We start from the raw sequence: 57,671 nt of genomic DNA, 5'->3' as shown, positions 1-57,671 counted from the left end.
AGCGCAGCCGACACTGAAACCATCGTCAATGCCGCGCTGCAAGGTGTGGGCATTGCCTACTGCCTGTCCAACCGTGTGCAACAGGAACTGGCCGACGGCCGTCTGGTGGAAGTGATGCCCGACTGGGCCTGCCTGGGCGAACCGTTGTGCATGTACTACGCCAGCCGCCGGCAATCGCAGCCAGGGTTGCGCCAGTTGATGGACATGATTCGGCTGAACACCATCGGCTCGCAGTTAATGCAAAGGCCTTGAGCCTGTAAGGGATGTCAGCCGTTGATGTAGCCGAACGGACACCCCTGGCATCCGAGCATGAAGGCTGACATCAGGGGTAAAGATTATCGCCGCCAGGCGACGGAATCGCTGCACGCACTACTGCCACAAGGGGAGGCCACGCCACTGTGCCGTGGCGTATTCCCTGCCCAGGTGACAGACTTTATGACCCGTATTTCCAACCCTCACGCTGCGCACGTGCAGCCAACGCAGGTTCCTGACAGCAGCGTTGCGCCGCCCAGGCTCACCTCTGAGCCCGGCGCGCCCATTCAGCCAGACATCGAAGGCACCCGGGCCCACGGTGATCGCGAGCTGGCGGCTCAATACGGCGCTGCACTGCGCGGCGCAACCGGCGTGACCGCCCGCGATGCTGACCAGAAAATCTGGCCCATTCCCGCGCATTCAACCTTCGGCCAGTGGTGGGCGCAGCTGGCAAACGCCTTGCGATCACCGGACGTGGCCCAGTGGATCCATGACAAGGGCATAGACAGCCACTCGATCAGCCTCAACCCGGCGTCGGGGCGGATTCAATTCACGCTCAAGCGCTACCTGGATCCCGCCCAGACGCTGCACACGCTGGGGCTGGACGACAGAGACTGGGGCGCCATCAGCGGCCCGGTGCTCCAGGCGGCACGCGTCATCGCAGCCGGCCAGGCAGATGCGACCGTCACCCTGCCGGGCGCTACAAACGAGCACATCGCTCCGTTGGCGCTGGTGGGCAACTTTTATAAAGAGCCGCCCCACCTTTCGGGCTCAGCGCTGACACAGCGCGCCGACGTACTCAGCCGCGAGCGCCGCTTCGCCAGGCTCGACCCGGTGGTTTTTTCCGACGTGGTGGAATCGCGCAGCGAAGGTGCCCTGCAAAGCCAGAAATCCGTCGTCGACGATACGCACGCGCAGCACCAGGCCGCAGCGTCGTTACGGTACTTGTCAGCGCAGTTGAAAGACGGCACGCGATCAAATGCCGACATCGCCGATGAGTTACAGGAAAACACCATTCAACTGGGCACCCACAGCACTTACCGCAGCGATCACACGCAGGCGTGGGCCGAGGTCAACCTCAAGCGGTTCCTGGAAGATAACGGCTGGGATGTGCCGACCAGCCGCGAAGCCATGGACAACCTTGCCCAAGCAATCACCACGCCACCGCCCAATACCCCCACCCACGGGAACCTTGGCGGTGCGCTGAGCTGGCCGCAACCCCTGGATCAGCGCAACCAGCGACTGTTGAGCAGCGGCCTGTACGCAGGCGGCTTTGGCGACATTGATGTGCGCCCGTTTAACAATGTCCTGGAGTACTTGCTCGACAACAGGCCCCTCACGCCCTCAGCGCTGAGCCAGCCGCGACGCTTACTCGACGAGTTGCTCAACACACCCAGAGGCACGGCACTGGGCGAGGCCATCCAGGCCAGCTTCGAGGCACGGTCAATCAAGGGCAGTGCCACCGATTGGCTACTGGCGGCATTGAACGTGGAGCGTGTCAGCCTGACCGATCCGTTTGGCGCTGCGCGACCAGACACGCCCCTGAGCATTGAAGGTTACACGCTGTTCTGCGCCGAAAACGCTGGCAAGTCCGCGTCTACGATCATCAGCGAGATGGAAGACCACCTGGTGGCCACCGGGCGAGCGTCCTCCCCGGCCACCGCTTGCATGCTGACTCACCTTTTGCTTGCCAGCCGGGCGCCGGCGCTTCTGGTCAAGGACATCCCCGATCAGGTGGCCGTGGGCACCCACAGCTGGGTCAGCTTTGCCACGGCAGTCGCGCGCATCGAGGCAAAATCGCCAGGGGCAACGGCAGCGATGAGCTATGCGCGCGTCATGCTGGAGGGCAGCATTGCACCCGTGACCGATGACGAGCGCCGCATTGAATACGCCGCCCAGCATGAAGCGATCAAGGACTGGGCCGTTGGCAATGGCCTGCACTACCCGACCACCGATGCAGCCATGGCCCTGGTGCGTCAGCGATTCAGTGCCCAGGTCAATGAGTTGAGAGAGGCTGCCCAAACGCAGATCGGCGAGATGCCGACCACAAAAGCGCTGGCGCTGGCACAACTGAAACTCGCTTTGCCGGCGATGGACCCGAACCTGTTCGAAGAAAAATGCATCACCTCGCAGCCCGCCAGCAGGCACTTCCCGGGGCCTTACTCGCTGCTGGATCTGTTTATCGACGGCAGAGCCCTGCTCGGCGCGCCCGACTCGTCCGATGATTGGGGCCGGGCCGGTCGCGCGGCTGCCAATGCGGTGACGTTGGGCAACGTCACTTTGCCCACGGATGGCGCGCCGGGGGCTTGGGTAGCGTCCTCGCATGCGATCAACATCAACGCCGCTCTGGCGACGCTTAAAGACCTGCCGCGTCCGCAGGATGCGTTTGATGAAGCGTTTGGGGCTTACGCCAGCCGGGTAAAAAAGACCACCACTGCGCAACTCAAGCACTTGATCGCCAAGCTGCCGCTGGAAGACCGGCAAAACCTGGAATTCGGCAAAATAAGCGTGCGCAAGGAAATTGAATACAGCCGAGACGATCGCCGCGTTGCAGAAGGCGTTCTACTGGTCGAGACCCAGCGCAATGGCAAGGCCATGACCTATGCAGTCGACCGCCTCAAGGGCACGGTGACCCGGCGGCCGGGCCAGACCTACAAAGCGTACCCACCCGCCGGCGGTTGGTATCCGTCACCCGGCAAACGCTACGATGCCGTAAAGCCTGCGGGTGAATACTCATCGGCCCTGCTGGATGAGCGCAAAGGTGCGCACACCGTGCCTGATAGCTTCGCCAGTGACCGAACCCGGTACATGGCCGATGCGCTGATTGAAGACATCAACCTGCCCGCAGTGCACCGCAGCGCCAGAGGCGTGACGAGGTTCGACACTGAAGTACCGACCTATAAGGTGGTTGAGGACGTAGCGCTGAATCTGATCCCGTTCAGGTCAGCCATCAAGCATTTCATCGACGGCAACGCGAAGGACGGTATCGTCGATCTGGCCTTCGATATCTTTGGTTTCGCGGTGGGCCTGGGGGCTGCGGCCAAGGGCGCGAAAGGCGCATTTGCCGGCGCGTCGGCCATCTCCAGGCTCGGCCAGACGTTCAAGATTGTCGGGCGTGCGGCGGTCGGCTCGCTCAACCCCCTGAGTGGGGTGGATGACCTGGCGCGCGGAGTCGCCAACGGCGTCCGCAGCTTAGCCGGCGCCAGCTATAAGGGCCTCAAGCACCTGCGCGGGTCTTACCGCAGTGTCAACTTGCTTGAGTTGGCGAAAAAGCCCGATATCGCGCAAGGCACCTTCAGGGCCTCCCACCGCGCGCAGAGCACCCCAGCGCTGGCCACATTCGATGAGGCGACGCAACAGTGGTATGCCGTTAATCCGCGCACCCAACAGGCGTACGGCAAACCGCTGGAAAATTTTGTCGTCGACAGCCCCAACTCAAACGACGCCAGCAGCCTGCACGCCCTCGGCGGCGATGACCTGGTAAAGATCGCCGATCGGCAACAGGGTCTGGCGGCGAACGGCACGTTCAAGGTCGGGCAACACACTGTTGAAGGTCATGCCGTACTGTTCCAGGGTCACTGGCACCAATACGACGCGGTAAAAAAATACCCCTTTGGCCCCCCGCTCAAAGACTTCACGCCCAAGCGCCTGGCGGCCAGTGGCGAGACCCGGACACTGGACGCCAACCTGCGCGGTTATGAAGCCAGACACATCGCCCCGCACGCGCTGTCGACCAAGGGCTTGCAGGGCAACGTGTATGTAGGCCGCAGTAAAAAAGAATATGTAAAGGTCGACGGAACACTTTATGAGTCACGGTTGAAGGATGGCCAGCGCGTCATCCGGCACCCCAATGGCACGGGGCCAGACATCGCCATCAGGGACCTCGGTGTGTCCGGCTGGGAACCCACCTCCAGGTCCGCCCGGCTGCTGGGTGGCGCTCATGACACACCCACGCCCTGGAAGTTTGGCGACAGCACTTACGTGGTCCCGATGGATGACATCGACGTCGTCGAACATGCAGCCACGCCGTTCAGGCTCAATCACAAAGGCGCCGAACACAGCGTCATCTTCGACAGTTCGGCCGGCGCGTGGAAACTGACCCCGCTCGCCACCGGTATCGATGACACGCCCGCGAAGTATTTCTGGCGAAGTGCCAAGGGCAAGTGGCAACGGGGAACGCTTGATGAGTTCAGCAAAGCTAAAAAGGCCGACGCGCATCAGTACACCTTTATTGATGTCTCACCGCCGTCGGTGCTGAAGCTGCCAAACGAAGTGAAACCGCTGCCCAAGGCGCTGCACTACTTTTGGGCCGGCCAGGAAATACCGTCGCACCTGGCCGACAACATCGCCAGGAACGCCACTCAGGCGCCCGGTTATACCTCCATTCTTCACGTCGATGCCGACAGCCCGGCGGTGTTTCAACGCATAAAAAACACGCTGGAGAGCAAGGTGCCCGGCGTGAAGATCGTGAACCTGCATGAGGACGAAGTCTTCAAGCAGCTCAGGCGCGGCGAAATGTACGACTACTTTCGGCAGGGGCAAGGCAAAAACCTGGCGGCCGCCTCGGACGTTGCGCGTTATCCCATCATGAACAAGCACGGCGGTGTGTACCTGGACACCGATGACGTCATTCAAAAAAACATCGGCACCGACGCATTGCTCGCCGGCGCTGACGATGTTCTGCTCGGCGCGCCGGTCGTGCATAGCCTGACCGACTACACGCCGTTCTATAACACCAGTAACTTCGCGACACGCCCTGGCAACCCGGTCATCGAGGCGATGATCACGCAGATGAACCAACGTTTTAAAGCCAACAAGGCGTACTTCGCGGCCAACCGCCCCACTGCCACGAAATCCGCCAATGGCCGGGTGCACTACACACCCGAATTCAGCGCTTATGAACGCAAGATATTCGAGACCGCAGGCCCGAATCTGTTCAATGACATCCTCAAGTCGAAACGGCCCGACCTGTACGACCTGGGTTTGGATGGATTAGCCAAAGAGTCCAAGCTGGTCGACGGCAGCCTCGTCTCGTCCGGCCCTATCGTCGACATTGAAAACGACGTGCTTGGCGTCTACGCCAGCAAAGGGCTTGCGCCACCGGATCATCTGCGTGAGCAGATACAAAAAATCAAACACCACTACTACCCGCTTCGCTACCGGTTCAACATCAGGATCGGCGCCGACCATTCGTGGATCAACACCTGATCCAACAACTTTGAACCAGTACCGGGTCGTGGTCCTCCAACGGCTACAAACCACGGCCACGGTGCACGTTCGATGACTTTTATTCTTTGGTTGGCCGTACTCGGCGCGGTATTGCTGACCCTCGCCCTCACCTCCTCCTACCTGCGCTGGATGCCGGTGACGACCTCGGCAGTCTGCCTGTTGCTGGGCATCGCCATCGGCCCGCTGGGCATGGACCTGCTGCAGATGGACATCAAGGCTTCCGCACGCTGGATGGAGCACTTGACGGAAGTGGCGGTGCTGTTTTCGCTGTTCGTCAGCGGCTTGAAGCTGCGCCTGCCATTGCGGCATCGCACCTGGCGCATTGCGTTTGGCATGGCAGGCCCGGTGATGTTGCTGACTATCCTGGGCAGTGGCCTCGCGCTGCATTACCTGTTCGGGCTTTCCTGGGGCGTTTCGCTGCTGGTCGGTGCCATTCTTGCGCCGACCGACCCGGTGCTGGCCGGCCTGGTTCAGGTCAACAATGCGCAGGACTATGACGCGCTGCGTTTTGGCCTGTCAGGCGAGGCCGGCTTGAACGATGGCACGGCGTTTCCGTTTGTGATCTTTGCGCTGTTATTCATGCAGCATGGCGGCTTTGACGGTGACTGGCTGGGCGGCTGGGCCCTGAAAAACCTGCTGTGGGCCGTACCGGCCGGGTTGCTGATCGGCTACTGGATGGGCCGGGGCATCGGCCGCGTGACCTTGTGGATGCGCATCACCAATGAAGACAGCACCTTGTCACCCAACGATTACCTGACGCTGGCGTTGATCGCCCTGGCCTACGTGGCGGCCGAGGCGGTGGGCGGCTACGGCTTTTTGTCGGTGTTCGCCGCCGGGCTCGGCTTGCGCCAGGCAGAGTTCAGGTCCACGGGCAATTCGCAGACGCCCTCCGAGCACTTGGCATTGCCGGTGGTGGGCCATCTGGAGGTGGAACCTGCGCGCGCGCTCCAAGGTGATGTCAGTGAACTGCAAGACACGCAGATCGCCGCCGGTGTGATGATGGGCGACATGCTGTCATTCGGCAGCCTGGTGGAGCGCTCGATGGAGGTTTTCCTGGTGACGCTGCTGGGGATCATTCTGGTCAGTCATTGGGACTGGCGCGCGCTGCCGGTGGCGGCGCTGTTGTTTTGCGTGATTCGGCCGGCGAGTGTGCTGGCGGTGCCTTGGGGCAGCCTGATCGACTATCGGCAGCGTGGCTTGATGGGCTGGTTCGGCATTCGCGGGATCGGCAGCATCTACTACCTGTTTTACGCGCTCAACCATGGGTTGATCGGCACCAGCAGTGCGGTGGCGGTGAACCTTACGGTGTCGGTGATCGCCTTGAGCATCGTCGTTCATGGCCTGAGTACCCAGCCGATGCTGGTCTGGTATGAACGACGTGCCAAGGTGAAAGCTCAAAAGATTGCAGCTCAGTCCTGATTTTCGGTATGACCTACATCGGCCGCGTCATCCAGATCGTTTAGCGGCACTTCTGCATCATCCATCAATGATCCCGGGTCTTCGTTGCCCGGGTCGTTGAGTTCTTCGTCGTCTTGTTCTGACATGACCGTCTCCTCTAACCGCCTTGGGTATCGATATCGGCATCCGTCTCAGGCTTGACTTCGGGCTCAGGCTTGAAGTCGGGGCTGTAGTCGTTTTCCTTGGCTTTTGGATCGCTGGCAGGCTTGGGGTCTTTAGGCGCGTCGGCGCCAGTGCCGGGCGCCGGCTCTCCACCATCGATGGCCGGGTCGTTGCGGTTGCTGACTTGCGGATCGTTGCTTGTGTTCATGGGGGTCACCTCTTCGCAGTTTCGGAAAACACATCCTGCGTAAAGGTAAGGTCCCGCGCAGGACGATGAAGTTCCGACGATTTCAGCAGCAGTGCTCAAGACACGGGGTTATCGATCTGGATGTAGAACGCGTAGACGCCCAGCAACAGCCAAAACACCATGAACAGCCACGGCGCGCGCATGGAAAACAGCAGCGACTTGCGATAGCCCTTGTGCGACGACTCGGTCTCGCAAAACAGCGGCGAATCGTCATAGGCCATGCCCATGACCGGCTCGCTGCGCAGCAATTCGCTTTGTTTGTAGTGCCAGTGGTCGATGATTTCGTACGCGGCGCGGATCCCCGGCCAGGCATTCAGGGAACTGAGCACTCCCAGGGAGGCCAGGAACACCGGCACGATGAGGGTGAAAAACTTGCCCCATTCCGGGTTCAGGTTGCCCATGCCGGAGACAAACGCGATGACCAGGAACGACTGCGCCGTCAGGTAGGCGTCGGTGCGGTTGGCCAGGATGGAGGTTTCGTACTGGATTTCGCGGCGATAGAAGTCAAGTCGGTCCTTGGGCGAACCAAAAATCTTGGCGTTGTGTTCACTGTGATCGTCCAGCGCTGCTTCGGGGGTGTTCGGGGAGATGATTCTGGGCACGACGGTGCTCCACAAGATTGCGAGTCTCATTAGAAGAATCAGGCAGCGGTGAAGTTCAAGTTTGTTCATGCACCATTGTGGAACAGGCCCTGCACCCTTGTAGTGAGCGGGCTTGCCCCGCGTTGGCGTGCGCAGCGCGCCTGCTTTCCCTGGGGGCCACGGCGCAGCCCAACGCGGGGCGAGGTGGCTGGCCACAGCACGCCCCGCTGCCACCATCAGCCCGCTCGCCGCAGGATTAAATCAACACAATCCCCGGTTCCGGCACACGCATTGCTTTATCCATTCATCTGCCCGGATTCAGGAGCATTCGTTACCCCCCGACCCAGAGCCGACCCCATAAGAAAGTAAGGACCAGGCCTGTTGGCACGATCAGCCACGGGCTCATAAAAAAATGCGTTTTTTAAAGCGGCAGTGCCACCCAAGCACCCCTGGGCACTGACAAGGTACTGGAATGGCTCGATCTTTCTTTGATGAAATGAATGACGCACATGGCGTGTGCCGTGCGCATTATCAGGATTTCTCCCGCTGGCTGGCCAACACGCCGCCGGAACTGCTGGCGCAAAGGCGCCGCGAAGCCGATTTGCTGTTCCACCGCGCCGGGATCACCTTCACCCTCTACGGCGACGAGCAGGACACCGAGCGCCTGATCCCCTTCGACATCATTCCCCGCAGCATCCCCGCCACTGAATGGAGCGTGATCGAACGCGGCTGTATCCAGCGCGTCAATGCGCTGAACATGTTCCTGGCCGACATCTATCACGACCAACGCATCATCAAGGCCGGGATCATTCCCGCCGAACAGGTGCTGGGCAACGAGGGTTATCAGAAAGCGATGGTCGGGCTGGACCTGCACCGCGACATTTATTCGCACATTTCCGGGGTTGACCTGGTGCGCGACGGCGACGGCACCTACTACGTGCTCGAAGACAACCTGCGCACCCCCAGCGGCGTGAGCTACATGCTCGAAGACCGCAAGATGATGATGCGCCTGTTCCCGGAAGTGTTCGCCAAGCAGCGCATCGCACCGGTGGACCACTACCCCAACCTGCTGCTCAAGACCCTGAAAAGTTCCAGCCGCCTCGACAACCCCAACGTGGTGGTGCTGACCCCGGGCCGCTTCAACAGCGCCTTCTTCGAACACGCCTTCCTCGCCCGAGAAATGGGCGTGGAATTGGTCGAAGGCGCCGACCTGTTCGTGCACGACCTCAAGGTGTTCATGCGCACCACCGACGGGCCCAAGCCGGTGGATGTGATTTACCGGCGAATCGACGACGCCTTCCTCGACCCCAAGGCCTTCAATCCCGATTCGATGCTCGGCGTGCCGGGGCTGGTGGCCGCCTATTGCGCCGGCAATGTGGTGCTGGCCAATGCGATTGGCACCGGCGTGGCCGATGACAAGTCGATTTACCCGTACGTGCCGCAGATGATCCGTTTCTACCTGGACGAAGAGCCGATTCTGCAAAACGTGCCGACCTTTCAGTGCCGCAAGCCGGATGAACTGTCCCACGTGCTCGCCCACTTGCCGGAATTGGTGGTCAAGGAAACCCAGGGCTCGGGCGGCTACGGCATGCTGGTCGGCCCGGCCTCCACCGCCGCCGAAATCGAGGACTTCCGCCAACGCATCAAGGCACGTCCCCACGCCTACATCGCCCAACCGACCCTGAGCCTGTCCACCTGCCCCACCTTCGTCGAAAACGGCATTGCGCCGCGGCATATCGACCTGCGCCCGTTCGTGCTCTCGGGCAAGGAAACCCGCCTGGTGCCCGGCGGCCTGACCCGCGTGGCATTGAAGGAAGGCTCGCTGATCGTCAACTCGTCGCAAGGCGGCGGAACCAAGGACACCTGGGTGGTGGAGGGCTGAGTATGTTGAGTAGAACCGCCGCAGATCTGTACTGGATGTCGCGTTACCTGGAACGCGCCGAAAACCTGGCGCGCATGCTTGAAGTCAGTTACTCGCTGTCGCTGATGCCCCAGGCCGGGCACAGCGATGGGCTGGACGAACTGGCGATGGCGTTGCTCAGCAGCGGCACCCTGGAGAATTACCTGGAGCGTCACAAAGAGCTGGACGCGACGCTCATGCTGCACTTCTTCGCCCTCGATGAAGAAAACCCCGCCAGCATCTACAACTGCCTGCGTGCCGCGCGGGGCAATGCCCACGCGGTACGCGGACGCATTACCGCCGACATGTGGGAAAACCTTAACGCCACCTGGCTGGAAATGCGCAGCATCGCCGCCGGTGGCCTGGCGCGGCACGGCATCAGCCACTTCTGTGACTGGGTCAAGCAGCGCTCTCACCTGTTCCGCGGCGCGACGTCCGGCACCATCATGCGCAATGACGCATACCGGTTTATACGCCTGGGCACCTTCGTCGAGCGCGCGGACAACACCTTGCGCTTGCTGGACGCGCGCTATGAAATGTTTGGCGAGGAGTCGGAAGAAGTCAGCGACTTGTCGGCACGCGGCTATTACCAGTGGAGCGCCCTGCTGCGGGCGTTGTCGTCGTTTGAGGCCTACACCGAGCTGTACCCGAATGCCTTGAATGCGCGCTCGGTATCGGAGTTGCTGCTGCTGCGCAGTGACGTGCCGCGTTCGTTGCATGCGTGTATCGAGGAGCTGAGCCATATCCTCGCGGGCTTGCCCGGCAGCTATGGGCGCACGGCGCAGCGCCTGGCGGCGGAATTCGAGGCGCGCCTGCGCTATACCGGGATCGACGAGATTCTGGAGGACGGCTTGCACAGCCGCCTGACGGACTTTATCGACACGGTGCGTGAGCTGGCACGGGCGATTCATAGCTCGTACCTGGAAGTGGTGTGAGTTGCAGTCACTTAACTGTCAGTTCGGGTGATTGACCCTGCTCAGGTGCCGCTCTTATGTTGGGCAGGTGAAAGGCCTTCCCATCCCAAGAACAGGTACAGCGCATGTCCGAACTGACACTGACCCCCGCCGCCACTCAGACGTTGCAACGCTGGCACGCGATGCTGGCCGGGCGCGATCTGCAATCGCTGCCCGAACTGCTGGCGCCTGATGCCGTCTTCCGCTCACCCATGGCCCACACGCCCTACCCTGGCGCGCCCGTGGTGTCGATGATTCTGAACACCGTGATCACGGTGTTTGAAGACTTCAAGTACCACCGTGAACTGGCCACGGCCGACGGGCTCAGTGTGGTGCTGGAGTTCAGCGCGCGGGTGGGCGACAAGCAGCTCAAGGGGATTGACCTGATTCGTTTTAATGAGTCGGGGCAAATCGTCGAGTTTGAAGTGATGGTGCGGCCGCTGAGCGGGTTGCAGGCGTTGGGTGAGGAAATGGGGCGGCGGTTAGCGCCTTATCTGGCAAAAACCAAAGGTTAAAAACGTGGGAGCAGGCTGGCCCGCGACAGTGGTGGTTCAGTTGCATCGATGGTGACTGAACCACCTCCATCGCGGGCCGGCCCGCTCCCACATTGGTTTTGCGTCGGTTATTGGTTTTTTACCAGTACGGGTTCTGCGCGGTATTGGTCCGGGAACAGCTTTTTCAGCTGCGCCACTTTCGGCAGGTCATTGATCACGATGTAGGGGTAGGACGGGTTCTCGGTGAGGAAGTCCTGGTGATAGGACTCGGCCGGGTAAAACGCCTTGCCCATCTCCACTTTGGTCACGATCGGCTTGGCGAAGGCCTTGGCAGCATCGAGCTGCGCGATGTAGGCCTGGGCGACTTTTTGCTGCTCGGCATTTTGCGCGAAAATCTCCGAGCGGTACTGGGTGCCACTGTCCGGGCCCTGGCGGTTGAGTTCGGTGGGGTTGTGGGCCACCGAGAAGTAGATCTGCAGCAGCTTGCCGTAGCTGACCTTGCTCGGATCGTAGGTCACCGACACCGACTCGGCGTGGCCGGTGTCGCCCTCGCTGACCGACTCGTACTGCGCCGTGTTGGCCGCACCGCCGTCGTAGCCGGACACGGCGTTCTTCACGCCCTGTACATGCTGGAACACCTCTTGCACGCCCCAGAAACAGCCACCGGCAAACACCGCGGTTTGCAGGTTGCCGGACTCGGCTGGCAGGTCCAGCGCGGGCGGCGCGATCATCACCGCGTCATCGGAGGCGCCGAAAGAAAAGGCCGAGCTTTGACCGACGAAGGTGGCGAAGGCCAATGCGGGTAAAATGTTGAGAAGCCTCATAAAACTCACTCCAGAGCGCGGTCGAGTGTGGAAGCTGGCTTGCCTGCTCCCACATTGATTGGGTTTTCACTTCAAGATTGATGGGTCAGCCGAAGGTGAAGGCATAAGCCGCCACGTGCGGGTCGAGAAATTCGATGCTGAAGGTGCGGTCCTTGACCCCGGCAGGCTGGCGCACGAGCTGATACAGGCGTTGCTCGGTCACCGTGCCGCTGCCATCGGGCGCCACATCCGTGCCGTGGGCATTGCCCGGCGCTTGGCCGTCAATCGTCACCTTGAAGCGCACCGGCTTGCCATCGGCACCCGGGCCCAGCACCAGGTGCAGGTCACGGGCATGGAAGCGGTAGACGATGCGCCCGCCAGCCTGGTCGAGGGTGGCTTGCTGGCCGCCGACATTCCATGGGCCTTCCAGGGTCCAGTTGTTCAGCGCCAGGGTGCCGGCTGCCGGGTAATTCACCACGGTGTCGGTGCCCAGGGTGCCGGTGGTGACGAAGTTTTCCGCACGCTGGAAGCCCAGGTAGGTTTCCGGCGATTGCACCTCGTTCATGTCCGGCGCTTGCTGCACGCCCTTGGCGTCGGCTTCGATCAAGCCACCGGCGACGTTGGTCGCGCCAGCCTCACGCAGCAGTTGTTGAATGACGCGTTCGGACTCGGCGTAATCGCCCTCACCAAAGTGGTGATAGCGAATCTGGCCCTTGGCATCGGCAAAGTAGTGCGCCGGCCAGTACTGGTTGTTGAAGGCGCGCCAGATTTTATAGTTGTTGTCGATCGCCACCGGGTAGGTGATGCCCAGATCCTTCATGGCCTTGGTGACGTTGCTCACGTCGCGTTCAAAGGCGAATTCCGGGGCGTGTACGCCAATCACCACCAGGCCCTGGTCGTGGTATTTCTCGGCCCAGGCTTTGACATACGGCAAGCTGCGCAGGCAGTTGATGCAGGAGTAGGTCCAGAAATCCACCAGCACCACTTTGCCTTTGAGCGCTTCGGCGCTCAGTGGCGGGCTGTTGAGCCACTGCACCGCGCCGTCCAGCGCCGGCAAAGCCCCTTCGATGGGCAGCGAATCGCTGTGGTTGGCCGCCGCCATCATGGCTCCGCCCGCCATCATCGCGCCGCTCTTCTGTTCGGGCTTGGCGCTGAGTGTGTTCACCAGGCTTTGTTCCAGGCCGCCGGTGGAGGCTGTCGACAAGCGCGACAGCACCCCGGTGTCCAGGCCCAGCGCGATGGCGGCCACGCCGACCAACATCAGTGCACCCAGACCGCGGCGCAGCCATTCGCCGGCGCCGAGCGACTTTTTCATCAAGCCAAAGACTTTACCGCCGACCAGCAGCGCCAGCGCCAGTGACGTCGCAGCACCGGCGGCGTAGGCCAGTAACAGCAAGGTCGTGCCGATGCTGGCGCCCTGCAGTGCCGCGCCGGTCAGTACCAACCCGAGGATGGGCCCGGCGCAGGGAGCCCAGAGCAAACCGGTGGCCACGCCGATCAGGAACGAGGCGCCCGGACGCGGTTTGGCGTCGGCTCCAGCGGCTTCGGACAGGCGACTGCCGGCGGCCACCAAGGGCCGCGTCAGGCGCTCCGACAATTGCGGCAGCAACAGCGTGAGTCCGAACAGGGCAACGCACAGCAACGCGAGCCAGCGCCCGTATTGATTGACTTGCACCACCCAACCGCCGCCCACTGCCGCCAGCGAGGCCACCAGGGCGAACGTCACCGCCATCCCCGCCAACAGCGGCAAGCCACTGCGCATAAACGGCTGCCCGGTGCGAGCGAAGACAAAAGGCAGAACAGGCAGGATGCACGGGCTGACAATTGTCAGCACGCCGCCCAGATACGCGAGAACCAGAAGCCACATGGGATCGTCCCTTATAAGTATTGATAAACATCGGCTTAAGCCGCCGTGAACGTCATGGCCGCGCCGTTCATGCAATAGCGTAGGCCGGTGGGTGCAGGGCCATCGTCGAAGACGTGCCCTTGGTGGCCACCACAGCGGCGGCAGTGAATTTCCTTGCGCACCACGCCAAAGGAGGTGTCGACGTGGCTGGCGACCGCGTTGTCCAGTGGCTGCCAGAAGCTTGGCCAACCGGTGTGGCTGTCGAACTTGGTGGCCGAGGAGAACAAAGGCAGCGCACAGCCGGCGCAGGCGAAAGTGCCTGTGCGGTGCTCATCGTTGAGCGGGCTGGTGTAAGGCCGTTCGGTGCCCTCCTCGCGCAGAATGTCGAATTGCTCGGCACTGAGCAGGCTGCGCCACTGGGCCTCGGTGTGGTTGACCTCGAAGGTTTCCGCGGCTTCGGCGTCGGTGACCAGGTTGAGCTGTTTGAGCAGGCCGCCGGCCAGGACGGCGACACCCAGGCCGCCGGTGGCTAGCAGCATTTGTCGGCGTGAATACATGGGATTTTCCTCATGGATGACGGGCGCTGATCGTCTGGCTGGAGGGTTTGGTGTGGCGAGCGGGCTCGCCCCGCGTTGGAGTGCGTAGCGCCCGCATTTTTTGGGGCCGCTGCGCAGCCCGACGCGGGGCAAGCCCGCTCGCCACGGGGATCTGGCTCGTCATAAAAGCTTGTCGTGTCATAACCAGCGCCCTTGCATTGAGGTGATCCTGAGCCATGGGCGGTCGCGAAATCCTCACGCAGAGTTAAACAATTCGTGATAACTACACTGTTGCAAAACCCGCACAATGCGCGAACTACAAGCGAAGGTTTTCAGCATGGATCAGCCCAAACGTGTCCTGGTGGTCGAGGACGATGCCCATATTGCCGACTTGATTTGCCTGCACCTGCGCGACGAGCAGTTTGAGGTGGTGCACAGCGCCGACGGCAATGAAGGCCTGCACCTGCTCGAACAGGGCGGCTGGGATGCGCTGATCCTCGACTTGATGCTGCCCGGCGTCGATGGCCTGGAGATCTGCCGGCGCGCCCGCGCCATGACACGCTACACCCCGATCATCATCACCAGCGCGCGCTCCAGCGAGTTGCACCGCATCCTTGGGCTGGAGCTGGGCGCCGACGATTACCTGGCCAAGCCGTTCTCGATGCCCGAGCTGGTCGCGCGGGTCAAGGCGCTGCTGCGCCGCGTGGATGCGATGGCGCGCAACCTGAAGATGGACGCCGGCAGCCTCGACCTTGGCCAGCTGTTCATCAACCCGCTGACCCGCGACGCGACCCTGCAAGGCCAGCGCCTGGACCTCACGCCGCGCGAGTTCGACCTGCTGTATTTCTTCGCCCGCCAGCCGGGCAAGGTGTTTTCGCGCATGGACCTGCTCAACGCGGTGTGGGGCTACAGCCACGAAGGCTATGAACACACCGTAAACACGCATATCAACCGGCTGCGCGCCAAAGTCGAAGCCGACCCGGCCAACCCGGTGCTCATCCTCACGGTGTGGGGCCGGGGCTACAAGTTTGCCGAGAATGCATCATGAAACTGACCCTGACCCAGCGCCTGTCGGTAGTGTTCGCCGTGCTGCTGGTGATCTGCAGCGGCACCTCGGCATGGCTGCAGGTGCGCTCCAACCGCATGCATGAACTGGAAGTGGTGCAAGGCCTGTCGCGCGACCTGGCGGCGCATATTGCTCGCGACACTCAACTGATGGACGCCGACGGCCTCAAGCCAGAGGCGGTGCGCAACCTGTTCAGCCAGTTGATGCTGGTCAACCCGAGTGTCGAGGTGTACTTGCTCGATATTGACGGACGTGTGGTCGGGAATGCCGCGCCCAGCGGGCACTTGCTGCGCGACAAGGTCGACCTCGCACCGGTGCGCCGATTCCTCAGCGGCGCGATGCTGCCGATCCTCGGCGATGACCCGCGCAGCGTCGATGGGCACAAGGTATTCAGCGCGGCGCCGCTCAAGGCCAACGGCCAGCAAACCGGCTTCCTGTACGTGGTGCTGCTGGGCGAAGCCCATGATGTGTACGACGCTAAAGACGCGACCGGCATGGCGCTGAAGATTGCCTTGTGGTCTATCGGGCTGGTCGCCCTGCTCTGCCTGTTGGCCGGCTTGATCGCCTTTGCCTGGATCACCCGACCGCTGCGCCAGCTCACCGACAAGGTGGGCCGGTTCGACATCAACGGCGCCCCCAAACCCACGCAAATCAATCCCCCCGAACTCGACAGCGGCGATGAAATCGCGGTGCTCGACCATGCCTTCGTACAAATGGAAAACCGCCTGGGCGAACAATGGCGCGCCATCACCCATCAGGACCAAGAACGTCGGGAAATGGTCGCGAATATTTCCCATGACCTGCGCACGCCGTTGGCGTCGCTGCACGGCTATCTGGAAACCCTGTCCCTCAAGGACGCCAGCCTCAGCCCCGACGAGCGCCGCCGCTACCTGGGCATCGCCCTCGACCAAAGCCGCAAGGTGGGCGGGTTGGCCCAGTCACTGCTGGAGCTGGTGCGCCTGGAACATGGTTTTGTGCAGCCCGTGATCGAAGGCTTTTCCCTGCCCGACCTGGTGCAAGACATCTTCCAGAAATTCGAACTCACCGCCGAAGCCCGCGCCATTACGCTCACCGCCACGCTGCCGCCACAGGTGCCGACCGTGCTGGCCGACCTGGGCCTGATCGAACGTGTATTGACCAACCTGCTCGACAACGCCTTGCGGCATACACCGGTAAACGGCGAAGTCGAAGTGATCCTGGCACCCGAGGCTACTTGTGTGACGGTCACCGTCAGCGACAGCGGCCCGGGCATCGACGTGCCGCTACGCGAAGGCTTGTTCCTGCGCGCTTTCACCATCGGCGGCGCGCGCCGCGATGGCGGCCTGGGCCTGCGCATCGTGCACCGTATCCTGCAATTGCATGGGCGCGACATCCAATTGGTGGAGCGCCCAGGCCATGGTGCGACCTTCAGGTTCTCGCTAGAAACGCGAGCATCAGCGCGTTGACCCGCTCGGCCTGTTCGTTCTGGATCCAGTGACCGCAGTTGGCCAATACCTGCTGTTGCAGGTTGGGCACTGCGTCGGGCATGCGCTTGAGGGTGTGAGCTTCAAACACGCCGACCGGATCACGGTCGCCAATCAAGAATAATGTGGGTTGCAGCACGCGCTGGCCGGCGAGGAACTCGGTGCGCTGCCAATTGCGCTCAAAGTTGCGATACCAGTTCAGCGGGCCACGAAAACCGCACTTGCTGAAGGTGTGCACGTAAACGCCCATGTCCGCTTGAGTACACCACGTTGGCAATGCACCGGGGGCCGAGACGCCGTCGAACAAAGTGGCGTTGGCGGGCTTTTTCTGCAGGAACACGTCCTGATCCTGCATGAACAGCCGCAACGTGCGTTCGATGTCGGCATCCAGCTCCCGCTCGGCTACGCCCGGTGCCTGGAAATACAGGATGTAGTTGAAGCGATCGGCGTAGAGCTCGCGCATGATCTCGATCACCGGGCGCCGCGCACGTCCGGCAAACGGCACCGACATCGTGATCAAGCGGCTGACCCGCGCAGGCTCCAGTAACGCCAGATGCCAGGCCACCACGGCGCCCCAGTCGTGGCCGACCATCACCACCTGTTGATGGCCGAAATGGTCCATGGCCTGCTGAATATCGGCGCACAAGGTCAGTAACTCGTAATCGGCGACCTCGGCAGGCGAACTCGATTCGCCGTAGCCGCGCATTTCGGGCGCGAACACCCGATACCCGGCGCCGGCCAGCGCGGGAATCTGCTCTCGCCACGAGTGCCAGCACTCGGGAAACCCGTGCAGCAGCCAAATCGGCTGGCCTTGCTCGGGCCCGGCGATGTGGACGCTCAACTCAATACCGTTGACCTGAACCTTGTCATGCTGGATATCGCTCATCACGGGCTTCCTTGTGATCGTTGGTGTGAAGGTTATGCAGGGAGCGCTCGCGGTATTCGCGTGGGGTGCACTTCATCTGACGCTTGAATGCGCTGCTGAAGGCGCTGTCCGACTGGTACCCCAACGCCTGGCCGATGCTTGACACACTGCTGCCCGAAGTGTTCAAGGCCTTTATCGCCAAGTGCATGCGCCAGCGGGTCAGGTACTCCTGAGGGGCCATCCCGACCTGCTGCTTGAAGCGCAAGGCAAACGTCGAACGGGACTGATTGGCAATACCGGCCATGTCACTCAAGGTCCAACGCCGCGCCGGTTCGGCGTGCACTTGCGCAAGTACCGGTGCCAACCGTGGGTCGGTCAAGGCTGCCAACCAGCCTCGAGTGCTGGCACCCAGGGAAGATTGATAGAGCCGCAGGATTTGCACCAGCATCATTTGCGCCAAATGCTCGGTCATCAGTGCCGCGCCGAGTCTTGGGCCGGCATATTCCAGGGCCAGCCGCTCCAGACACCAGCGCAACACACCGGCCTGTTCGGACCTGGCGCTGATACGCACCACTGGCGGCAACCCATCGAGCAACAAACGCGCCTCATCGCCGTAGGTGAACAGCCCGCCAATCAGAAACAAATCCTGCGCGTCGCCCACGCGGGCGATGCCGCCCACCGCCTCGCGGTAAACGTCACGCGCGTCAACGCCCTCCGGTGCAAGGTTGCTGGACAATCTCCATGGGCGGTTGTGTGTCAGTAAAAAACAATCGCCCTCGCTCAAGGCGATGGGCACCGGCTCGCCTTTCACTTCCAGCCAACAATTGCCCTCCACCACGGCATTGAACTTGATGCCCTGCGGCGCCGGAAAATTCACCGCCCACGTGCCGCCGGCCTTCAAGCCCGCGAACAACGTGCGGTGGCTTTTCAAGAGGGCCAATACCTCGGAGAGCGTATCCATACTAAAAAGCTCCGGACGATCGCGATAGAAACCCGGACTTTAGGGTATTCCGCGTCCGACCTTCAACGAAGAACATAGCCCTACCCCAAACGGAGAACCGCCATAACGCGCAAACAAGCCCCCCTCAACAGTGGTTTTGATGCCAGTACCACCGCGCTGCAAGCACTGGCCGCTAAAGACTTGCGCGCAATGACAGCCATCGTCACCGGCGGATACTCCGGAATTGGCCTGGAGGCCACTCGCGCACTTGCAAGTGCCGGAGCACAGGTGATCGTCCCGGCGCGTGATGTGCAAAAGGCGCAGCGCAATCTGCACGGCATACAGGGCGTCGAACACGCCCGTCTGGACCTGATCGACGCGGCGTCAATTGAGCGCTTTGCCCAAGGGTTTATTGCGTCCGGGCGGCCATTGGACCGGCTGATCAATAGCGCCGGAATCATGGCCACGCCGTTGCACAGAAGCGCCGCCGGCCTGGAAGCACAGTTTGCCACCAACCACCTCGGCCACTTTCAACTGACCGCCCGGCTGTGGCCGTCCTTGTGCAAGGCTAACGGTGCGCGCGTAGTGTCGGTGTCGTCTCTGGGTCATCGCCTGAGCCCCCTTCATTTCGAAGACCCGCAGTTTGAACGGCGCGCTTATGACAAATGGCTGGCCTACGGGCAATCAAAAACCGCCAACGCACTGTTTGCGGTGGCGCTGGACACACGTGGCGAGGCCCACCACGTGCGTGCCTTTTCAGTGCACCCCGGCGAAATTCTTACTGACCTGGTTCGCTATCTGGACAAAAAGGACTTGGCGTTCGTCGGCGCGCTGGATGAACACGGCACTGTGCGTGCGGCCAGCCATTACAAAAGCCCCGCACAAGGCGCCGCGACGCTGGTGTGGTGTGGCGTCAGCCCGCAACTTGAAGGCATGGGCGGCCTGTACTGCGAGGACTGTGAAGTCGCCACGCCCACTGAAGATCACACCCAGCGCAGCGGCGTTCACGCCTGGGCCATCGATCCGGAGCAAGCCGAAAAACTCTGGGCGCTGAGCGAACAACTGAGCGGCATCACGCTTGAGTGACGGGCGCCCACCAGCGCGGCAACAATTGGCGAACGCGCGCTTCGCCAAAGCGGTCGTCAATCAACATCACCACGCCCTCATCCTGCTGGCTGCGAATCACGCGCCCCGCCGCCTGCACCACTTTCTGAATGCCGGGGTACAGGTAGGTGTAGTCGTAACCGGACCCGAAGATCGACGCCATGCGCGCTTTCATCTGTTCGTTGATCGGGTTCAGTTGCGGCAAACCCAGGGTGGCGATGAAGGCGCCAATCAAACGTGCGCCGGGCAAATCAATGCCTTCGCCAAACGCACCGCCCAGCACGGCAAAGCCGATGCCTTGGCTGTGCTGGGTAAACTGGTTGAGAAAACCCTGGCGTTCGGCCTCGGCCATGCCGCGTGACTGCAACCACAGCGCCACCTGCGGGTGGCGCTCGGCCATTAACTGCGCCACCTGCTGCAGGTAATCGAAGCTCGAGAAAAACGCCAGGTAATTGCCGGGCCGTTGCGCGAATTGCTCGGCGATGAGCTCCACGATGGGTTCCAGCGAAGCTTGGCGGTGCACAAACCGTGTGGAGATCGCATCGACGATACGCACCTGCAATTGCTCGGCCTTGAACGGCGATTCCACGTCGATCCACGCAGTATCCGCCGGCAGGCCGAGCAAGTCGGCGTAATAGTGGCGTGGGCTCAGGGTCGCGGAAAACAGCACGCTGCTGCGCGCGGCGGTCAGCCTGGGCCGAATGAATTCGGCCGGCACCACATTGCGCAGGCACAGGGTTGAAGCACTGCGCTTGCCACCGAACTGGCGCTTGCTGATATCAAAGATGAAGTGTTCGTTGAACAGTTCGGCAACTTTGGCAAATTGCAGCGCTTCGAAATAAAACGCCTGCAGGTCGCCGCTGAGGGCTTCGGGGTGATCGTTGAAGTAGTCGCCCAGGGCGCTGGCGCAGAGGCTCAGCGCCTGCAGCAGTTTTTCGGGTTTGTTGGCGTAGGCCTGGTACGGCGCGAGCTGGTCCTTGTGCAGGGCGTTCCATTCGCGGTTCAGGCGTTGCAAGGGTTTCTTCAGCGGCTCGGGTGCGCTGTCGCGCAAGGTCTTGAGGCTGTATTGGTCGAGGCTGGCGCTGTACATCGAACGCGCGCGCTCTACCAGGTTGTGGGCTTCGTCCACCAGCACGGCGGCGCGCCATTGGTTCAACTGGGCCAGGCCGAACAGCATGGCGCCAAAGTCGAAATAGTAGTTGTAGTCCGCCACCACCAGGTCGGTCCAGCGCGCCATTTCCTGGCTCAGGTAATACGGGCAAACGTCATGGGCCAGCGCCACGTCGCGCAGGTTGCGCTGGTCCAGCAGGCGCACCTTGGACGCGGCCGTGCGCGCGGCCGGCAGACGATCGTAAAAGCCTTTGGCCAACGGGCAGGAATCGCCATGGCAGGCTTTGTCCAGGTGTTCGCAGGCCTTGTCCCGCGCCACCAGTTCGAGCACGCGTAGGGGCAAATCGGGGCTGCTGTCGTAAAGGACTTGGGCGGCGTCCAGGGCCAGCTTGCGGCCCGGCGTCTTAGCGGTAAGAAAAAACACCTTGTCCAGCTGCTGCGGCGCCAGGGCCTTGAGCAGCGGAAAGATCGTGCCGACGGTTTTGCCGATGCCAGTGGGCGCCTGCGCCATCAGGCAACGGCCGGTACTGACGGCTTTGTAGACCGATTCTGCCAGGGCGCGCTGGCCGAGGCGAAAGTCGGCGTGGGGGAACGCCAGGCGCTGGGCGGCGCTGTTGCGCGCGTCGCGGTGCTGCATTTCCAGTTGGGCCCAGCCCAGGAACAACGCGCACTGTTGGTTGAAGAACCGTTCAAGGTCGGCCGCTTCAAAGCGCTGGTTGAGCAGGGTTTCGCCCTCGCCGACGATGTCGAAGTACACCAGCGCCAGGTCGATCTCTTGCAGGCCAAGCTTCTGGCACATCAACCAGCCGTATACCTTGACCTGCGCCCAATGCAGTTGACGGTGGTTGGTAGGCTGGGCGTCGAGGTCGCCGCGATAGGTTTTCACTTCTTCCAGGCGATTGCTGTCCGGGTCGTAGCCGTCCGCCCTGCCCCGTACTGTGAGCTGTTGGTATTGGCCTTCCAGCGCGACTTCGTTCTGGTAGTGCGCGCTGCGCCGCGACGCCACGGTGCGGTGGCCGACGATACCTTCCTGGGCGCTGGGCGACGGCGTGAAGCGCAGGTCGAGGTCGCCGACCTTGGCCGTGAATTCACACAGCGCGCGCACCGCAACGCTGTAGCTCAAGCTGGCTGCGCCCAGCGCACATAACAGACGGTGACCGGCATCTGGTACTCGCCACAGAACTCCAGCCAGCGCAGCTGGTTGTCCTGCAGGCGGTCGCCGGGGCCCTTGACCTCGATCATGCGGTAAGTCTTTTGGGCGGGCCAGAACTGGATCAGGTCCGGCATGCCGGCGCGGTTGGCGCGGATGTCCAACAGCAAGCGTTCAAACCAGTAGCGCAGGTGTTCGGCGGGCAAGCAGTCCAATGCTTGCTGCAGCAGGTCTTCACTGAGCAGGTTCCAGAACACAAAAGGCGACTGGATGCCCCATTTGTCGACGTAACGCTGGCGGATGGTGGCCTTGTAACGCTCATCGCCAAGCTGCTCGAAACATGCCGCGAACAACGGCGCGCGGCGCTGATAGAAATCCTCACTGTGCAAGTCCACCGGCCCGCGCTGGAACGGGTGGAAAAACGAGCCGGGCAGCGGTGCAAAAATCGCCTCCCAGCACAACAGACCGAACAGGGAGTTGATCAGGCCATTCTCGACGTAATGCACCGGCGCATCGGGCTCACTGAGGTGCGCCTGCACGCAGTACTCCACTGACATCAGCGGCTGCGGCACCTCCAGCGCCAGATCCAGACGCGTGACGGGCCGCGGCTTGGCCTTGGGCAACGCCGGCTCCCCCAGCTTGCGCCGCAGGCGTGGCAGCACGCGCAGCAGGTGTTGCTGCTCGGCGGCGCTTTCCGGAGCCTGTTGCGCGGCGCACGCCAGGGCCATGGCTTGCGGGTAATCCTCCTGGCGCTCCAGCACGCGAATCAGGCGTGAGCGGGCGCCGGGATAGGCGCATTGGCGGTAAATCCGTTGCGCCAGGTCCAGTTCGGCGCTGCGTTCGCAGTACTGGCCGATCTGGAACAACAGCTTGGCGCGACGCTTTTCCAGCCACGGGTTATCGGTGCACAGCGTAGCGATTTGCGCGAGTACGCCGTCCAGTGCCTCCCCCGCTTCAAAGGCCTGCTGGCATTGATGCAGAAACAGAAAACCGACTACGTCGTCACGGGTGCGCAGGCCGCGGGACTCGGCGCAGAACTCGACTTTTTCGTAGGTGTAGATGCCAAGGTCGGCCAGCACGAACTCTGACCAGTCTTGGTGCAGATTGCCAAAGAACATCAGGCGCAAGCGGTCGCACAGGTCCATCACAGTGAGGCTGTACAGTGCATCGCTCAGGTTTGGGCACCACTGGGCAAAGCTGCGCTGCTGCGTAAAATGCTGCGTCAATGGCGCCAGCCAGTCGGCTTTCTTGGCTTTGGGTTGATCAATCCAGGGTTTGAAGGCAGCAAGGACTTCGCCTTTTTGCAGCACGGCGAACAGCTCTTCAACGCACAGCGCGCCTTGATCATCGACCCAACCCTGCTCAATCAGCGCCAGGGCGGCCGAGCGTGTGCAACCAATCTCGAGGTAATTGAGCTTGCTTGCGCGAAAATGCACGCCCTTGCGCATGACCATGCGCACCAACAGCGCCTGTGACGCTTGCGGCAACCTGTCAAATTGCTGAATGAAATGCTGTTCGTCCGCATCAAGCAAATCTGCATAGCGCTGCACCAGCCAGTGCAGGACTTGGCGGAAGTTGTGCAGGTAATACAAGGGATTTTCGAGGGGGTTGGCCATGTCGCGCGCTGATCAAATACTGGTTATGCATACAGAGTGCCGTCGCGCACCCGTTGTTGCAATCGGTAATAGATAAATGGCGCACGCAACTTTTCTAATAAAAAGGATCAGATAGCTCAGTTGATGGCGTAACATTTACGGCCCGCACCCATAGGCTGCGGGACTTTTCAGGGTTAAAGGTAAGGGTTATGAACATGAAGAATTTGGGTCTGCCGCTGGTTGCACTCACTTTTCTGCTTTTGGCCGGTTGCTCAACGCAAACCGTGGTGACATTGCAAAATGGTACGCAGTATCTGACCAAGGACACCCCTAAAACCAAGACGGCCGACGGCTTCTACGAGTTCACCGACATCGCTGGCAAGCATGTGCGCGTCAAGGCCGATGACGTAGCGACGGTACGCAAGGAAAACTGATAAAAAAAGCCCCGCAGATGCGGGGCTTTTTATTGCAGGTTCAGTACCGGTAGTACGGGTGGTAATACGGGTGATAGTAGGGATGGTAATAGTACGAGTGGTAGTACGGCCGGTAGCAGCATGGGCCCGGATAGGCCGGGTACACCGCACACCCGCCCAACCCCAGCAGTACCAGGGCGCACAGCAGCAATCGAAGTCGGGACATGCTCAGCTCCTCACATGACGCGCGAAACATCTCGCAGGTGCTGATTAAACGCGTCAGGCGCACGTAATCCGTCGCAAGGCTGCGCCGCTGATCAATGAAGATTTATTTACCGAAGGATTTTTCCCGCCTGGGCGTTTAACCGATAAGCCGCTTTTATTTTCGAACGTGGCACAACGGAGGAACGACGGCCATGGCACTCATGTCCCGCACGGTACGCGCTCTTTTACTGATTCCCCTGACCCTGGCGGCCCTGGCCTGCGCGCCAGCATTCGCCGACACCCTCATCATTCGCCAGCCACCGCGGGTGATCGTGGTGCAACCACCGCCACCGGTCTATTACGGGCATTGGGGCTATGCGCCACGCCCTTACTACTACCCACATCACTATTACGGCTATGGCTATGGCTACCCCCACCGGCCCAATTGGGGCGGTGGCTGGCGGGGGCAGCACTGGCACTGATCGGTTGCGTGAGTAATCAGCCGATCACCACGCCCTCCGTCCACAGCCCGCCATGCCCCACGCCGACCAGCGTCACCGAGTCGGCCCCAAACGTAAGCACCGTATCGGCGCCGACCACCTTCGCGTGGTCACGCAGGTCGGTGCTGCCTTGCACGTCCTTGAACACCAGTTTGTCGGTGGGCTGGTAGCCAATCACGCGATCATTGCCAAAGTGGCCGCTGAACAAAAAGGTGTTGTGCCCGCTGTTGTCGCGGATCGTGTCGTTGCCTTTGCCACCCTCGATAAAGTCCGCACCGTTGCCGCCCTGGATCAGGTCGTTGCCGTCGCTGCCGATGATGAACGTGTTGCCCTTGTGGGGCTCGGCATTGCGGTTGAGGTCCTGCACCCAGGTGGTGGCCCGCGCCGGATCGGACAGGTTGGCAACAATCACCGTGGAGTCACGGGTCATCTGGTCGTAGAAGCCGGACTCGAGGATGCGCGTCATGCCATCGCCGTACGCCGTCGGCAAATGCGAGACCCAGGTGGGCAGGTTGACGATGGAAAACGGCAGCACATTCCACAGCGTCGAGGCGTAGTGGTCGTTGAAGCTGACGATGTTATCGGTGGTGGACTCGTGGGGTTTGTCGTGCACGCCCAGCGACGACAGGTTAAACGACGAGCCGTCCAGCGCGCGGAACACCGGGTCGTTTTCGTAACCGATATTGAGCACCTTGTCGCCGGCACTCTGTGTCGGCGAGGCATAGGCAACATAGTTGGCGTCCTTGTAGAACCCCGCCCATTTGTTGTTGCTCAAGTCCGCCATGCTGTTGACCGCCAGCCCGCCCAGGCTGTGGCCGCTGACCACCACGTCCTTGCCGGTCAGGCCATGGGCACCGGCGTAGTCGGCAACATTCTTGAGCAAGCCGCCGAAGGCTTCGCCGGCGTAGTTTTTCGCGTAATCCTTGGGCCCCAGGGCCGCGAGCAGATCGCTGATCAAGTCGCCGATCGAGTCGCTGATCAAGGTTTCCCGTGGCCCCGAGGTGCCACGAAAACCGATGCCGATTTCGAGCAGCTTGCCGGCGTCATCGTACTTGCCGAGTACCTCGACCTGGGCCGTGGTGTAGCCGGCTTTTTCCCCAAAGAAGGTGCCACGTGCATCGACCTTGCCGGCGTAGCCCAGAGCACTGGCGCTGATCGGTGTCCAACCGGCTTTCTGCACCGCCTCAAGGGCGGCTTTTTCTGAATCCGGGTTCCACGGGATGCCAGGGATCACGCCCTGGGAATCCGTGCTGCCGAGCAGCGCACCGACCAGCGTGGCCGGTAGCCCCAAGCCCAACCCGTTGTGCTGGTAGCCCACGGCAAAGCCGTTATCCAGGTTGTGATAGGAATACAACGTGATCGCCATGGCATCGGCGAACAACGTTTTGGAGCCCTCGGTGCCAAGGTTTTTATAGTCAAAGATACCCATGGTAGTGCCTCTCTGTTGTTGGATTTGTAGAGAAAGCGAAAACACGTTTCAGCGACGGGCCAGGGGTCCGGTGGGAGCTGGCGTGCTCCCACCGGACACCTGGCCCGCATGCAAAGGTTATGAAGCCTTTAGAACGCCCAGTCGAGGCTCAGCCCCACACCGTGCACTTTGTCCTTGCTGGCCAGCAGGCCGTTGTAGTCAAAGTTCACCCGCGCCTCTTTGCTCAAGGCCAGGCTCACCCGCGCGCCCACCAGCGCGGCATCGCGCACCATCGGCGCGCTTTCAACCGCGAACGACTGGCTGCCCGACGCGAACGCCAGGTGCTGCTCGGAATCAGTGCTGCTCAGGTTGTGCTGCCAGCCCAGGGTGCCGGACACCTCCAGTTGCTGGTGATCGTTCACATTGAAGGTCTTCAATGCACGCATGCCCAGGGTGCTCAACACCACATCGCGGCTGTCGTCGTGGCCTTTGAGCGCGGCGGCGTCGCCTTTTTCGGTAAAGCCATCGGTGTCCAGGTGCACGTAAGCCAGGTTGGCGAACGGCTCCAGGGCCAGCGGTTGCAGATCGACGCGGTAAGCCGCTTCGCCAAACACCTGCGTGCTGCTTGCGTCCACTTTGACTTTCTGCTTGCCGGCCACATCACCGTACTGCAGGTCGCGCTTCACATCGGCGCGATGCCAGCTGTAGGTCGCTCCCCCGCTCAAGCGCAAGGCACCGATCTCATGCCCGGCGTAGGCGCCAAAGTGGTAGCTGTCGACCGAGGCACGTGAGTGGGTGTCGTTGCCCATGTTCAACGAGGTGTCGCTGTAGCCGGCGACCAGACCGATCCGGGTCGCCTCGTCCAACGCACCGTCAACGCCCACAAGCATGCCGCCCAGCGACGTGGTGTAGCCCGCCGTGTCGCTGCGGCTGTCGGTTTTGCCCCAGGCGCCCAGGGCCTTGACCCACACGTTGCCACGGCTGTCGAGGGTTTCGCTGGTAGCGCCCATCTCGCCATTGCGCAAGCGCTCGCCCACGGCTTCACGCACGTAGCGGCTGTCGTTGACCAGCGCGCTCTGCAGCGCCGGGTAGATTTCGCCGGACAGTTGCTGGAACGCGCCCTGCGCCGAGGCCGCCGTCGGCGCCAGCAACAGGCTTTCATACACCGCGTTGCCCGCGCCCAACTGGTCTGCCGCCGCGGCGACCGCACGTTGGTTGGGCGTGACGGCCACACTGGCGAAGCTGTTGGTACGCGCCACATCCAGCTGCACACCGTTGGCGGCATAGTTCAACGTGCCACCGATAAACAGGTAGTTGGGCAGAACCGCACCGAAGCTACCGGTAACCCCACCCGCGGCTTGCAGGATGTTGTACTGGCGACCGATCAGGCTCTGGGCCTGCGCGTTTGTCAGCAGTGTCGGGCTGTTTTCCAGGGCCAGGGTCACGGTGCCGCCATTGAGTGTGGCCGTGCCACCGGCGACGATCCGATCGCTGCTGGTTGGCGACAACTCGACCGCATAGGTCGAGCCCGCGTCGAAGGTGACATTGCCAGCCACATTCAGCGTGCCGATGGAATTACCCGGCGCCACGGTGCCGCCGCTTTTCGCGGACAGCGAGCCAATACGCCCCGAGCCACCGACCACGCCGCTCTGGCTCACTGTGACGTCGGAGGTAACCGAGCCATTGATCGCCAGCAAGCCCTGATTGACCAGGGTCGGGCCGCTGTAGGTGTTGTTGCCGGTCAGCACCAGTGCACCGATGCCCTGCTTGGTCAGGCCGCCGTGGCCGGAGATGTTGTTGCTCCACACGTCCAGCCCGCAGTGCACGTCGGTGCACAGACGCTGGGTCGGTTTGCCGGCATCCACCACGGCGCCGATCCCTGGCAAATTCGCCACGAACTGCCCGTTGCCATACGCACCGTCGATGCGAAACTCGGCCGGGATATCAGCGCCGGTAATGAACATCCCCGGGCCGTTGACCGCCTTGCCCAGGTTGATCATGCCCCAGCCGTACAGCGCGTCGATGCCTGGCGCGCCGAGGTCGGTGGCGGTGGTTTTGAGCACGGTGGAGACCTGATCGCCGCTCATGTACGGGAAGCGTTCCATCAACACCGCCGCAGCGCCGGCCACGTGGGGTGCGGCCATGGAAGTACCATTTTTATTGGCCCAGTCGGTGGTGAGGTTTGACAGATCGGTGCCATTGATGATCGAGCTGAAGATCTTGGTGCCCGGCGCCGACACACAAAAGCTTGCCGCATACCCGCAGCGCGACGAGAACGTACTGATCACATAAGGATCAGCGCTGGCGGTGTCCGGGTTTTGCTGCAAGGCCGCCACCGACAGCCAGTTTGGCGCAATGTCCGGCACGAAGTAGGCCAGGCCCGACATCGCATCCGGGTTGTTGCGGTTGTAGTCATTACCGGCGGCAAAGATGGTCAGCACGCCGCTGCGGGCCGCGTCGATTGCGCCTTGATAAGCCCCGCCGGCAAGCGTGCCGAGGATCGGCCGGATAACGTTGAACTGCGCCTGCGCTTCATTGACCGTGAAATTGGGGAATGCCGGATCGCGGCCGCCCTTGGCGTACTGGTCACCGATACCGATGCCCCAGCTGTTGTTGATGATGCGCGCGCCATTGGCGACCAGCCCATCCCAACCGGCTTTGTACACCGCGCCGTCGTTACCGAGGATGATCCCGTCTTCCGGGCCCGGGTCGCCGTTTTCGGCGCTGAGGATTTGCGCATTGAACGCCACGCCATGCATCGGCCCACCATCGCGATTACCCGCGGCAATGCCGCCGACGTGGGTGCCATGGTTACCCAGCTTGCCGTTGGAGTCTTTGGATGGCGTGCCGTCATAACGGAACGCATCGCCCGCCTTCACCGGAATGTAGGGGTCGGTGTATTGGCGAATGCCTTCGGTGACAATGGTCACCACCTTGCCGGGGCTGTCGAATTCGGGGTGCTGCGCGTACACCGGCTGGTCGAAGATCCCCAGCTTGACGCCCTTGCCGGTGTAGCCCGCGGCGTAGGCGGCATCTGCGTGCACCGCGCCCAGGCCCCAGTCGGCCTTGAATTCATTGCTGCGCCAACTGGCCGCGTCGCCCAGCTTGCCCGCTTCCACATAGGGTGCGGCCTGGGCGGTTCCCAGGCTTGCCAGGCAGCACAGCAACGCGCCGTATGGCACGCAGGTCAAGGCCTTGAGCGGGTAGCCCGGGCCGGTGTGAGTGGCGGTGATTAACCCTGACTTGCGTTTGTTCACGGTGACCTTCCTTAGTTTTCTTATTGCCGGTATGTGAATCACTTTTCTTCAGCGTCGCCTGTCTAACGTGGGCGCTGGCGTGCCAGCGCCCACAGTTCTTGACCTGCGTTGCTCTCTAGAACTGCCAGTTGAGGCTCAGCCCCACGCCCTGGGTTTTCTCGCGGCCACCCAACTGGCCGTTGTAATCCAGGTTGACCCGTGTGGTCGGGCTCAACGCCAGGCTGGCCTGCACGCCAACCAGCGCCGCGTCACGTAGCAACGGCGAACTGCGCACGGCAAATGACGGCCCGCCGGCAACAAACGCCAAGTGTTCTTCGGATTCCACCGCCGTGAGGCTGTGCTGCCAGCCCAGCGAGCCGGACAGTTCCAGTCGCTGATGGTCATTCAAAGGCAAGGTTTTCAACGCGCGAAGGCCCAGGGTGCTGAGCACCGCATCACGCCGGTCACTGCCACGCTCCAGGGCTGCGGCGTCGCCTTTTTCGTGGAATGAGTCACTGTCCAGGTGCACGTACGCCAGGTTGGCGAACGGCTCCAGCGCCAGCGGTTGCAGGTGAATGCGGTACGCCGCCTCGGTAAACAGCTGCGCCGTGCGTGCATCCAGCTTGGTCTTTTGCTTGCCGCTGACGTCGCCGTATTGCAGGTCGCGTTTCACATCACCGCGATGCCAGCTGTAGGCGCCGCCGACGCTCACGCGCCAGTCACCCAGTTCCCGCCCGGCATACGCACCGAAGTGGTAACTGTCGATGGACGCCGATGAGTGCGTGCCACTGCCCAGGTTCAAGGAGCTGTCGCTGTAGCCAGCCACCACACCCACGCGGGTCTGCTCGTCCAACGCACCGTCCACACCGGCCAGCAAGCCACCGATCGAGGTGGTCGAGCCTGCGGTTTCGCTGCGGCTGTCAGCCTTGCCCCAGGCGCCGAGGGCTTTGAGCCACAGGTTACTTTCGCCGCTCACCGGTACATGGCGCAGCCGCTCACCCACAGCATCACGCAACTGCAGGCTGTCGTTGATCAGCATCGCGCCAATCGCTGGGTAGACCTCGCCGGACAGTTGCTGCAAGCCTTGCCGAGCGGTTGCCACGGAATCGGACTGCAACAGGCTTTCATACACCGGGTTGCCCGCGCCCAGTTGCTCGGCAGCGGCGGCGACAGCGCGCTGGTTACGGGTGGCGGCAACGCTGGCAAAGGTCGCACCGTTGCGCCCCACGTCCAGTTGCACGCCGTTAGCCGCATAGTCGAGGGTGCCGCCGAGGAACAGGTAGTTGGGCAGCACTTGGCCAAACTGCCCCTGGATGCCGCCCGCCGCCTGCAGGATGGTGTATTGGCGGCCGATCAGGCTTTGCACCTGGCTCTGGCTCAGCAATGTCGGGCTGTTTTCCAGCGCCAGGGTGACGGTGCCGCCGCCCAGTACGGCTTTGCCACCGGCGACAATGCGGTCGCTGCTGGTCGGGGTCAGTTCCACCGCATAGGTGGAGCCCGCGCCCAGGTTCACATCGCCCGCCACCTGCAAGGTGCCGACCGAATTGCCCGGCGCCACGGTGCCGCCGCTGTTCACCGCCAAGGCGCCGATTCGCCCGGAGCCGCCGAGGGTGCCGCTGTCGTTCACCGTCACTGCCGAGGTCAGCGAGCCGTTTACCGCCAGCAGGCCGCCATTGACGCTGGTCGCGCCGCGGTAGGTGCTGTCGCCGCTGAGCAGCAAACTGCCGGCGCCGGATTTGATCAGGCTGCCTTCATACACGCGGTTCGCGGCGGCTTGATCACGGGCGGTGCCGATCGCGTAGTCAGTCTGGTCCTGCTGGCTGGCAGTTGCGCCCACGCCGTTTTGCCAGCCCTTGTCGATCAGGGTTTGCTGCCAGGCCGTGTGCTCGGCGCGGTCTTCGGCCTGGCGCTGGAGCAACGCCTGGTCGGTGATGCCGTTGCTCCACACATCGCCCTGCCCGGCCGCCAGGTTGACGTTCATCGAGCCGAGCAATTGCCCCGGCCCGTGCATCGCCCGGCCCAGGTCCGGCACGCCCCAGCCCACGGTGGTATTGGGTGCCTGAGTGATCGAGCCGTCGAGTTGCGTGGCGGTGGTCAACAGCACCTGCAACGCCTGCTCATTGTTCAGGTACGGGTAGCGTTCCATCACCAGCGCCAAGGCGCCGGTGGCGTGCGGCGCCGACATCGACGTACCGGACTTGACCCCATAACCGCCGCCGGGAACGGTGCTGTTGATCAGCGCGCCCGGGGTGGAAATACACCAGTATTTGGCGATGCCGCACTTGTTGTATTTCTGGTTATTCGCCTTGTCCAGGCCCGACACGGCCAGCCAGTGGCCTTCCAGCTCCGGCTGGAAATAGGGCAGCGCCGAACGCACGCTGGCATTCGCGTAACCACTGTTGCCGGCGCTGAACACATTGATCACGCCGGCCTTGGCCACATCCGCTGCCGCATCCAGCCAGGTGCCCTGGTTGTAATGCTGGGCGTAGCCGGCGTGCAGGCCTTCGAGGGTCTGGTAGCTGACGTCCGGCGGCTGGCTGCCCCAGCTGTTATTGATGGCGCGCACGCCGGAATCCACCAACGCGGTGTACACCGCCTTGAAGTATTTGGGGTCCGGGGTCGGGCCAAACAGGAAGCTGTCGTTGGCGTTGGTATTGCCCACATAGACTTGCGCGTTGTACGCCACGCCATGCATGCCCACGCCATCGCGCGCCGCGCCCATGGTGCCGGTGACGTGGGTGCCGTGGGAGTCGTTGTTGGGGTTGAGCGCGCCGGTGGTGCTGAACGCGCTGCCATTGACGTAAGTGCCGGTGGCCGTAACCGGGTGGAAGCGGTCTTTGGAGGCTTCCGGGTGATCGGTATCGAACCCGGAGTCCAGCGCGCCGATTTTTACCCCGCTGCCGCTGATCCCGGCGGCGTAGGCCTCATTCGCCTTCATGCGGTCCAGGCCCCAGTCACTCTGGAACTCGGCCGAACGCCAGCTGGCGGGGTTACCCAGTAAACCGGTCTCGGTGTATTGCGCCTGTGCCGCAACGGACAACAGCAGCAAGGAACCTGCGGTAAAGGGTTTGAAGCGTGATGAATCGGTGATCATCTAAACCATCCTTATTGTTTTTATAACTGCTCATTTCACCGGGCCGAACGCCTCATCGACTTTCGCCAGGTCGGTGTCGCGCAAGTTGCCCGCGTAGTAGTGCAATTTGGTCCAGGCCATCAAATAGTCATAACGCGCCTGGGCCAGGTCGCGACGGGTGCTGTACAGCTGCTGCTCGGCGTTCAACGCATCCAGGTTGACCCGCTCGCCGCCAAGGATGCTCTGCTTGGTCGATACCACCAGCGCCTCGGCCGAGGTCAGGGCTTTTTGATACGCGCGCAATTTGCTCACCCCGGACAGGCACGCGCTGAACTGGCGGCGCAGCTCGATCAGGGTTTCGCGCGTCTTGCCTTCCAGCTCGTACTCGGCCTGCTCCATGCCGCGGCTGGCTTGGCGGGTGGAGGCCGAAATACCGCCACCGGCATACAGCGGCACGCTGACTTCAATGCCGATGGTGTTGGTGTCGTAGCGCTGGTTGTAGGTGTTGCCGCTGTCGGATTCCTGTTTGCGCGAGCTGGCATACGCGGTGATCTTCGGCAGGTGCCCGGCGCGGTTGCGCTCCACTTCATAGCGCGCCACTTCCACGGCCTGGCGTTGGGATGCGAGGGTCGGGTTATTGGTGATCGCCAGTTCATGCCAGGTGTCGTAGTTGGCCGGCGTCAGGGTGAAGGCGGCGAAGCTTTGGTTCAGTGGCGCCAAATCCTGGATGTTGACGCTCTGCACACCGATCAACGCGCCCAACTCCCTCAGCGACGCGTCCTGTTCATCCAGCGCCTGGATCTCTTCGGCAGTCGCCAGTTCATAACGCGATTCGGCTTCGAGGATGTCGGTGCGTGTGCCTTCGCCCTGCTGGAACAGGTGCTGGTTTTGCTGGAACTGCTGCTCGAAGGCCTTCTTTTTGGCGCGGGCGATGTCGATCTGGTCCTGGGCAAACAAGGCCTGGGTGTAATAGCTCAGCACCCGCACCAGCAGCGCCTGGCTCTTGTCGCGAAAGCTTTCATCGGCGAACAACGACTGGGCCACGCCCTTGCGGTAGTTGGCATAGGCTTCGTAGTCGAACAGCGGCTGTTGCAGGCTGAAGGTGGAGCCATAACTGTTGTAGTTGCGGTCGTCGCGGTAGTTGCCGCCGCGCCCGTCCGGCAGGTGCGCCTCAGAGTTGTTGCGGCCCTTGTTGTAGTTGTACGACAGCTTGGGCAGCAGCCCGGCGCGGCCGATGGTGCGGTTTTCCAGGCCGGCGTCGCGCTCCTTGATCGCGCCGAGAAACACCGGATCGTTGCGCAAGGCTTGCTCATACACATCAAACGGGCCCATGGCAGCCTGGGCAGAGCCACACATCAACAGCAGCGAAATGAACACAGGTTTCATGCTCATTCCTCGGTCAGCGCGGAGCCGGCGCGGTCCAGCAGCGGCTTGAACAGGTAATTGAGCAACGAGCGCTCGCCGGTGCGCACGAACATCTCGGCAGGCATGCCCGGCTTGATCACCAGGCCATGGAGTTTCTCCAGTGCGGCCTCGCTCACCGTGGTGCGCAGCACGTAGTACGGCTGGCCGGTTTTTTCATCAAGCATCTGGTCGGCAGAAATCAGGCTGACTTCGCCCGGCACGCGCGGGGTGCGGCTCTGGTTGAAGGCCGTGAACAGGATATCCACCGGCAAGTGCGTGCCAACCTTATCCACCAGGTTCACCGGCAAACGCCCTTCGACTTCCAGGCGTGTGCCCTGTGGCACGATTTCCAACAGGGTTTCACCGGCACGCACCACGGCGCCTTCGGTGTGCACGCTGAGGTTGACCGCAATGCCATCGGCCGGGGCGTTGATCTCACTGTGCTGCAGGTCGAAGCCGGCCGAGGTGAGCTGCTGCTCCAGGGTCAGGCTGCGCAGCTGCGCGTCGGCCAGTTGGCTGCGCACCTCCTTCTGATATTCCTCGCTGTGCTGCTGCAACTTGAGCCGTGATTCAAGAATGCCCTGCTCTACGCGGCCGCTTTCGCCGGCGTTCTGCGCCAGGTCCTGTTGCACCTGGGACAGTTGCCGCTGGTAATCGAGCAAGCGATTGCGCGGGATATAGCCGTTGTCGGCCAAGGGTTGCAGGTTGGCCAGTTGGTCACGCAGGGATTGGGCCTGGGCGGACAAGTCGCTGCGGGCACGGCGCATGCCATTGAGTTGCGAGGTGGCACCGTCGATATTCGCGCGAATCCCGGCTTGCTCACGGGAAAACGCCTCGCGGCGGCTGCTGAACAGTTGGCGCTGGCCTTCCAGCACCAGGGCCAGGGCCGGATCGGGGTTGGCGCTCAGCTCGGCCGGAAAGGTGATGCTGGAGCGGTTATCGCGCTCGCTCTGCCAACGCGCCACGCTGGCCCAGGCCATGCGGTACTGGGCTTGCAGGGATTGCACGTCGGCCTGGTTCTGGGTCTGGTCAAGGCGAAACAGCGGCTGGCCTTGTTTGACCACCTCGCCCTCCTTCACCAGAATCCGGCTGACCACGCCGGGACTGAAGGTTTGCACGGCTTTGCGCTTGCCCGACACCACCACCGTGCCTTGCACCGGGATGCCTTGGTCCAGAGGCGCCAGGCTGGCCCAGAGAAAGAAGCCGCCGGCGCCGACGATGGTCAGCAGCCAACCCATTTTTACGAAAAAACCGGCATCACGTTGCTCAAATGTAAGGCTGCTCATGCGCCTGGATTCCTTCCGGCTTGGTACTGACGGCTGAGGCTCACGCCGGCCTTTTCTCGTGGTGCTTCCTGCTGCTGGCCCGACAAGGCGCGCAGCACTTCCTGGCTGGGGCCGAAGGCCTGCAAACGGCCTTCGTTCAGCACCAGCAATTTATCGGCCTGGGCCAGCGCCGAGGACCGGTGCGTCACCAGCACCACGCTGCTGCCCTGGGCTTTCATCTGCACGATGGCACTGGCCAGCGCGGCCTCGCCGACGGTGTCGAGGTTGGAGTTGGGTTCATCCAGCACGATCAAGCGCGGCCCGCCGTAGAGCGCGCGTGCCAGGGCCACGCGTTGTTTCTGGCCACCGGACAGGCCACCGCCGTTGTCGCCCAGCACCGTGTCGTAACCCTGCGGCAGGCGCAGGATCAGCTCATGCACACCGGCTTGTTGCGCGGCCTGCACCACGCGTTCCGGGTCGGCGTCGCGAAACCGCGCAATGTTGTCGGCGATGCTGCCGCTGAACAGTTCGATGTCCTGGGGCAAATAACCGATATGAGGGCCAAGGTCGTCACGGTCCCAGCGATGGATATCGGCGCCGTCCAGGCGCACCGTGCCGGCCAGGGTTGGCCACACACCCACCAGCACGCGAGCCAGGGTGGATTTGCCCGAACCCGACGCGCCGAGCACGCCCAGCACTTCGCCCGCACCGAGGTTGAAGCTGACCTGATGCAAGGTCGGCACGCGCCGCCCGGGCGGGCCCGCGCTGACTTGCTCGAAACTGACCTGGCCGTTGGGCGCCGGCAGCGCCATGTGTTCGACTTCCGGCGGGAATTCGCGCAGCAATTGGTCAAGCCGCTGGTAAGCCAACTTGGCCGAGCTCCACTGCTTCCACACCGCAATCAGTTGGTCGATGGGGCTGAGCACGCGGCCCATGAGGATGGAACCGGCGATCATCATCCCGGCCGTCATCTCGCCTTTGATCACCAGAAAGGCGCCCAAGCCCAGCACCAGTGATTGCAGGCACAGGCGAAAGGACTTGCTCAGCGAGGTGATCACCGAGCCGGTGTCGCTGGCCTTGTTCTGATAGCCGAGAAATTGCGAATGCACCGCGAACCAGCGCTTGCGCAACGCGCCGAGCATGCCCATGGCCTGGATCGTCTCGGCGTTGTGCAAATGGCTGGTGGCCAACTGGGTCGATTGCTGGGAAAACGCGCCCGCCTCGCCCAGCGGTTTTTTGGTCAGGTATTCATTCAGGCACGCCAGCGCGATCAGCAGTACCGCGCCCGCCGTTGCCAGCACGCCGAGCCACACGTTGAAGAGGAAAATCACGAACAGGTAGATGGGAAACCACGGTGCATCAAAGAACGCGAACAGCGCAGGCCCCGTGATGAATTGGCGGATCACGGTCAGGTCGCCAAGGGATTGCCCGGCGTGCCCCTCACCGCGTTGCAGGTTGCGTTCAAAGGCGGCTTTGTAGACGCGCAAGTTGAAGCGTCGCTCCAACTGACTGCCGATACGGATCACGATAAAACTGCGAATGACTTCCAGCGTGCCGATAAACGCAAAGAAGCCGACGACCATCAACGTCAACATCACCAGGGTGGTTTCATTCTGGGAGGACAACACACGGTCGTACACTTGCAGCATGTAAATCGACGGCACCAGCATCAACAGGTTAATCAATGCGGTAAAACAGCCGATGCTGATCAAAATACTCTTGTATTCACCCAACGCCCTGAATAAGGGCGCAACCGCATGGGACTTCGCCATATCTTCTGATCTTCCCTGAAGCGAATTACGCGCACTAGTTGCCCTGGCCCCACAGTAGGGCGGCCAACTATTAAAATCGGGTTATATGCTTATTACTTTTAATTAAGGTGTTCGTTGCAGGATAACTTCGGGAATTGAAGGCGTCTGCCCTTTATATTCGCCGTCTTTTTCACGGTTCAAATGAATAATGCCGGTGCCCTGGGCGTTCATCAGCCAGATGCCATCCGGGGTCGGCAACCAGGTCAGCGGTTTATCGCCCAGCCATTGCGCGGCGCACGCCACGTCACCGGCCAGCGCGTTCGGCTGGTCCAACAGGTCCAACGCGCACACTTGATCCTGCTGGTGCAACTGCCAGTGGCCGGCCAACTGGGCGGTGGTGGGTAAAACGAGACTGCTAGCCATTGCGTGGGCTCCTGCCGACACGAACAACACCTGTGAAGCACAGGCGATCAAATGAGAAAAACGCGGCATGTTCTGCTCCATCATAGAGCGCGGCGCCGGAGCGCCGCGCGCTTTACATCACGCTACGATGTCGCTGACCGCAGCCTGGCCAACGGTGGTGACGAGGAAATCCGCCACGCCGTGCCCGGAGAAGTCCACGGCCAAGGTGCCCAGGTTGGTACCCGAGGCATAGCTGAGTACAGCATCGCCGGCATGCCCGGTAAATGCGTTGACGAAGCTCAAGCCTGCACCTTTGGTGATACCGGACAGGTCGATCTTGTCCGAACCCGAGGTGAAGTCGAAGATCTTGTCAGCAGCCCCCGGCTTGGAATCGGAACTGGCACCGTACACGAAGGTATCGTTGCCGGCGCCGCCCCACAGTTGGTCCGCACCGCCACCGCCGTAGATGATGTCGTTGCCGGCACCGCCTTTGATGAGGTTGGCTGCGTTGTTACCAATGATCAGGTCGTTGCCCGAACCGCCGAAGGCGTTCTCGACAGTGACGCCCTTGGCGATGGACACGTTGCCCACCAGGCCGCCAACGTCGGAGAACGAGGCCTCATTGAGGTTGATCTTCTGGTTTTGGGTAAAACCGGAGAAGTCCAGGGTGTCGTTGCCACCACCGTCCCATACCGAGAACACCAGCTTGTCGGCATTGGACGTAGCGCTGTAGAAATCACGCCCGGTGTTGGAGTTGAAACCGTAGGTGGTGTCGCCGGCGCGGGTGCTGTAGTTGGCACCGTAGAGCTTCTGGATTGCGGCGATGTCGTCGATCAGCGGGCCCGATGCGTAAGCTTCGACGCCGCCTTTGGTGAAGTTCTGGTTGGTGTTGCTTTCGCTCCAGTAACTCATGACGCTGTAGCCACGCGTGTCCTGTCCATAGTCCGCGTCTTTGTACGAAGGGTTGCCGGTCCCGGCGTTGTAGTCGCCAGGGTGAGCCAGGCCCAGGGTATGGCCGATTTCGTGGGTCAGGGTCTGCCGGCCGTAGTTGTTCACGTCCGGGGTCTTGTTCGGCGTGTAGCTGCTGTTGGTCAGGTACCACGAAGTGCCGTCGTAGCCTGCGCCGGTGCCGGGCAGGTAAGCGAAGGCAGCCGCGCCATCCTGGCCACCGCTGTAGTTGCCGAAGGTCATGTGCGTGTCACCGCCCGAGGCGCTTTCGGTAAAGCTCACGTTGGCGACATCCGACCAGGATTGCATGGCCAGTACGGCCTGTGCTTTCTGCTGGGCGTTGAACTGGCTGAACCCGGAGATACCATGTTTGTTCAGGGTGGCCGAGGAAGCCGAGGTGAGGAAGGTGTAGGTCAGATCGATCTTGCCGTTGTGATTCACATCCTTGTACGAGGCGCCATCGCGCAGCAGGTGGTCCGCTGCCTGGTCCACGGAAAAGGACGGTTTGCCATTCACCGTGAGGTTGCCGCCACGGTCATACAGATGGCTGAAGCTATCGATTTGCGAGTAAGCAGTGCTGGCTTGCGCGGCAGAAACAATAGCTTTGTCTTTTACTTTTGACATAAACGTACTTCCTTGTTTGCAAGTGCATCAGTCTTTGGTCGATAGGAACCCCGCGGGCGAGATCGTCCTATCACTCGCCTCTTTTGAAGGCGTATCGAAACTGACACAACTTGAAATCTTTCGTCTACAAATATTTCCGCAGCGAAAATGTGACGTGGATTCAACTTAAGGAAGTCGCGGGCAATGTTTATTGGGGGCCATTGCATTTGCCCAACGGGCGCAGACCCTGTGTTATTTAAATATTAAATAGAAGTAAAGCCGCTCAAGTTGAGCGGCGCACTTGGATAATGGATCCAATATATTGTCACGGTGTCATTGGCGACATTAAAGAGCCACTACTTACACTATTAATTATTAGTTGCCCCCTATTACCGGGACACACTCCAGCCGGACCTCGCCAATGCCTCGAGCAACGTTTCACCCGCCAACCCTGGCACCGTGACCCCCTGCTCCGTGGTCATGTCCTCACCGGCCAGCAGGGCATTGATGATCGCCTCCTCCACGGCTTCTGCCGCGGCCGTGAACAGCGGTGAGATGTGATCGTTGTTGACCATCTGCAACGCGGTGCTCAGTGGCGAGCCTTTGCGCCCGTAATCGGCTGGCGGCAGATCGCGGTTGCCGGTGGCGAAGGCCAGGAACAGGTCGCCGCTGGAGTCCTCGGTGCCGCCGCCGGTGCGCGCAATGCCGATCGAGGCGCGTTGCGCCAGACGCCGACACTGATGTGGCAGCAACGGTGCGTCGGTGGCGATGATCACCACGATGGAGCCCATGCCTGGCGTGCCACGCGTGGCGAAGGGGGATGCAATGCCCATCAAGTGACGACCAACCGGGTAACCCTCCACCCGCAGCTCCTGGCGCTTGCCATGGTTAGCCTGCACCAGCGCGCCGACGGTCCAGCCGCCCTGCTCGGCCGGCAATCGCCGCGAGGCGGTGCCGATGCCGCCCTTGAACTCATGGCAGATCATCCCGGTGCCACCGCCCACCGCTCCTTCCTGCACCGCGCCGCCTTGGGCGCTATCCAGCGCCTGGCGCACATGCTCAGGCTTGACGTGCTGGCCCCAGATGTCATTGAGCAGCCCGTCGTAGGTTTCCATCACCACCGGCATGCACCAATACACCGCCGGGTCCGCCAGGCGTTCACGCTCCAGGGCGATCAAGGTGTCACGCACCACGCCGATGCTGTGAGTGTTGGTGATGGCCACTGGCGTGGTCAGCAACCCCGCTTCGCTGATCCATTCAAGGCCGGTGGCATCGCCATTGCCGTTGAGTACGTGGTAGCCGGCAAAACACGGTTGCTGGCGCGCCTCGCCTTCGCGCGGCTGGATCAGGGTGACGCCGGTCCGCACTTGTTTGCCGTCGATACACGCCTTGAGCGTACTGTGACCGACCCGAACGCCCGGCACATCGGTGATGGCGTTCAATTCGCCGGGCGTGCCCAGCCCCAACGTGATGCCGATTTGACGTGCACGCATAGCCACTCCTTACCTGTAATTGCGCGAAATGAGGCTGACGGTAGCGCCTGCCGGCCTGTCAGCCAATGCCCCTATTGGCGTACTCCCCTTGACGGTACTCGCCAAAAGCCGAACCCTTGGCCGATCTTTAGAGGGCGGGAGCCTGTGACATGAGCCTGTTCAGAGAGGTCGGTCTGCACGCAGGCCTTGGCCGCACCGTCGCTCACATCGGCACCGAGCGGTTCTGGAAGCAACTGGTGCTGTTGCTGCAGCAGTGCCTGCCCTTCGATAACGCCCTGGCGATTGTTTATCCACTGGCGGGGCCGCCCCAGGCCCTGGAGGAATACGACGCCCTGCCGAGCAGCAAGCCGGCGTCGATGCTGGCCTACCTCACCGGCCTGTATGTGCTCGACCCGTTTTACCAGGCCTGTCGCGAGGGTTATGCCAGTGGCGTGTACCGGCTGGAGGAAGTCGCGCCGGACCATTTTCGCCAGAGCGATTACTTCCTCAACTACTTCCACGACAACGTGCTGGAAGACGAGGTGCAGTTCATCCTGCAGGTGCCGGGTACAGGGACATTGTCGCTGTCGCTGGGCATGCAACGGCGCTTCAGCCTCGAGGAGACCGGGCTGATGACCCTGCTGGCGGCCTGGGTGTTGCCCCTGATGCAGCAACATTGGCAGCAAAGCGCCCAACGCGCGCCGACGATGCACAGCCAGGTCAGGGATGCGCTGAACCAATTCGGCACTGGCGTGCTCTCGGAGCGTGAGCTGGAAGTGGCCCGCCTGGTGCTGCGCGGCTTCTCGTCCAAGGCCATGGCCGAGCGCCTGAAGATCTTGCCGGACACGGTGAAGGTGCACCGGCGACACCTGTACGCAAAGCTGGATATCTCGTCACAGCCGGAGCTGTTTTCGTTGTTTATCCAGTCTTTAGGCCATGATCTGGAAAACCCCTCACGGCATGCACGGTTGTGCCGAGCCGGCGCGTTCCAGCTGGCAGGCTTATTGTGGCGCGCAAGGCTACCGTGCCGAGCTGGGTTACTGTGGCGAGCGGGCTTGCCCCGCGTTGGGGTGCGAAGCGGCCCCAGTAGGCATGAATGCGGTGTATCAGACAGTCTTCAGCGGCAGGTCTTGGGGCCGCTTCGCAGCCCAACGCGGGGCAAGCCCGCTCGCCACAGGACGCCCGCTTCTCACAGCAGGTCTTTGCCACAACAGGGCCTTGCCACAACAAGGCCTTGTCACAGCAAGCCTGCTCGCCACAGCGGTTAAGCCTATCGCCCGGTACGAATGGTGTTCCACACCCGCGTACGAACCCGGTCGATGTTCAGCGGCATCGCTTCGAGTGCAAACAGCTTGCCCATCATTTCCGGGCTCGGGTACACCTTGGTGTCGGCTTTGATCGCCGGGTCTACCAGGCTGTCGGCTGCGGCGTTGCCGTTGGCGTAGTGCACGTAGTTGGTGATGCTGGCCATCACTTCCGGGCGCAGCAGATAGTTCATGAACGCATAGCCGGCTTTTTCGTCAGGCGCGTCGGCCGGCATGGCGACCATGTCGAACCAGATGGCGGCGCCTTCCTTGGGAATGTTGTAGCCGATGTTTACGCCGTTCTTGGCTTCCTTGGCACGGCTCTCGGCCTGCAGGATGTCGCCGGAGAAGCCGACGGCCACGCAGATGTCGCCATTGGCCAGGTCAGCGGTGTACTTCGAAGAGTGGAAATACGCCACGTACGGCCGCACTTTCATCAGCAGGTCTTCAGCCTTCTTGTAGTCCTCGGGCTTTTTGCTGTGGTGCGGCAGGCCCAGGTAGTTAAGCGCCGCCGGCAGCAGTTCCGGACCGTTGTCGAGGATCGCCACGCCGCATTTTTGCAGCTTGGCCATATTCTCCGGCTTGAAGATCAGGTCCCAGGAATCCACCGGGGCGTTGTCGCCCAGCACGGCCTTGACCTTGTCGATGTTGTAGCCGATGCCCGTGCTGCCCCACAGGTACGGGAAGCCGTGCTGGTTGCCCGGGTCGTTGTTTTCCAGGGCCTTGAGCAATACCGGGTTGAGGTTTTTCCAGTTCGGCAACTGGCTCTTGTCGAGCTTTTTCAGGGCGCCGCCCTGGATTTGCCGGGCCATGAAGTGGTTGGACGGAAACACCACGTCATACCCGGATTTGCCGGTCATCAACTTGCCGTCGAGGGTTTCGTTGCTGTCGTACACGTCGTAAGTGAAACCGATGCCGGTTTCTTGCTGGAAGTTCTTGGTGGTGTCCGGCGCAATGTAGTCCGACCAGTTATAGATCTTCACCGTCTCGGCGGCCTGGCTGATAGCGGCCACCAACATCAAGGGCAACAGGGCAATGGCTTTCATGGTTCGATTTCCTGGCGGTTTTAGGGCTGTTTTTATGGCAGGCGATCAAGGATCAAAGCGTTACAGAATCAATACATAGGTCTTGCGCACGGTTTCCTGGATATCCCAGATTCCGGTGCTGTTGGCCGGCAACATCAGTGCATCACCGGCTTGTATGTGGACGATTTCACCGTTATCGGGCGTGAAGGTGCAGCGGCCCTGGATAAAGTGGCAAAACTCCTGGGATTTGATCTGCCGACGCCAGCGCCCCGGCGTGCACGCCCAGATGCCGGTTTCGACGCCGTCGCCGCGCTCAACACTTAAGGTCGAGGCCACGGCGACGGGTTCGCCCAAGGGCACGGCCACCGGTGACGAGTCCGGCAAGTGGGCATTCAGCGTGTCTTTGAATTGAGTGATGCTCATGGGGTTTCCCGTGTGAGTGAAACGTCTTAGTGCATGAAACCTTCCATGAACCCGGCCACGCCGGTCGCCAACTTGCGGCGCCAGGGCGCGGTATTGGGGTTGGCCAATACCTGGTCCTCATGGACGAAACTGCGAATGATCGCGTTGTAGCCCAGCCAGCGGCACGGCTCGGGCTCCCAGGCCTTGAGCGCGTCCAGGCCTCGTTCGCGGATCACCCACGGCTGGGTGGTCAGCGGCGTGTCGAGGCCCAGGATCAAGTCGGCCAGGGTGCGGCCACCCAGGTTGCTGGCGCCTACGCCCTCCCCGCCGTACCCACCGGACAGCGCGATGCCGGTCTTGTGGTCACACAGCATGTGCGGTCGAAAGTTACGCGACATGCCGAGGTTGCCGCCCCACGAATGGGTAATCCGAACCTTCTTCAACTGTGGGAAGAGTTCGCCGAACAGGTAGCGACGCAGTTCCACTTCGCTGTCGGTCAGGTCGAAGTTGTGGCGCAATTTACCGGCGAACTGGTAACCGCCACGCGCGCCGAACACCAGGCGGTTGTCGGCCGAACGCTGGCCGTAAGTGACCTGGCGGCTGCTTTCACCGAATGCCTGGCCGTGGCTCAAGCCGATTTCATCCCAGGCGCTGGCGGGCAATGGCTCGGTGGCGACAATCAGGCTTTGTACCGGCAGTTGATAGCGACCCAGCGGCGGCAGCGTGGTGGCATACCCCTCGACAGCCGGCACCACCCAGGCGGCCCGCACGCCCGCCTTGGCGGTGCGCAGGCTGCCGGACTGCCAATGGGTGACCGGGCTGTTTTCGTAGAGGGTGACGCCCATGCTCTCCACGACGCGCGCCAGGCCACGCACCAGTTTGGCCGGGTTGATCGTCGCCACATGCGGCGCGTAGATGCCGCCATAGGGTTTGGCGATACGGATCTGTTCGGCCAGCTGTTGCGGGCTCAGCCAGCGGTAATCGTCTGCCGTCAGGCCTTGGGCGTAGAGTTTTTCGAGGTAGCGGCGCAGGCTGCCTTCCTGCTCGGGGTAGCGCGCGGCGCAGTACAGCGCGCCGCCCTTGCGGTAGTCGCAGTCGATGCCCTCACGGGCCAGCACTCGCGCCACTTCATCGGGAATCCCGTGCAGCAGGTCAAAGGAGGCGCGGCGTTGCTGCGGGTCAAGCCCGGCGAGCAGGCGATCTTCGCCGAGCAAATTGCCCATCAGCCAGCCGCCGTTGCGGCCAGAGGCGCCAAAACCTGCGGTTTGCGCTTCGATAATTGCAATTTTCAGCTCAGGTGCCTGGCGTTTCAGGTAATAGGCCGTCCACAGGCCCGTGTACCCGGCACCGATGATGGCCACATTGACGTCCAAGTCATGCTCCAGCGCCGGCCGCGCCAGCAGCGGGTCGTCCAACTGGTCCATCCATAAACTGATATTGCGCCATGCCGGCATGCCAAGCTCCCCTACCTCGTTTCGATAGGCTGGATCCTAGAGCGCGGCGTTATGGGCTGTCTTGCGCGCGTGCACGCAGAGAAATTTGTTTGACGTAGGCCTTGGGCGACTGGCCGGTGTGCTGGCGAAAGGCACTGTAGAAGGCCGACAGCGAATTGAAACCGGCGGCGAATGCCAGGTCATCGACTTTGATCGGTGGCACGGCGTTATCCAGCGCCGCCAGCAAGTGTTGAAGCCGTGCCTGGTTGACGTAGCGATAGAAGCTCTGCCCCAGCACCTGGTTCAACAGGTAGGAAATCTGATTGCGACTGTAGCCGCATTCCTTGGCAACCCGTTGCAGGTCCAGTTCCGGGTCCAGATAGGGTTGCTTGAGTTCGAAATACTGTTGCAGGTCATTGGCCATGTGCCCCAATTGCTGGGGCGACAAGCCCAGGCGGCTGACCGTGGGGCGCATGGCCGGGGTCGCCTGTTCGTGCACCAGTGACGCGTATTCGTTGACCCGCCAGATCAGCCCGTCGCGCACGGTGATGGCCTCGCTGGTGCGAAACGACACCAGGCCCTGGCCGCCCCGCAAGGTGATGCGGTACTGGATGAACGCGGTGTCGCCGTCGGCACGAATACGGTCGGTGTGCTCAATGGCTTCATCGGCGCCACGCGGCATGCTCGCTTGCAGGTATTCACGCAGTTCGGCGTAGGCGATGACGCGGTTCTGGAAGAAGTCGTGGTACTGGATGTCCGGATGGTAATAGGACATCACGCCATCCAGATCACGATGGCGCCAGCACAGATGGTGACGCAGCACCAGATCGCCCGTGGCTTGGGTGTGTTGGCAATCATCGTCCGGGGCGGTCTGCGGCATGGGCGGCTCTGTTGCGGGTAAACCCTGGAGAGTGCCGAATTTCAGGGCAGCCTTCAATGGTCAATTGGCGCTTCTGAATACTGGCCTTTTGCCTAGTTTGTAGTAGGACATGACCCACATCAAGTTATTGAAAAAGAACTGCCCAACGGGCCTAAAAAAGTCACCTTGCGCTTGCGAACGGATGTTATTTTGAACGTCTTCGATGCCCTGGCCAGTGACGGTCATGGCCCCTGCCGCGAGCTAAAGGAAGCGCTCAATGAAGAAGGTGGGCAACATGAATAAAGTGACGTTTCCCAACGCTTGCCAGCTGATGCGCTGGCATTTTCACCCGATGGGCTTTGAGGGGAGCATGGACGCCCCCGGCAGCATGGTCGCCCGCCTGTTTGATCGCAGCAGCGGCGAAACGTTGATCGCGATTGCCGGCATTCCCTGTGCCACCGTGATGAATGCCGCCGATGTGGAGCGCATCATCGAAGCGGTCGAAGATGAGCTGGAGTGTTTTGTGCCGCCGCTGTCCTTGCGGGCCTGATCTCAGGTTATCAAGCGACGTGTAGCTAATGTGGGAACGGCTGCGGCTTTCCCACATCACGTTGCACTCACTGGCCGCGCTGATCGTCGAAAAACGCTTTGTTGCCATCTACCCGTTCCGAAGCCCTGGGCACATTCACGCCCTGGCCTTCCGGCTTTTCCACGAACCAATAGCAATGGCTTACAGCGCGGGTGATCCCGACATAGGCCAGGCGCAGCACTTCGTCTTTTTGGGCAGAGTCATACGGTTCGCTGTCACCAGCCTTGCCCAGGCCAGCCATGCGGTAGACCTGATTCTTGTAAGGCGAACTGGTCACATGCTGACAATCACCGAGTAGAAATACCGCATCGGCCTGTAGTCCTTTGGCGCTGTGGTAAGTCAGCTGTCTCAGCCTGCGGGCCGGCAGCGGCAAGCTAGAATCAGCATTAACTACAGGCTGAATATGCTCTTGAATCAATAACTTATCGCTACTTTTTCGATAAAGCATTAACACCGATTCGCCTCTTTGGTAGTGCGCCAGCAACTGCCGACCCAACGCAGCGTCGTCGCGCTCAAGCACCGTCACGGGTACCAGTGCCTTGGGCGCCCCACTGGCCTTGGCTTTCTTGCCGGGGATTGCAGGGGCGGCGCGCACAATATGCTCGGCGGCGTCGATGATGTGCTGGTGGCTGCGGTAGTTCTCACTCAGCATCACGCGGGTGGTGCTCGGCGACGGGAATTCGGTGTTGAATGCCATGAAGTATTGGGGCGAACTGCCGCGCCAGCCATAAATCGACTGCCAGTCATCGCCGACACACAGCAAGGATGAGCGCTGTGCGCCTCGGCCCACGTGCATCGCCGGGCCGCGACTACGGATTTCCCGCAGGCTGGCGCGAATCCACGACACGATCTGCGGTGACACGTCCTGAAACTCGTCGATCATCAAGTGCGACATCGGCCGCAGCAACGGATCGCTGAGCAGCTTGAGATTTTCCGGGGTATTTTCGCCGAACAGCGAAAACATCCGGTTGTAGGTCATGATCGGCGGCGATTGGTCGAGCAAGTGATCTTCCAGGGCTTTCCAGAAGATGCTCAAGGCTTCAAAAAACAAGCGGTCGGGATCGTCCTTGGCAAAGCTCATCTGGCCCACGGCAGTCGGCACGTCCAGGCCGAGGTTCTCGATGAACCCGGCAGCCATGACAAAGCTGTCCAGCAGTGGCGCCGAGGCGAGTTCGCCCTTGACCTTGTAATCGAAGCCCGGCCCTGCGGTAGCATCGCCGGCCAAGCTGCTTAATAGCCGTTTGGAAGATTCGTAACTATCGAGCCAAATCATAGGCTTACGACAGAAAGCTTGAAACAGGGTGCGCTTTACTGCCCACTCGGCACGTACCGAAAGCTTCGAATTCGGCCGGCTGATCTGGGCGTTTTCGCGTGAATCGAAGCCCAGCACCACCCAGGCGTCCAACTGGGGAATATAGCCGTGACAGTGAAACTGCGCGCCATTGATCTCAAACGTCTGACGGCTCGGCTCAATGCCCTTGATCGGCCATGCGCCCGCACGAAACCACAGGTCTTCGATGACATCGCACAGTTCTTCATCACGCTTGGCGGCCAACTCGGTGACGGCGATGCGCTTTTGCACATCCGGATGGTCGCGCTCCAGCTCCTTGAGCTGCAGGCCATGACGGGCCAAGGGTGCAATCAGTTCACGGAAACGCTCGTGCCGGCCGTGCAGCCGGTGGTAGCAGGCATTCATCTGTTGGCGTTGGGCATCGCCGATGCGCAGGTCGAATGGGTTGCTGTCCGCGTCCTCGACACCACTGCTGAGGTTTTCGAACGCCTGCAGCCGTTCAAAGCCAGGCAAGCTGCGTACCATCGGCAAGATGCGCGAGTGAAAGGTACGCACCACGGCCTGGGCTTCTTTGCTGCCAAGGGGTTGGCCCCACAGGCTGAGAATTTCCATGAGCTTGTTGATGAAGTCCTTGCGCGACTCGCGGGTGAACGTCACCACGGTCATCGAGCTCAGTTCAAAGCCCAGATAATGGGTGAGCAACAGGATCCGCAGCACCAGGGAGGTGGACTTACCGGCGCCCGCACCGGCGATCACCGACGTCGAAGGCGTGTCGCTGAAGATCATTTTCCATTGCGCGCTGCTCGGCTGTGCATGGGCTGGCAGTAAGCGCGCCACATCCGCCTTCATGCGCTTCTTCACGTCGGCGCTGAGCGGCAGCCGCCAGTCGTCGAACAGGCTGTCATCCACGCCTGGCGCTTTGTGCTCTTCGGGCCGGAAGTCACGGATCAGCAATACCTGGCGGCCCTCTTCTATTCCGTCAGCCTTGCCTTCGCGATAGCCATATTCCACACCGGCTTCGTGCCCGCTGCGAAATCCGTCAGCCTGGCCGTGCAGCCAGGAAAACCGATGCTGCGCACGTAGACGCGTAAGGCCGTGGCCAAACAAGCGGGCGGCCAGCCGTTTCAGCAGCGGCATTTCTGCCAGAGGTCGAAGCTCAGGGGGCAAATCAGGCGTTTGTTGCGGCACGCGGACTCCAGCGATGAGGTTGGTTTTGGCGAAGGCGCCATGGTCGCCGGAATCGGCGCTCAGTTCCAGCCAATTGCTTTGACGTCATGCAGTTAGGCGATGAAGTGAAAGTTGAAACGCCTGTAACCAATCGAATTATTGGATGAGAGTCCAGCAATTTTTACGCTTTTTATCGATCATGCACTGCTGGATCATGGTCCCCATCAACAGGAGACTCTCATGCTCGAACTTCGACCTTTCAACACGCTGGGCGGCGCCCATCATGGCTGGCTTGACGCCCATCACCACTTTTCATTCGCCCAATACCACGACCCCAAGCGCATGCACTGGGGCAACCTGCGGGTATGGAACGACGACATTATCGCGCCGGGCACGGGTTTCCCGCAGCATCCGCACCGCGACATGGAAATCATCACCTATGTGCGCGAAGGCGCCATCAGCCACGCCGACAACCTGGGCAACAAGGGCCGCACCGAGGCCGGCGATGTGCAGGTGATGAGTGCCGGCACCGGGATTGCCCACAGCGAATACAACCTGGAGGCCACCCCGACCAAGATTTTCCAGATCTGGATTATTCCAAACGAAGCCGGCTTGCCGCCTTCATGGGGCGCCAAACCCTTTCCCCAGGGAGATCGCGAGGGCTTTGTAACCCTAGCCAGCGGCAAGGCCGGTGACAGCGAAAGCCTGCGCATCCGCGCTGATGCACGTCTGGTAGCGGCCAACCTGAAAGCGGGCGAAAGTGCCGAGTATCGACTGGACAGCGGGCGCCGCGCGTACCTGGTGCCGGCGACGGGCGTGATTGAAGTCAATGGCTTGCGTGCGCAAGCGCGAGACGGCGTGGCGGTTGAGGATGAGCAACTGCTGCGGGTGACGGCGCTCGAGGACAGCGAGATCGTGCTGGTCGATCTGGCTTGAAGGGACTTTCGTTAACCTGAGAATGTGGGAGGGAGCAACTCCCTCCCACAGCCGAGATGGCGTGATTACTGGCTGATTGCGCCGTCGACCAGCACCTGCGCTTCTTCTACCAGTTGCTTGAGGTGATCCTCGCCCACAAAGCTCTCGGCGTAGATCTTGTAGATGTCCTCGGTGCCCGATGGGCGCGCGGCAAACCAGCCGTTTTCGGTCATCACCTTCAAACCGCCAATCGCCTGGTTATTGCCCGGCGCATGGCTGAGGATCTGCTGGATGCTTTCCCCGGCCAATTGCGTGGACGTGACCTGTTCCGGCGACAGCTTGCCCAGCAAGGCTTTCTGCGCCGGGGTGGCCTTGGCGTCGACGCGGATCGCGAAGGGCTCGCCCAGCGCATCGGTCAGGCCACGGTAGATCTGGCTTGGGTCCTGGCCTTTGCGCGAGGTCATTTCCGCCGCCAGCAGGGCCGGAATCAAGCCATCCTTATCGGTGCTCCACACAGTGCCATCCTTGCGCAGGAACGAGGCGCCGGCGCTCTCTTCGCCGCCAAAACCCAGAGAGCCTTCAAACAGGCCATCGGCAAACCATTTGAAGCCTACGGGCACTTCGTACAGACGACGGCCGATACGTGCGGCCACGCGGTCGATCAAGCCACTGCTGACCACGGTCTTGCCCACGGCTGCATCGGCGCGCCAGTCCGGGCGGTTCTGAAACAGGTAATCGATGGACACGGCCAGATAATTGTTCGGTGCCAACAGGCCGCCGGACGGCGTGACGATGCCGTGTCGATCGTGGTCCGGGTCGCAGGCGAAGGCCACGTCGAACCGCTCCTTGAGGCCGATCAAGCCTTGCATCGCATAGCTGGAGGACGGGTCCATACGGATCTGGCCGTCCCAGTCGACGCTCATGAAGCGGAAGGTTGAATCGACTTCAGTGTTCACCACGTCCAGGTTCAAGCGGTAGTGCTCGGCAATCGCCGACCAGTAGCGCACCCCTGCTCCGCCCAGCGGATCGACGCCCAGGCGCAAATCGGCGCTGCGGATGGCGTCCATGTCGATCACGTTGACCAGGTCGGCCACGTAGCTGTTGAGGTAATCATGGCGGTGCGTGGTATCGGCCTTGAGCGCCTGGGCGTGAGTGATGCGCTTGACCCCGGCGAGTTTGTTGGCCAACAGTTCATTGGCCTTGGCTTCGATCCACTTGGTGACGTGGGTATCGGCTGGGCCGCCATTGGGCGGGTTGTACTTGTAGCCGCCACTTTGCGGCGGGTTGTGCGACGGCGTGATAACGATGCCGTCGGCCAGGCCCGTGGTGCGGCCGCGGTTGTAGCAGATGATGGCGTGGGAAATGGCCGGGGTCGGCGTGTATTCATCGCCCTCGGCCAGCATCACGTGCACGCCGTTGGCCGCCAGGACTTCCAGCGCGCTGGCACCGGCCGGCGTCGACAGCGCATGAGTATCCAGGCCGACGAACAAAGGACCATTGATGCCTTGGGCTTCGCGATACAAACAGATGGCCTGGCTGATGGCGAGCACGTGCCACTCGTTGAAGCTCAGCTCAAACGAGCTGCCACGGTGGCCGGAGGTACCAAAAGCCACACGTTGGGTGGAGATCGCTGCATCAGGCTGGCCTGTGTAGTAGGCCGTGACCAGTCGCGGGATATCCACCAGCAACTGAGCTGGCGCCGGCTTGCCCGCAAAAGGACTGATAGTCATGCATGAACCTCGAAAAGAAGGATTTGGAAAAAACGACAGTTTACTGAGAGTTGGACTACTACGCGACGGTATCGATCCTACAAAACTCAGAGAAATTTCACGCATCTAGCCCGTTTGTGCCTGCCGCAGGGCATCAGCCAGTGCCGCCAGCGCAACGTCCAGGTTGGGCTGCCCATGAAAGGTATGGCTCAAACGCATGTGCTGATGGTGCAGGCCGCCGACACTGAACAACTCGCCGGGCGCCACCACCACTTGCCGGGCCAGCAAACACTGGAACACCTGGCGCATATCCACTGCCTGGGTCGAACCCAACCAGAACGTAGCGCCACCGGCAGGCATGCGATAAGTCACTTGATCGCCCAAATGCTGGTCGAGCAGCAGGCTCATTGCCCCGGCTTGCTCACGCAGCAACTGACGCAGGGTACGCAGGTGCTGATCAATTTGCCCGCTCTGATACAGGCGGGCAATCGCGCGTTGGCGAATTGACGACAACCGGAACGAGCGCAGCAGAAACTGGCGCTGCAATTGGCTGCTCATGTGTCGAGACAGCGCGTAGCCATACGGCGCTTCCGGGCCGAGAATTTTCTCGAAGGAGGAAAACACCATCAGCCGCTCCGGGTTCACCAGATCGCGCAAGGCCGTGTGGGGCGGTTTGAAACTCAACTCCCCGCACGTGTCGTTCTCCAACAGCCAGCACCCATGCTGGTCGAGCAATTGCGCCACCTTGAGGCGATCGCGCAGGGCCATCGCCACGCCGGAAGGCTGGCTGACCGTCGATGAGAGCAGCACCAGGCTCACGCGCTCGTCGCGCAGCAGGCCTTCGAGCGACACCAGGTCGAGGCTGCCGTCCTGCGCCCAGGGCAATTCGAGCAGGCGGATGCCGGCATCCTGCAGCAGGCGCAGGATCAGCCAGTCGCAGGGCGATTCGATAATCACCGTAGAACCGGGCAGGCCGAGCACCTCGATGAGGATATCAAGCACCCCGCGCAGGTCGGCACCGATATACACGTCGTCGGCGTGCCAGCAGCGCGTCGGCGACGAGGTGTAACGCGCCGCCAGCGCTGCGCGCAGCTTCCACACCCCACATGGCTGGGACCAGGGCTGCAAGTGGTGGGGGTATTGGCGCACCAACTCCCGCTCCAGGCGCAACAGCGTGCTGTCCAGCGACGCCAACAAGGCAGGTTCATCGCCACTGAGCACTACCATGCCCGGACGTCGCGCGGCCACATAGAGGCGCTCGAGCAAATCCCCGCTTGGCCACGTCGAGGCGCCGCCGGCAAGCGGCCAGGCGTAATAGCCTGACTTGGCCACTGAATACACCCGCCCCTCTTTCTCCAGCAGCGAATAGGCGTACTGGATGGTGGAAATGGACACGTTCAGGCGCTGGGATAACTGGCGCAGAGACGGCAGCTTTACCCGGCTATCGCTGCTGACCTCGTCAATCAGGTTGATCATGTAGCGATACACCGCCTGATAGGCGAAATCCACCTGCCGCACACCACGCAGCGTCATCGCCCGGACAGCTGCAAGGCCATGTCGGCACTGGCCATCGACCGTTCCTGACGGCAACCACGAGCGGTACTGCCGCGGCCGCCGGGCATTGGCCGCTTGCGGTACAGATGCTGAAGCAACGGCAGCGGCAGCCCGCTGGCGTCGGTTACCCATTGCTGCAGCATCTCGGCAGCGGGCTTGCCCTGCAGCACTTTGTGCAGTTCCGGCAGGGCCACCAGCATGCCCGAGTGGCACTGGCGCAAATAACCTTCCAGCCGCTCACCGTGGTGGATAAAGGGCGAAAACAGCAGGCAGATCAACTGGCCCTCATCCAGGCCGAAAAACTGCTGGGCGTGCTGGGCCGATAGGGCGCGCCCTTCGCGGCTGACGGCTTGGGTGATCAACGCTTCGCACACTTGCCGACGACGCAGGTAATTCGCTGCCTGCAGCATGAACCCTTCGACGCCCGCTTCGTAATCCAGCGCCCTCAGGCTCTCGGCTTGCAGGCCTCGCAGGTGCGCCATCAACATCGGATTGGCAAAGGTCGGATGACTCAGATGAAAGCCCAGTGGGTCCGGGTTATAGGCCATGAACTCGGTGAGCAACGGTGCACAAGCGCGGTCAATGCCGTCCAGCAGGTCGGCGATACCGATGTACGCGAGGTGGCGGTGCCCACCCGGGCTGGTGTCGCTCTTCGCCACATAGTGCTCGCCGTACAAGTCACGATAAATGTCGTCACTCCACTGATCCATGCGCGCGAACAGCCCATTGAGTGTGGCAGGCCTGCCCGCAGGAACCTCGACGCCTGCGGCCTGGGCGGTCTTTTTCAGCCAGGCCAGCAACTGGCCCTGCTTGCGCGCGCAATCGCCGCTGACCAATGCATGCACGCCACCGTCCCAGGCGGTGACGCGCTGGTAGAAGTCGCCCAAGGCCAGATAGGTCTCGTTGCACAGTGTTGCGCGAACGTCACCGGAGGACAGATGCCCCATCATCAACATGTTGCGCTGGCTGACCTCGCGCCCAGTGGCGGAGGCCGGGCGCTGGTGGTTGAACGGCAGCACCTGGTGGTTTTCCACCATCAGCAGCTCAACCCGTGGGTCGTCGTGAAAAAACAACTGGCTGTAGCCGCGGTGAAGCGTGTCGAGCGTGCCTTGGGTCATGCCGCTGTGACGCAAGGTGGCCACGCGCAGTTGGAACGTCCTGGGGGCGCGGCCGGCGATGCTTAATTGCGCGGCACGCAACAACGCCAGGGTGTAGCTGCTGACTTCACCGCCGCCATGGGCCACCAGCACCTTGTAATCGCCCACCTGCTCCATACCGCCAGCGGCAACCACAATCCGCTGTATCAACAATTGAAGTGCTGTACGTTCTGCACGATTGAAGTGCCCAATGAGCCGTTGCAGTACTTGCTGATAAACATAATTCATAGCTTGTTCGTGAATAGCGCTCATAGCTCTACTACCTGAGTTGAAATATCAGTTTCAAGCAACTACCGAGACGTATTGTCCGGTCTATTGCATCTGTAAGAAGGGGTGCCCGCGCTACCGTGTTCGCGATAAATAAACACTAGCACTGTGCAATTAATCGACATGGAATATGCACCGGAGCGCAGTTGGAGCATCCGTTGCGCCAACAGGCCGTGCGTGAGGCGTCCAGGCCGTCAATGCGACAATCCTAGGAATGCTCTGACGGCCCCCTACACTCATTTATCCTTAAACTAGAAGATGAATCTGACACATAAAAAGCTTCTAACTTTGACCTCCGCTGATTTATCGATTGAGGCTCGCCTGGAAAGTACCCGCATCCTCGGGTCCAGGCAGTTGCTGCATTATCATGGGGAGTTGCAGGCAGCCCGTGCTGGGGTATCGGAGTATCAATCATTACTCGGTCCTTGAGTTGAACGTGAAGACTCAATTATCAGGACTGGAATAATGATTAACAGATACAGAAGCCGGTCGAAAACCAGTTCAGATACTTATCCGTTGCCGCGTCAATAGCGCGCACACAAAGACGCCGCGCTGAAAATCAGGGCGGCGGCAGGGGCAAAGGTATCGTTTACAGGACCGAAAGACGCTCGCGCGTTTCATCCAACGCGCGGGTTAAGCCCTGCTAAATGGCGCATTTGTCTCATGCGCCCAGGGCCCGGATGACTCATTTGCGAATATTCCTACACCTCAAACAGCTTCAACCTGCAACGCAACGCGTTCGCGACACGGGCATTCGTCCATATAGCGGTGCGCTTCCACGAACTGATTGAATGGAAACACCGTCGTTTTCAGCGGCACCAGTACGCGGTCGGCCGTCAGTTGGTTGATATCACGCAGCGCACGCTGCAAGGCCACCTGATCCTGAATGATGCCCAGCTCCGGCTTGCCGGTGAAGTTGCCGATGCAATGCACAAAGAACTGAATGTTCTTCTGGAACGCTGCGCACGCCGGAAACGGTGTCTGGTTGCCGCCTTGCAGGCCATAAAGCACCAGGCTGCCACGCGGTGCCAGCACGTCACCGAGCAACGACATCTGCGGGCCGCCCAAGCCATCGAACACCACGTCAACGCCGCGGTTGTCGGTGAACTTGTTGACCTGCATGAGCAAGTCCTGTTCTTCGGTGACAATCACCTTTTCTGCCCCGAGGGACAGCAGGTACTCACGCTCTGCGCTGTCTTTGGTCGCGGCAATCACCCGCACACCCAGGGCTTTGCCCAGTTGTACGAACGAGGGGCCGGCGCAGTGGCTGGCGTCGGTCACCAGGGCAAACTGGCCGGGTTTGACCCGCGCCAGGTCCACATAGGCAAAGTAGGCAATCAGCAGCGGCGTGTAGTGCACGCTGGCTTCGATCGGGCTCAAGACGTCCGGGTAACGGGTCAGGGCCGAACGGGGCAGAACGATCTGTTCGCCATACACCGGGTAATCGTTGGGGCTCTCGGCCGGAAAACTGGCCACTTTATCGCCCACCGCCAAGTCATCCACGCCGTCGCCGAGGGCTACAACCACCCCGGCCATCTCATGGCCCAGGCCGGATGGCAGACGTGCATGGGAAGACGCCAGGTTCTGGCGCCACAAAATGTCGTACCAACTGATGCCAATCGCGTCGACACGCACCTGCACTTCGCCCGGTGCGGGCAGCGCGGCTACATGCTCTTCGCACTTGAGCACCTCGGCCGGACCAAACTTGTGAAAACGGATCGTGCGGGACATCGCAAACCTCGTCAAAGTAACCTCTAATGCCATGAACTCTATCTGGGCTTTCCAGGTAAGACCACCGGTCGCCGTTAATAGTCGACATGCCTGTCATTGATTCCGCAACTGAGGAATGGACCCCAGATCTTGTAGGAAAACTCAATTAGCCGGTGCAGAGTACCAGCCTTTCCCCGTAAGATTCATGCCGGTCATTGTTTACATGTGGCCGCTCTCGTCAAGCTCGCTGACTCTTCCAGGACACAAGATGAACCGTAACGACCTGCGTCGTGTCGACCTTAACCTCTTGATCGTATTCGAAACCTTGATGCATGAGCGCAGTGTGACCCGTGCTGCCGAGAAGCTGTTCCTTGGCCAGCCGGCCATCAGTGCGGCGTTGTCGCGCCTGCGTGGACTGTTCGATGACCCGCTGTTTGTGCGCACCGGGCGCAGCATGGAGCCGTCCGCCCGCGCTGTAGAGATTTTCGCCCTGCTCTCACCGGCCCTGGACTCGATTTCCACCGCCGTGAGCCGCGCCGCCGAGTTCGACCCGGCCACCAGTACGGCCGTGTTCCGCATCGGTTTGTCGGACGACGTCGAATTCGCCCTGCTCCCCCAGTTGCTCAAACGCCTGCGCGCCGAAGCGCCGGGCATCGTGCTGGTGGTGCGCCGGGTCAATTACATCCTGATGCCGGGTCTGCTGGCCTCCGGCGAAATTTCCATCGGCGTGAGCTACACCGCCGACCTGCCGGCCAACGCCAAGCGCAAGGTCCTGCGCCGCAGCCTGCCGAAACTGCTGCGCGCCGACAGCGTGCCCGGCTCGCTGAGCCTGGATGATTTCTGCGCCCGCCCCCATGCCCTGGTGTCGTTCGCCGGCGACCTGAGCGGGTTTATCGATGAAGAGCTGGAAAAACTCGACCGCAAACGCCACGTGGTCCTAGCCGTGCCTCAGTTCAACGGGCTGGGCACATTGCTGGCCGGCACCGATATCCTGGCCACCGTGCCGGACTACGCCGCCGAGGCGCTGACCTCAGCGGGCGGTTTGCGCGCAGAAGACCCGCCGTTGCCCGTACGCTCGTTCGAATTGCACATGGCCTGGCGTGGCTCGCAGGACAACGATCCGGGAGAGCGCTGGTTGCGCTCGCGGATTCAGATGTTTTTTGGCGACCCTGAGAGTCTTTAAGTGTCGATGGGCAGGCTGTTGAGCTGATCATTTTTGCCTTTCCATAAACCATGGAGCTGCATTCGCGCCCAGTGGATCGCTACATTGGGGGCACATCTGAGGGCATACTTTGGATGGTTTGAAAAGGATGCCCCTAGCCTGAGTTCCAACAGTCTCCCGCCTCAAAAACTCACCCGCAGCTGTTCCCAAACACCACGTAGTAAAGGGTAGTCAAGGTAGGTCGGTAAGGTGTCCTCCCTCTACCCAAATGCGTGAGCAACCGAGTGATATCTACTGCGCAATAAATCTCAGGTGTAGATCGCCAAGCTGAATTCAGACCTCACGTCGTCGCTTTTCAAGACGCTGCCAAAAAGTCGGCAGCTCACTCCTAGGATGCAGAAGGCTTGACCAGACCTCTAGCAGACGTGGCACTGCAATCCTTCGTACATCGACCACCAAGCCAGCCTCAAGTAGCTTTTCACGGTTTGCAAAGAGCGCTTGGCCTAGATCGTTTTCAAGCTCTATTTGCGTGAACGTGACATCGAAGAAGCGTTCGTGCGTGTCTTGAAACTTGTCTTTGTAACGAACCCTCACCAGAAGCACTAGATTATCATTCAATGCTTGGGTTCCGGGCATAGCATTGGCACGTGCGAAACGCTTCACCACGTCGTCCATGCCACCTGGCACTTCATCGACCGAGTAGAGCTCGCCCTTATAAGCCCCGACCCAAGTAACTGAGGAGTAATAATTTGCA

Annotated in this window: 44 protein-coding genes and 1 pseudogene (2 of these 45 cut by a window edge); 15 read left to right on the top strand and 30 right to left on the bottom strand. The window is 61.4% G+C overall.

Annotated elements, in window-relative coordinates; genetic code table 11:
* From C4J83_RS14735 to C4J83_RS14725, 3 genes are all read left to right on the top strand, one after another.
* A protein-coding gene (locus C4J83_RS14735) for a LysR family transcriptional regulator (RefSeq protein ID WP_119740546.1) crosses the window boundary here: on the top strand, positions 1-252 show its end. Its footprint begins 675 nt before the window's first position; 252 of the gene's 927 nt are visible here — the last part of the coding sequence; the start codon falls outside the window, past its left edge; it ends in the stop codon at positions 250-252.
* A gap of 183 nt (positions 253-435) precedes the next feature.
* Complete coding sequence (locus tag C4J83_RS14730; protein ID WP_124417434.1) at positions 436-5,460, top strand: glycosyltransferase family 32 protein; 5,025 nt, start codon at positions 436-438, stop codon at positions 5,458-5,460.
* A 72-nt stretch (positions 5,461-5,532) separates the two neighbouring features.
* On the top strand, positions 5,533-6,900 hold the full coding sequence (locus C4J83_RS14725) for a cation:proton antiporter (protein WP_119740550.1): 1,368 nt from the start codon (positions 5,533-5,535) through the stop codon (positions 6,898-6,900).
* Here C4J83_RS14725 and C4J83_RS30735 read toward each other — a convergent pair.
* From C4J83_RS30735 to C4J83_RS14715, 3 genes are all read right to left on the bottom strand, one after another.
* On the bottom strand, positions 6,891-7,025 hold the full coding sequence (locus C4J83_RS30735) for a hypothetical protein (protein WP_256586972.1): 135 nt from the start codon (positions 7,023-7,025) through the stop codon (positions 6,891-6,893). The two genes, C4J83_RS14725 and C4J83_RS30735, sit on opposite strands and share 10 nt — an antisense overlap.
* Before the next feature lie 11 nt (positions 7,026-7,036).
* A complete protein-coding gene (locus C4J83_RS14720) occupies positions 7,037-7,249 on the bottom strand; it encodes a hypothetical protein (protein WP_106578127.1) in 213 nt (70 codons plus the stop codon).
* Positions 7,250-7,344: 95 nt separating this feature from the next.
* Positions 7,345-7,890, bottom strand: coding sequence for a hypothetical protein (locus tag C4J83_RS14715; RefSeq protein WP_106578126.1), 546 nt, complete (start codon positions 7,888-7,890; stop codon positions 7,345-7,347).
* A 451-nt stretch (positions 7,891-8,341) separates the two neighbouring features.
* Between C4J83_RS14715 and C4J83_RS14710 the strand changes: the two genes are divergently transcribed.
* The 3 genes from C4J83_RS14710 to C4J83_RS14700 all read left to right on the top strand — a co-directional run bounded on the left by C4J83_RS14710 (position 8,342) and on the right by C4J83_RS14700 (position 11,237).
* Positions 8,342-9,751 (top strand): circularly permuted type 2 ATP-grasp protein, encoded by a 1,410-nt coding sequence (locus C4J83_RS14710; RefSeq protein ID WP_106578125.1) that lies wholly within the window; start codon positions 8,342-8,344, stop codon positions 9,749-9,751.
* Positions 9,752-9,753: 2 nt separating this feature from the next.
* The gene (locus tag C4J83_RS14705; protein WP_106578124.1) at positions 9,754-10,704 is read left to right on the top strand and encodes an alpha-E domain-containing protein; all 951 of its coding nucleotides are present in this window, start codon (positions 9,754-9,756) and stop codon (positions 10,702-10,704) included.
* A gap of 104 nt (positions 10,705-10,808) precedes the next feature.
* Positions 10,809-11,237: a nuclear transport factor 2 family protein gene (locus tag C4J83_RS14700; protein WP_124417433.1), complete on the top strand. Its 429-nt coding sequence runs from the start codon at positions 10,809-10,811 to the stop codon at positions 11,235-11,237.
* A 107-nt stretch (positions 11,238-11,344) separates the two neighbouring features.
* Here the strand turns inward: C4J83_RS14700 and msrA are convergent, their stop codons facing one another.
* The 3 genes from msrA to msrB all read right to left on the bottom strand — a co-directional run bounded on the left by msrA (position 11,345) and on the right by msrB (position 14,422).
* On the bottom strand, positions 11,345-12,040 hold the full coding sequence (gene msrA / locus C4J83_RS14695; protein WP_124417432.1) for a peptide-methionine (S)-S-oxide reductase MsrA: 696 nt from the start codon (positions 12,038-12,040) through the stop codon (positions 11,345-11,347).
* 85 nt (positions 12,041-12,125) lie between these two features.
* Positions 12,126-13,886, bottom strand: a complete 1,761-nt coding sequence (locus C4J83_RS14690; protein WP_124417431.1) for a cytochrome c biogenesis protein DipZ — start codon at positions 13,884-13,886, stop codon at positions 12,126-12,128.
* Between the two features lie 35 nt (positions 13,887-13,921).
* The gene (msrB, locus tag C4J83_RS14685) at positions 13,922-14,422 is read right to left on the bottom strand and encodes a peptide-methionine (R)-S-oxide reductase MsrB (protein WP_124417430.1); all 501 of its coding nucleotides are present in this window, start codon (positions 14,420-14,422) and stop codon (positions 13,922-13,924) included.
* Between the two features lie 316 nt (positions 14,423-14,738).
* On the opposite strand from msrB, the gene C4J83_RS14680 reads away from it, so the two are divergent.
* Both C4J83_RS14680 and C4J83_RS14675 read left to right on the top strand, forming a co-directional pair.
* Complete coding sequence (locus tag C4J83_RS14680; protein WP_106578119.1) at positions 14,739-15,449, top strand: response regulator transcription factor; 711 nt, start codon at positions 14,739-14,741, stop codon at positions 15,447-15,449.
* The gene (locus tag C4J83_RS14675; RefSeq protein ID WP_124417429.1) at positions 15,446-16,912 is read left to right on the top strand and encodes a sensor histidine kinase; all 1,467 of its coding nucleotides are present in this window, start codon (positions 15,446-15,448) and stop codon (positions 16,910-16,912) included. The genes C4J83_RS14680 and C4J83_RS14675 overlap by 4 nt, the downstream gene beginning before the upstream one ends.
* On the opposite strand, the gene C4J83_RS14670 is transcribed toward C4J83_RS14675, so the two are convergent.
* Together C4J83_RS14670 and C4J83_RS14665 are read right to left on the bottom strand one after the other, a co-directional pair.
* Positions 16,875-17,816 carry an alpha/beta fold hydrolase gene (locus C4J83_RS14670; protein ID WP_124417428.1) on the bottom strand — a complete coding sequence of 314 codons (942 nt, stop codon included), beginning with the start codon at positions 17,814-17,816 and terminating at the stop codon, positions 16,875-16,877. The genes C4J83_RS14675 and C4J83_RS14670 overlap by 38 nt on opposite strands.
* A complete protein-coding gene (locus C4J83_RS14665) occupies positions 17,797-18,756 on the bottom strand; it encodes an AraC family transcriptional regulator (protein ID WP_119740569.1) in 960 nt (319 codons plus the stop codon). Before C4J83_RS14665 ends, C4J83_RS14670 begins: the two co-directional genes overlap by 20 nt.
* A gap of 102 nt (positions 18,757-18,858) precedes the next feature.
* On the opposite strand from C4J83_RS14665, the gene C4J83_RS14660 reads away from it, so the two are divergent.
* Positions 18,859-19,821, top strand: a complete 963-nt coding sequence (locus C4J83_RS14660) for an oxidoreductase (RefSeq protein ID WP_124417427.1) — start codon at positions 18,859-18,861, stop codon at positions 19,819-19,821.
* Here the strand turns inward: C4J83_RS14660 and C4J83_RS14655 are convergent.
* A complete protein-coding gene (locus C4J83_RS14655; protein WP_124417426.1) occupies positions 19,808-22,072 on the bottom strand; it encodes an ATP-dependent DNA helicase in 2,265 nt (754 codons plus the stop codon). The two genes, C4J83_RS14660 and C4J83_RS14655, sit on opposite strands and share 14 nt — an antisense overlap.
* Positions 22,069-23,715 (bottom strand): VRR-NUC domain-containing protein, encoded by a 1,647-nt coding sequence (locus C4J83_RS14650; protein WP_124417425.1) that lies wholly within the window; start codon positions 23,713-23,715, stop codon positions 22,069-22,071. Before C4J83_RS14650 ends, C4J83_RS14655 begins: the two co-directional genes overlap by 4 nt.
* A 188-nt stretch (positions 23,716-23,903) precedes the next feature.
* Between C4J83_RS14650 and C4J83_RS14645 the strand changes: the two genes are divergently transcribed.
* A complete protein-coding gene (locus tag C4J83_RS14645; RefSeq protein ID WP_106578113.1) occupies positions 23,904-24,128 on the top strand; it encodes a YgdI/YgdR family lipoprotein in 225 nt (74 codons plus the stop codon).
* Positions 24,129-24,168: 40 nt separating this feature from the next.
* On the opposite strand, the gene C4J83_RS30510 is transcribed toward C4J83_RS14645, so the two are convergent.
* Entirely contained in the window at positions 24,169-24,333 is a 165-nt protein-coding gene (locus tag C4J83_RS30510; RefSeq protein WP_164487936.1) for a hypothetical protein, read from the bottom strand.
* A gap of 190 nt (positions 24,334-24,523) precedes the next feature.
* Here C4J83_RS30510 and C4J83_RS14640 point away from each other — a divergent pair, with 190 nt between their 5' ends.
* A complete protein-coding gene (locus C4J83_RS14640; RefSeq protein ID WP_119740575.1) occupies positions 24,524-24,793 on the top strand; it encodes a hypothetical protein in 270 nt (89 codons plus the stop codon).
* Positions 24,794-24,809: 16 nt separating this feature from the next.
* Here the strand turns inward: C4J83_RS14640 and C4J83_RS14635 are convergent, their stop codons facing one another.
* From C4J83_RS14635 to C4J83_RS14595, 9 genes are all read right to left on the bottom strand, one after another.
* Complete coding sequence (locus tag C4J83_RS14635) at positions 24,810-26,240, bottom strand: polyurethane esterase (protein WP_106578111.1); 1,431 nt, start codon at positions 26,238-26,240, stop codon at positions 24,810-24,812.
* A 128-nt stretch (positions 26,241-26,368) separates the two neighbouring features.
* Positions 26,369-29,476: an autotransporter outer membrane beta-barrel domain-containing protein gene (locus C4J83_RS14630; RefSeq protein ID WP_124417424.1), complete on the bottom strand. Its 3,108-nt coding sequence runs from the start codon at positions 29,474-29,476 to the stop codon at positions 26,369-26,371.
* A 115-nt stretch (positions 29,477-29,591) separates the two neighbouring features.
* The gene (gene eprS, locus C4J83_RS14625) at positions 29,592-32,549 is read right to left on the bottom strand and encodes an autotransporter serine peptidase EprS (RefSeq protein WP_124417423.1); all 2,958 of its coding nucleotides are present in this window, start codon (positions 32,547-32,549) and stop codon (positions 29,592-29,594) included.
* Between the two features lie 30 nt (positions 32,550-32,579).
* Positions 32,580-33,914: a TolC family outer membrane protein gene (locus tag C4J83_RS14620; protein ID WP_106578108.1), complete on the bottom strand. Its 1,335-nt coding sequence runs from the start codon at positions 33,912-33,914 to the stop codon at positions 32,580-32,582.
* 2 nt (positions 33,915-33,916) lie between these two features.
* Positions 33,917-35,218, bottom strand: coding sequence for an HlyD family type I secretion periplasmic adaptor subunit (locus C4J83_RS14615; protein ID WP_106578107.1), 1,302 nt, complete (start codon positions 35,216-35,218; stop codon positions 33,917-33,919).
* The gene (locus tag C4J83_RS14610; RefSeq protein WP_106578106.1) at positions 35,215-36,969 is read right to left on the bottom strand and encodes a type I secretion system permease/ATPase; all 1,755 of its coding nucleotides are present in this window, start codon (positions 36,967-36,969) and stop codon (positions 35,215-35,217) included. Before C4J83_RS14610 ends, C4J83_RS14615 begins: the two co-directional genes overlap by 4 nt.
* Positions 36,970-37,071: 102 nt before the next feature.
* Positions 37,072-37,440: a protease inhibitor Inh/omp19 family protein gene (locus C4J83_RS14605; RefSeq protein WP_124417422.1), complete on the bottom strand. Its 369-nt coding sequence runs from the start codon at positions 37,438-37,440 to the stop codon at positions 37,072-37,074.
* A gap of 48 nt (positions 37,441-37,488) precedes the next feature.
* The gene (locus tag C4J83_RS14600) at positions 37,489-38,922 is read right to left on the bottom strand and encodes a serralysin family metalloprotease (protein WP_106578104.1); all 1,434 of its coding nucleotides are present in this window, start codon (positions 38,920-38,922) and stop codon (positions 37,489-37,491) included.
* Between the two features lie 368 nt (positions 38,923-39,290).
* Entirely contained in the window at positions 39,291-40,394 is a 1,104-nt protein-coding gene (locus tag C4J83_RS14595; protein ID WP_124417421.1) for a DmpA family aminopeptidase, read from the bottom strand.
* Between the two features lie 149 nt (positions 40,395-40,543).
* Here C4J83_RS14595 and C4J83_RS14590 point away from each other — a divergent pair.
* A pseudogene (locus C4J83_RS14590) lies at positions 40,544-41,326 on the top strand (helix-turn-helix transcriptional regulator); the annotation flags it as partial.
* Positions 41,327-41,643: 317 nt separating this feature from the next.
* Here the strand turns inward: C4J83_RS14590 and C4J83_RS14585 are convergent.
* Genes C4J83_RS14585 through C4J83_RS14570 form a run of 4 tightly spaced genes read right to left on the bottom strand, consistent with a single transcriptional unit; the run spans position 41,644 to position 45,417 of the window.
* Positions 41,644-42,723: a polyamine ABC transporter substrate-binding protein gene (locus C4J83_RS14585; RefSeq protein WP_119740593.1), complete on the bottom strand. Its 1,080-nt coding sequence runs from the start codon at positions 42,721-42,723 to the stop codon at positions 41,644-41,646.
* A gap of 60 nt (positions 42,724-42,783) precedes the next feature.
* A complete protein-coding gene (locus C4J83_RS14580; RefSeq protein ID WP_106578100.1) occupies positions 42,784-43,125 on the bottom strand; it encodes a cupin domain-containing protein in 342 nt (113 codons plus the stop codon).
* Between the two features lie 26 nt (positions 43,126-43,151).
* A complete protein-coding gene (locus C4J83_RS14575; RefSeq protein WP_124417420.1) occupies positions 43,152-44,558 on the bottom strand; it encodes an NAD(P)/FAD-dependent oxidoreductase in 1,407 nt (468 codons plus the stop codon).
* A gap of 49 nt (positions 44,559-44,607) precedes the next feature.
* A complete protein-coding gene (locus C4J83_RS14570; RefSeq protein ID WP_119740596.1) occupies positions 44,608-45,417 on the bottom strand; it encodes a helix-turn-helix transcriptional regulator in 810 nt (269 codons plus the stop codon).
* A gap of 256 nt (positions 45,418-45,673) precedes the next feature.
* On the opposite strand from C4J83_RS14570, the gene C4J83_RS14565 reads away from it, so the two are divergent.
* Entirely contained in the window at positions 45,674-45,946 is a 273-nt protein-coding gene (locus C4J83_RS14565) for a DUF1652 domain-containing protein (RefSeq protein ID WP_106578097.1), read from the top strand.
* 67 nt (positions 45,947-46,013) lie between these two features.
* On the opposite strand, the gene C4J83_RS14560 is transcribed toward C4J83_RS14565, so the two are convergent.
* Positions 46,014-48,464, bottom strand: coding sequence for a UvrD-helicase domain-containing protein (locus C4J83_RS14560; protein ID WP_124417419.1), 2,451 nt, complete (start codon positions 48,462-48,464; stop codon positions 46,014-46,016).
* Positions 48,465-48,683: 219 nt separating this feature from the next.
* Here C4J83_RS14560 and C4J83_RS14555 point away from each other — a divergent pair, with 219 nt between their 5' ends.
* Positions 48,684-49,379, top strand: coding sequence for a pirin family protein (locus C4J83_RS14555; RefSeq protein WP_124417418.1), 696 nt, complete (start codon positions 48,684-48,686; stop codon positions 49,377-49,379).
* A 65-nt stretch (positions 49,380-49,444) separates the two neighbouring features.
* Here C4J83_RS14555 and pgm read toward each other — a convergent pair whose 3' ends face one another.
* The 4 genes from pgm to C4J83_RS14535 form a co-directional block, all read right to left on the bottom strand.
* Positions 49,445-51,088: a phosphoglucomutase (alpha-D-glucose-1,6-bisphosphate-dependent) gene (gene pgm, locus C4J83_RS14550; protein WP_106578094.1), complete on the bottom strand. Its 1,644-nt coding sequence runs from the start codon at positions 51,086-51,088 to the stop codon at positions 49,445-49,447.
* Positions 51,089-51,193: 105 nt separating this feature from the next.
* Positions 51,194-52,600, bottom strand: a complete 1,407-nt coding sequence (locus C4J83_RS14545; RefSeq protein ID WP_124417417.1) for an aminotransferase-like domain-containing protein — start codon at positions 52,598-52,600, stop codon at positions 51,194-51,196.
* The gene (locus tag C4J83_RS14540; protein WP_124417416.1) at positions 52,597-54,030 is read right to left on the bottom strand and encodes a hypothetical protein; all 1,434 of its coding nucleotides are present in this window, start codon (positions 54,028-54,030) and stop codon (positions 52,597-52,599) included. Before C4J83_RS14540 ends, C4J83_RS14545 begins: the two co-directional genes overlap by 4 nt.
* Positions 54,031-54,753: 723 nt before the next feature.
* Positions 54,754-55,776 carry a zinc-dependent alcohol dehydrogenase family protein gene (locus C4J83_RS14535; RefSeq protein WP_106578091.1) on the bottom strand — a complete coding sequence of 341 codons (1,023 nt, stop codon included), beginning with the start codon at positions 55,774-55,776 and terminating at the stop codon, positions 54,754-54,756.
* A gap of 247 nt (positions 55,777-56,023) precedes the next feature.
* On the opposite strand from C4J83_RS14535, the gene C4J83_RS14530 reads away from it, so the two are divergent.
* Positions 56,024-56,938, top strand: a complete 915-nt coding sequence (locus C4J83_RS14530) for a LysR family transcriptional regulator (protein ID WP_010210548.1) — start codon at positions 56,024-56,026, stop codon at positions 56,936-56,938.
* A 312-nt stretch (positions 56,939-57,250) separates the two neighbouring features.
* On the opposite strand, the gene C4J83_RS14525 is transcribed toward C4J83_RS14530, so the two are convergent.
* On the bottom strand, positions 57,251-57,671 hold the final stretch of the coding sequence (locus tag C4J83_RS14525) for a hypothetical protein (protein WP_124417415.1). It continues 551 nt past the right edge of the window; 421 of the gene's 972 nt are visible here — the last part of the coding sequence; its start codon lies off the right edge, out of view; its stop codon occupies positions 57,251-57,253.

Source organism: Pseudomonas sp. LBUM920 (assembly GCF_003852315.1).
In the GTDB taxonomy this organism is placed as follows: domain Bacteria; phylum Pseudomonadota; class Gammaproteobacteria; order Pseudomonadales; family Pseudomonadaceae; genus Aquipseudomonas.
Note: the sequence above shows the minus strand (reverse complement) of the source record. Positions and strands in the feature narration are given on the sequence as shown.

Excerpts from the sequence above, each read along its gene's own strand:
- C4J83_RS14730 (WP_124417434.1), top strand. The coding sequence starts at position 436 with ATGACCCGTATTTCCAACCCTCACGCTGCGCACGTGCAGCCAACGCAG.
- C4J83_RS14725 (WP_119740550.1), top strand. The coding sequence starts at position 5,533 with ATGACTTTTATTCTTTGGTTGGCCGTACTCGGCGCGGTATTGCTGACC.
- C4J83_RS30735 (WP_256586972.1), bottom strand. The coding sequence starts at position 7,025 with ATGTCAGAACAAGACGACGAAGAACTCAACGACCCGGGCAACGAAGAC.
- C4J83_RS14720 (WP_106578127.1), bottom strand. The coding sequence starts at position 7,249 with ATGAACACAAGCAACGATCCGCAAGTCAGCAACCGCAACGACCCGGCC.
- C4J83_RS14710 (WP_106578125.1), top strand. The coding sequence starts at position 8,342 with ATGGCTCGATCTTTCTTTGATGAAATGAATGACGCACATGGCGTGTGC.
- C4J83_RS14705 (WP_106578124.1), top strand. The coding sequence starts at position 9,754 with ATGTTGAGTAGAACCGCCGCAGATCTGTACTGGATGTCGCGTTACCTG.
- C4J83_RS14700 (WP_124417433.1), top strand. The coding sequence starts at position 10,809 with ATGTCCGAACTGACACTGACCCCCGCCGCCACTCAGACGTTGCAACGC.
- msrA (WP_124417432.1), bottom strand. The coding sequence starts at position 12,040 with ATGAGGCTTCTCAACATTTTACCCGCATTGGCCTTCGCCACCTTCGTC.
- C4J83_RS14690 (WP_124417431.1), bottom strand. The coding sequence starts at position 13,886 with ATGTGGCTTCTGGTTCTCGCGTATCTGGGCGGCGTGCTGACAATTGTC.
- msrB (WP_124417430.1), bottom strand. The coding sequence starts at position 14,422 with ATGTATTCACGCCGACAAATGCTGCTAGCCACCGGCGGCCTGGGTGTC.
- C4J83_RS14680 (WP_106578119.1), top strand. The coding sequence starts at position 14,739 with ATGGATCAGCCCAAACGTGTCCTGGTGGTCGAGGACGATGCCCATATT.
- C4J83_RS14675 (WP_124417429.1), top strand. The coding sequence starts at position 15,446 with ATGAAACTGACCCTGACCCAGCGCCTGTCGGTAGTGTTCGCCGTGCTG.
- C4J83_RS14670 (WP_124417428.1), bottom strand. The coding sequence starts at position 17,816 with ATGAGCGATATCCAGCATGACAAGGTTCAGGTCAACGGTATTGAGTTG.
- C4J83_RS14665 (WP_119740569.1), bottom strand. The coding sequence starts at position 18,756 with ATGGATACGCTCTCCGAGGTATTGGCCCTCTTGAAAAGCCACCGCACG.
- C4J83_RS14650 (WP_124417425.1), bottom strand. The coding sequence starts at position 23,715 with ATGGCCAACCCCCTCGAAAATCCCTTGTATTACCTGCACAACTTCCGC.
- C4J83_RS14645 (WP_106578113.1), top strand. The coding sequence starts at position 23,904 with ATGAACATGAAGAATTTGGGTCTGCCGCTGGTTGCACTCACTTTTCTG.
- C4J83_RS30510 (WP_164487936.1), bottom strand. The coding sequence starts at position 24,333 with ATGTCCCGACTTCGATTGCTGCTGTGCGCCCTGGTACTGCTGGGGTTG.
- C4J83_RS14640 (WP_119740575.1), top strand. The coding sequence starts at position 24,524 with ATGGCACTCATGTCCCGCACGGTACGCGCTCTTTTACTGATTCCCCTG.
- C4J83_RS14635 (WP_106578111.1), bottom strand. The coding sequence starts at position 26,240 with ATGGGTATCTTTGACTATAAAAACCTTGGCACCGAGGGCTCCAAAACG.
- eprS (WP_124417423.1), bottom strand. The coding sequence starts at position 32,549 with ATGATCACCGATTCATCACGCTTCAAACCCTTTACCGCAGGTTCCTTG.
- C4J83_RS14620 (WP_106578108.1), bottom strand. The coding sequence starts at position 33,914 with ATGAAACCTGTGTTCATTTCGCTGCTGTTGATGTGTGGCTCTGCCCAG.
- C4J83_RS14615 (WP_106578107.1), bottom strand. The coding sequence starts at position 35,218 with ATGAGCAGCCTTACATTTGAGCAACGTGATGCCGGTTTTTTCGTAAAA.
- C4J83_RS14610 (WP_106578106.1), bottom strand. The coding sequence starts at position 36,969 with ATGGCGAAGTCCCATGCGGTTGCGCCCTTATTCAGGGCGTTGGGTGAA.
- C4J83_RS14605 (WP_124417422.1), bottom strand. The coding sequence starts at position 37,440 with ATGCCGCGTTTTTCTCATTTGATCGCCTGTGCTTCACAGGTGTTGTTC.
- C4J83_RS14600 (WP_106578104.1), bottom strand. The coding sequence starts at position 38,922 with ATGTCAAAAGTAAAAGACAAAGCTATTGTTTCTGCCGCGCAAGCCAGC.
- C4J83_RS14595 (WP_124417421.1), bottom strand. The coding sequence starts at position 40,394 with ATGCGTGCACGTCAAATCGGCATCACGTTGGGGCTGGGCACGCCCGGC.
- C4J83_RS14585 (WP_119740593.1), bottom strand. The coding sequence starts at position 42,723 with ATGAAAGCCATTGCCCTGTTGCCCTTGATGTTGGTGGCCGCTATCAGC.
- C4J83_RS14580 (WP_106578100.1), bottom strand. The coding sequence starts at position 43,125 with ATGAGCATCACTCAATTCAAAGACACGCTGAATGCCCACTTGCCGGAC.
- C4J83_RS14575 (WP_124417420.1), bottom strand. The coding sequence starts at position 44,558 with ATGCCGGCATGGCGCAATATCAGTTTATGGATGGACCAGTTGGACGAC.
- C4J83_RS14570 (WP_119740596.1), bottom strand. The coding sequence starts at position 45,417 with ATGCCGCAGACCGCCCCGGACGATGATTGCCAACACACCCAAGCCACG.
- C4J83_RS14565 (WP_106578097.1), top strand. The coding sequence starts at position 45,674 with ATGAAGAAGGTGGGCAACATGAATAAAGTGACGTTTCCCAACGCTTGC.
- C4J83_RS14555 (WP_124417418.1), top strand. The coding sequence starts at position 48,684 with ATGCTCGAACTTCGACCTTTCAACACGCTGGGCGGCGCCCATCATGGC.
- pgm (WP_106578094.1), bottom strand. The coding sequence starts at position 51,088 with ATGACTATCAGTCCTTTTGCGGGCAAGCCGGCGCCAGCTCAGTTGCTG.
- C4J83_RS14545 (WP_124417417.1), bottom strand. The coding sequence starts at position 52,600 with ATGACGCTGCGTGGTGTGCGGCAGGTGGATTTCGCCTATCAGGCGGTG.
- C4J83_RS14540 (WP_124417416.1), bottom strand. The coding sequence starts at position 54,030 with ATGAGCGCTATTCACGAACAAGCTATGAATTATGTTTATCAGCAAGTA.
- C4J83_RS14535 (WP_106578091.1), bottom strand. The coding sequence starts at position 55,776 with ATGTCCCGCACGATCCGTTTTCACAAGTTTGGTCCGGCCGAGGTGCTC.
- C4J83_RS14530 (WP_010210548.1), top strand. The coding sequence starts at position 56,024 with ATGAACCGTAACGACCTGCGTCGTGTCGACCTTAACCTCTTGATCGTA.